Here is a 56841-nt window from a genome sequence, read left to right as displayed (position 1 = left end):
CGCAACCTGCGCGAGCCGGTGCGGTTCGGACCGGCCGTCGAGGAACTGCTGGACTCGGGCCACTCGACGTTCCTGGAGGTCAGCCCGCATCCCGTGCTGGCGACGGGCATCCGGCAGGCGATCGACGCGCACGGCGGGGACGGCGCCGCGCTGAGCACGCTCCGGCGAGGCCAGGGCGACCGGCACCGGTTCCTCACGTCGGCGGCCGAGGCCTTCGTGCGCGGCGTCGCGGTGGACTGGGCCGCGCTGCTGCCCGGTTCGGCCGCGTCGGCCGACCTGCCGACCTACCCGTTCCAACGCCGCTCGTACTGGCCGTACGGGATGCCCGGGGCCACCGAGCTGGTGCCCGACGCGACCCCGACCCCGACCCCGACCCGGGCCGCGGACGGGCGATCGGTGCTGGAGCTGGTCCGCGGCCTCACGGCGGTCGTGCTGGGCACCGGGTCGGCCGGCGACATCAAGCCCGGCCTGACGTTCCGGGAGATGGGCCTGGACTCGGCCATGACGCTCGAACTGCGCGACCGGCTGTCGACCGCGACGGGGCTGACCCTGGAGAGCACCCTCCTGTACGACCACCCGAGCCCGGCCGCCCTGGCCGCCGCGATCGGCGAGCTGAAGGCGCACGCGTCCACCGGTGGTTCCCCGGCGGCCGCGCGGGAGCGGACGTACCCCGACGACGCCAACGACGCCGACGACGCCGACGACCCCGTCGTCATCGTCGGCATGGCCTGCCGGTTCCCCGGCGGGGTGCGGTCGCCCGATGATCTGTGGAACCTGGTCGACACCGGAACCGACGCCATCGGCGGCTTCCCCGACGACCGCGGCTGGGACCTGGCGACGCTGCATCACCCGGACCCGGAACGGATCGGGACGTCCTACGTCCACCAGGGCGGCTTCGTGCGGGACGCCACGGACTTCGACGCGGAGTTCTTCGGGATCAGCCCGCGCGAAGCGCTCGCCATGGACCCGCAGCAACGGCTCCTCCTGGAAGTCGCGTGGGAGGCGCTGGAGCGCGCCGGGATCGACCCCGCGACGCTGGAGGGCAGCCGGACCGGCGTGTTCGCCGGGGCTATGCACTCCGGGTACGGGCCGAGCATGGAAGCGGCCGGGCACGGCGTCGCGGGACACCTGCTGACCGGCACCAGCGTGAGCGTGATCTCCGGGCGGATCGCCTACGTCCTCGGCCTGAACGGGCCCGCGCTGACCGTGGACACCGCGTGCTCGGCGTCGCTGGTCGCGTTGCACCAGGCGGTGCGGGCGCTGCGGGCCGGCGAATGCTCGCTCGCCCTGGCCGGCGGGGTCACGGTCATGGCGACCCCCGGCATGTTCGTGGAGCTCTCCCGCCAGCGGGTGCTGGCCGCCGACGGCCGCTGCAAGGCGTTCTCCGCCCAGGCGGACGGCACCGGGTGGGGCGAGGGCGCGGGCATGCTCGTCGTCGAACGGCTCTCGGACGCCCGCCGCCTCGGCCACCCCGTGCTGGCGGTCATCGCCGGCAGCGCCGTCAACTCCGACGGCGCCTCCAACGGCCTGTCCGCGCCGAGCGGCGTCGCCCAGCAGCGCGTCATCGGGGACGCCCTCGCCGATGCCGGGCTCACGCCGCGGCAGGTCGACGCCGTGGAGGCGCACGGGACCGGCACCACCCTCGGCGACCCGATCGAGGCCAACGCCCTGTTGGCCGCCTACGGGCGCGACCGGGACCGGCCGCTGTGGCTGGGGTCCCTCAAATCCAACATCGGGCACGCGCAGGCGGCGGCGGGCGTCGGCGGTGTCATCAAGATGGTCCAGGCCATCCGGAACGCGACCCTGCCCGCCACGCTGCACGTCGACGAGCCGTCCCCGTACGTGGACTGGGCGGCCGGGTCGGTGGCCCTGCTCGACCGGGCCCGCCCCTGGCCGGAGACCGGAGAGCCCCGGCGCGTCGGCGTTTCCTCGTTCGGGATCAGCGGGACCAACGCGCACGTGATCCTGGCGGAGCCGCCTGCCGAGGCCGAGGCCGAAGGCGAAGAGCCCGTGCGGCCGGCCGTGGTGCCGGTCGTCCTGTCGGCCCGGACGCCGGACGCACTGCGGGAGCAGGCCAGGATGCTGGCCGCCTCGCCGCTCGACCCCGTCGGCGCGGCGCCGGCCCTGACCGCCAGGACCTCCCTCGACGAGCGCGCCGTGGTGATCGCCCGTGACCGGGAGGAGGCCGACCGGGCCCTGGACGCACTGGCCCGCGACGAGGAGGCCCCCGGCGTCGTCACCGGCCGCGCCGGCGAGCCCGGCCGGACCGTTCTGGTCTTCCCCGGACAGGGCGGCCAGTGGCGGGGCATGGCATCGGCGCTCGCAGCCGAAAGCCCCGTCTTCGCCGCCCGTCTGGCGGAGTGCGAGCGCGCGCTCGCGCCGTACATCGACTGGTCGATGGCCGACGTACTGGACGGGGCGCCCCTGCTCGACCGGATCGACGTCGTGCAGCCCGCGCTGTGGGCCGTGATGGTGTCACTGGCCGAGCTGTGGAGGTCGGCCGGGGTCGTCCCGGACGCCGTGGTCGGTCACTCCCAGGGCGAGATCGCCGCCGCCGTCGTGGCCGGGGCACTCACCCTCGACGACGGAGCCCGCGCCATCGCGTTGCGCAGCAGCATGGCCGTTGCGCTGATGGGCAAGGGGGCGATGGCCGTGATCCCGCTGCCCGCGGAGCGGGTGCGGGAACGACTCGGCACGCTGAGCATCGCCGCGATCAACGGACCGGCCGGCACCGCCGTGGCCGGAGACCCGGACGAGATCGCCGAGTTGGTCGACACCTACCAGGCGGAGGGCGTCAACGCCCGCGTGATCCCCGCGGCCTTCGCCTCGCACTGCCCGGCGGTCGAACCGATCCGCGAGAAGCTCCTGGCCGAGCTGGCGCCGCTGTCCCCGCGCAGCGGCGAGATCGCGCTGATGTCCTCGGTCACCGCCGACTGGCAGGACGGCGACGCGCTCGACGCGTCCTACTGGTACCGGAACCTGCGGCACACCGTGCGCTTCCAGGAGGCGGTCGAAGCGCTCATCGCGTCCGGCCACACCACGTTCGTCGAGGTCGGCCCGCACCCGGTGCTGGTCGGCAACATCGGCCAGATCCTGGAGGAGGCCGGGGCCGACGGGATCGTCACCGGCTCGCTGCGCCGCGACCACGGGGACCTGCGCCGGTTCCTCACGTCCGCCGCCGAGGCCCACGTCCAGGGCCTGCCCATCGCCTGGGAACGGCTCACCGGGACGGCAGCCGGCCACGTCGACCTGCCCACCTACCCCTTCCAACGTCGTCGCCACTGGCTCACGGGCACGAACGGACCGTCCGGAACGGCCGACCTCGGCCAGGCTCCGGCCGACCATCCCCTGCTCGGCGCGGCCGTCGACCTCGGTGACGGCGAGACGGTGTTCACCGGGCGGCTGTCGACCCGCACCCACCCTTGGCTCGCCGACCACGCCCTCTCGGGGACGATCGTCGTCCCGGGTACCGCGCTCCTGGAGCTGGCCCTGCACGCGGGCGCGAAGGCCGGGACGGCGCGGATCGAGGAACTGACGGTCTCCACGCTCATGGAACTCCCGCAGGACGGAGCCGTCGACCTGCGCGTCCGAGTGGCCGGCGAGGACGCCAACGGGCTCCGCACCTGCCGGATATCGGGCCGCGCGACCGGCGGGGAGTGGATCGAGCACGCCACCGGCACGCTCGGCCCCGACACGGCCACGGCACCGGTCCCGGCGCCCATCCACTGGCCGCCCGCCGACGCCACCTCGGTACCGCCGGCCCGGATCCACGAAGACCTCGGCCTGCGCGGGTACGAGTACGGGCCGGTGTTCCAGGGGCTGTGTACCGCCTGGCGACAGGGTGGTGAGCAGTTCTCCGAGGCCGTCCTGCCCGAGCCGGAGGCCGCGAACGCCGGGGCCTACCGCCTGCACCCCGCCCTGCTCGACGCGTCCCTGCACGGCCTGATCTCCGATGCCGTGGGCCGCGAGGGGCAGTGCGTGCAGCCGCTGCGCTGGCGCGGGGTGTCCCTGTTCGGTACGGGTGGCCGCGCCTTCCTGCGGATCCACGCGGCGCCCGCCGTGGACGGAGGCCTCCCCCTGACCCTGCTCGACGCCTCGGGAGATCCGGCGGGGCTGGTCGAGTCACTGGAACTATGCCCGGTCGCCGCGGGCCGCCCGGCCGATCCCGCCACCGTGGCGCGCGGCTCCCTGTTCGCGCTCGACTGGCAACCGCAGGCCGAGCCGGCAGCCGGATCGCCGGCCGGGCAGGTTCCGGTCCCGTGGGACGCCCTCTGCCTGGACACGCTGCTCGCGGCGGCGGAGCCGCCCGAGCACGCCGTCGTACTGTGCCCGTCCGCGCCGGGCCGAGCCGACGAGGACGGAACCGACGCGGCGACGGCGGCCAGGGGCGCGGTCCACCGGACGCGGGACCTGCTCGCCCGCTGGCTCGCCGAAGACCGGCTCGCCGGGTCCCGCCTGGTGCTGGTCACCCGTGGCGCCGTCGCCGCCCGGCCCGGCGAGACCGTACGGGACCTCGCGCAGGCGGCGGTCTGGGGCCTGGTACGGACGGCACAGGTCGAGCACCCGGGCCGGTTCGCCCTGGTCGACCTCGCGCCCGACGCCCCCGACGCCGCCGAGGTACCGGCCGCGGCACTGGCGCCGGACGAGCACCAGGTGGCGGTCCGGGGCGGCGCCGTCCTGGTGCCCCGGCTCGTGTCCGCGGTGGGTGACCCGGAGCTCCGGCTCCCCGACGGGCCTGCCTGGCGGCTGGACATCCCCGAACGCGGCACCCTCAGCGCCCTGGAGGTCCGGCCCTGTCCCGAAGCCGCCGCAGAACCCGGCCCCGGCCAGGTCCGGATCGCGGTCCGTGCGGCAGGCCTCAACTTCCACGACGTCCTGGGCGCGCTCGACATGCACCCCGGCGACCCCGGCCCGCTCGGCCTGGAAGGCGCGGGCGTGGTCACCGCGACCGGGCCCGGTGTCACCGGTCTGACCACCGGCGACCGGGTGATGGGCCTGTTCCCCGCCGCGTTCGCCGCGGTGGCCCACGCCGACCATCGCACCCTCGTCAAGATCCCCGACGGCTGGTCGTTCACCCGGGCCGCCGCCGTGCCGGTCGCCCACATGACCGCTCTGCACGCCCTGATCGAGCTGGGAGGCGTGAGCGCGAGCGACCCCGTCCTGATCCATGCCGGGGCGGGCGGCGTCGGCATGGCAGCCGTCCAACTGGCCCGGCACCTGGGCGCGGAGGTCTACGCGACCGCGAGTCCCGCCAAGTGGCCCGCACTGCGTGCCCTCGGCGTCGACGACGACCACCTCGCCTCGTCCCGCGAGCCCGGATTCGGCGAACGCTTCGGGGCGGGTGGCCGGCGCATGGCGGTCGTCCTCAACTCGCTGACCGGCGAGCTCGTCGACGAGTCGCTGCGGCTGCTGCGTCCCGGCGGGCTCCTGGTCGAACTGGGCAGGACCGACCCGCGTGATCCCGCCGACGTGGCCGCCGCGCATCCCGGCGCGCGCTACCAGGCCTTCAACCTCCTCGAGTTGCCGCCCGAGCACCTCGGCGGCCTCCTGAACCGAACGGTCGAGCTGTTCGCCGCGGGCGCGTTCACCTGGCCCGCCGTCACCGACATGGACGTCCGGCGCGCACCCGAAGCCTTCGGGCTGCTGCGCCAGGGCACCCACGTCGGCAAGGTCGTGCTCACCGTCCCGCCGGTCCTCGACCCGGACGGAACCGTCCTGATCACCGGTGGGACCGGCGCCATCGGCCGGGCCATCGCCCGGCACCTGGTCACCGAACACGGCGCACGACGGCTCCTGCTGGCCGGACGCCGCGGCGGTGACGCGCCAGGAGCGGCCGAGTTGGCGTCCGACCTGAACGGGCTCGGCGCGGAGGTGGGGTTCGCGGCCGTGGACGTCGCCGACCGGGACGCCGTCGCCGCGATGATCGGAGCGGTCCCCGACCGGCACCCGCTGACCGCCGTGATCCACGCCGCGGGCGTGGTGGACGACGCGCCGATCACCTCGGTCACCCCCGACCAGATCGACCGGGTGATGCGCGCCAAGGCCGACGGGGCCTGGCACCTGCACGAGCTGACCGCGGGTCACCCGCTCACCGCGTTCGTCCTGATCTCCTCGATCATGGGGACGCTCGGCGGCGCCGGCCAGGGCGGCTACACCGCCGCCAACGCGTTCCTCGACGCGCTCGCCCGGCACCGCCGCTCGCGTGGCCTGCCCGCCCTCGCGCTGGCCTGGGGCCTGTGGGACGACCCGGACGGCATGATGGGCGCCCTCACCGACGCCGACCGCGCCCGCTTCGCCCGGGCCGGGCTCGTGGAGATGGCTCCCGAATACGGCCTGGCCCTGCTGGAGGCGGCACTGCCGTCACCGCACGCCGTCCTCGCTCCCGCCCGGCTCGACCGTGAGATCCTGCGCGACCTCGGAACGGAGCTCGCGCCGGTCCTTCGCGAGGTCGTGGCGGCCGCCGGAGCGGGGCGGCCCGGGAACGCCCCCGAACACCGGCGCCGCCGGCCGCTGCGGGACGAGCTGACCGGCCTGTCCGCCGGTGAACGCGCCGGGATCCTGGCCGACCTGATCCGGACCCACATGGCCGCCGTCCTGGGCTCCCGGCCCGAGGCGATCCCGGACGACAGGCCGTTCGGCGAGCTCGGGTTCGACTCGCTCACCTCGGTCGAGTTCCGCAACCGCCTGGGCGCGGCGACGGACCTCAAGCTCCCCCTCACCCTGCTGTTCGAGGCGCCGACGCTGCCCGAGCTCGTCGCGGTCCTGGACACCGGACTCGTACCGCCCGAGGAGACGCCGGCAGCCCCGGCAGCCCCGGCCGCCCCCGAGGACGCCTACAGGGACATCGAGGCGGACGTGTCGGCGCTCGTCGAAGCCGCGACCGCCGAGGAACTGCTCGACTTCATCGACCGCCAACTCAGCGGCAACTGACCCCCCTCACGAAGGACCGATCCGTCATGGAATCAGAAGCAGACGAGAAGCTGCTCGGGTACCTCAAGCGCCTCACCCTCGACCTGCACCAGGCGCGCGGGCGCCTGCGCGAGCTGGAGGAGGGGGACAGGGAGCCGATCGCGATCGTGGGCATGGCGTGCCGGTATCCGGGCGGGATCGACTCGCCCGCCGCCCTGTGGCGGCTGCTGGCCTCCGGCGGGGAGACCGTCGGCGCGTTCCCCCGTGACCGGGGCTGGGACGCCGACCTGTACGACCCCGAGAACGGCGGCCGGAGCCTGACCGGCTCCGGCGGCTTCCTCTACGACGCGGCGGACTTCGACGCGGGCTTCTTCGGCATCAGCCCGCGCGAGGCCCTCGCCATGGACCCGCAGCAGCGGCTGCTGCTGGAGACCGCCTGGCGGGCCTTCGAGGACGCCGGCATCGATCCGGAGTCGGTGCGTGACACCGAGACCGGCGTGTTCGCCGGACTGTCCTGCCAGGACTACGGGCTGGGGCGCGGCGACGTGCCCGAGGAGGCCGAGGGCTTCCTGACGACCGGCTCGGTGGGCAGCGCCGCCTCCGGCCGGATCTCGTACACGCTCGGCCTGCGCGGCCCGTCGATCACCGTGGAGACGGCCTGTTCGTCCTCGCTGGTCGCGCTGCACCTGGCCGTCCAGTCGCTGCGCCGCGGCGAGTGCGCGATGGCGCTGGCGGGCGGCGCGACGATCATGTCCACACCGCAGCTGTTCACCGAGTTCACCCGAATGGAGGGCCTGTCGCCGGACGGCCGGTGCCGTCCGTTCTCGGCCGCCGCAGGAGGCAGCGGACTCTCCGAGGGCGTGGGCGTGCTGCTGGTGGAACGGCTGTCGGACGCGAGGCGGCTCGGTCACCGTGTGCTGGCCGTGGTGCGCGGCAGCGCGGTGAACCAGGACGGCGCCAGCAACGGCTTCACCGCGCCGAGCGGCGCCGCGCAACAGCGGGTCATCGGGCAGGCGCTGAAGGACGCGCGACTGTCGCCCGGTGACATCCAGGTGGTGGAGGCGAGCAGCACCGGCACCGAGCTCGGCGACCCGATCGAGGCGCGCGCCCTGTTGGCCGCCTACGGGCGTGATCGGGACCGGCCGCTGCGACTCGGCTCGCTGAAGCCCAACGTCGGGCACTCCCAGGCGGCGGCGGGCGTCGCGGGGGTCATGAAGACCGTGCTGTCGATGCGGCACGGCATCCTCCCCGCCACCTTGTACGTGGACGAGCCCACCCCGCACGTCGACTGGTCGGCGGGCGCGGTCGAGCTCGTCGCCGAGGAGACCGCGTGGCCCGAGACGTCAGGTCCCAAACGCGCCGCGGTGTCCTCGCAAGGCATCAGCGGCACCAACGCACACGTGATCATCGAAGAAGCGCCGGCCATCCTCGAAGAGGCGCCGCCCGCCGAGCAGGACGGGCCCGCCGAGCAGGACGGGCCCGCCGAGCAGGACGGGCCCGCCGAGCAGGTCCGGCCCGCCGAGCAGGACGGGCCACGTCTGCTGACCCTGTCGGCCAAGACGCCGGCCGCGCTCGCCGAACTCACCGCGCGCTACGCCGACCTGCCGGCCGCCGGCGCCGACCTGCTCGCCGACGGCGATCCGCTCGCGTCGATCTGCCGGACCACGAGCCTCGGGCGCGCGCACTTCACGCACCGGCTTACTGCCGTCGCGTCCTCGTACGCCGAGCTGCGGGACCTCCTCACGCGGACGCGCCGGGACGAGACACCGCCGCCCGGCGTCCGCGTCGGCGCGCGGACCCCGGAAACCAGCCGGGGCCCGGTCTTCCTCTTCACGGGCCGTCCGGACCCGCGGTACGCCGACGCGGCCGCCACACTGGCCGAGGCCGAGCCGGTCTTCCGGAGCGCCCTGGACCGGTGCGCCGAGACGGCCGGCAGCCGACCCTCGCCGTTCGCCGTCGAGTACGCGCTCGCCGAGCTGTGGCGGTCGTGGGGCGTGGAGCCCGCCGCCGTCCTCGGCCACGGCGTCGGCGAGCTGGTGGCCGCGTGCGTCACGGGAACGATGAGCCTGGAGGACGCCCTGCGGGCGGCGGCCCAAACTCCGGGGGACGACGCCGCCCAGCCGGAACGTTTCACCGACCGGATCGCCGCGCTGCTGCGAGACGGACACCGGACCTTCGTGGAGATCGGGCGCGCCTCGCCGCTCCTCGACCAGGTCCGGACGACCGAAAGCGCCACGTTCCTGCCGTCGTTGCGCGAGGGAGAAGACGCCCGGCGCACTCTCCTCGACGGCCTCGGCGCGCTCTACACCCGAGGCGTCCGGATCGATTGGGCCCGGGTGCACGGCGAGCCCGTCGGGCCGCCCGCGCAACTGCCCGGATACCCGTTCCAGCGCGAGCGCTACTGGCTCTGGACGGGAGGCCCCGGCAGGGACCAAGCACCGGCTCACGGCGGGCCGTTGGTCGCGCAGGTGCGCCTCGTCGGCGCCGACGGCACGCCCGTGGCGCTCGCCGACGGCGTACGTCTGGAAGCGGTGCCCGGCCCGGCCGCGCCCGCCGCGGCCGAAACGGACGGGCGCGCCGCGCATGCGACGGGGAATCCCGCACCGGAGACCGAGAACGTCGCCGAGCTGGTGGTCGGCATCGTCGGGCGTGCGCGCGGTGCGGCCGTCGCCGGCGACGACCTGGACCGGTCGTTGCGCGGCCTGGGCGTCGACTCGCTGATCGCGATGGACATCCGGCAGACCCTCGCGCGGCGGCTCGGCGTCGAGCTGCCACTGCGCGACCTGCTGGACGGCCGGACCGTCAGCGAGATCACGCGGACCGTCCAGGCGGCCCGCGGCGGCGGCGCGGGCCGGGCCGAGGAGCCCGAGGTGACGCTGGTCGCCGACCCGGCGGCCCGCCACGAGCCGTTCCCGCTCACCGACCTCCAGCAGGCCTACCTGGTCGGCCGGACCGACGCCTTCGAGCTCGGCAACGTCTCCACCTCGTTCCTCGTCGAGGTCGACCTCGAGGAGACCGACCTCGACCGGCTCACCACCTCCTTCCGGCACCTCATCGAGCGGCACGACATGCTCCGCGCGGTCGTGTCCCGGGACGGGCACCAGCGGGTGCTCGCCGAGGTCCCCGACTTCTCGATCGCCACGGTCGACCTGCGGACGTGCGACGAAGCCGAACGGGCCCGCCGCTTGGCGGAGATCCACGAGGAGATGCGCAACCAGGTCTTCGACACCGAGGTCTGGCCGCTGTACGACGTACGCGCGACCCTGCTCGACGCGCACACGACCCGGCTGCACCTCAACTTCGACGCGCTGATCATCGACGGCCGGAGCTCCGGGCTGCTGTTCCGGGAGTGGGCGGAGGCCTACCGCTCCGGGAGGCCCGCGGAGCCCGCCCCGGCGGTCACCTACCGCGACTACGTGCTCGCCGCCGCCGCGACGGATGCCGCGCGCGAGAAGTCGCTCGCCTACTGGCAGGCACGCGTCGCCTCCCTCCCGCCCGCGCCGCACCTGCCGCTGCGACCGGGACCCGCGCCACGTCGGCCGGTGTTCACCCACCGCACGGCCCGGATCGACCCCGAGGCCTGGCAGCGCTTCGAACACAATGCCGCCGCGGCGGGCATCTCGCCCTCGGCCGCCCTGTGCACCGCGTACGCGCAGGTACTGGGCGCCTGGAGCGCCTCGCCGCGCTTCACGCTCAACCTGCTGGCGTTCAACCGGCGGCCACTGCACGAGGACGTCGGCAGGGTCATCGGAAACCTCAGCGCGACCACCCTGCTGGAAGTCGACGCCGCCCCCGGCGAGGACTTCACCTCGGGCGCCGCACGGTTGCAGAACCAGTTGCTGACCGACCTCGAACACGGGCACGTCAGCGGCGTCGAGGTGCTGCGCGAGCTGAACCGCACCCGGGGCGGGACCGGCCTGGCGAGCATGCCCGTGGTCTTCACCAGCACGCTCGGCTTCTCGGCGCGGGGCGACGGTGAGCGCGGCGGGCTCACGGCCCTGACCACGCTCGGCGCCTCCGGCCGGCCGGCGTCCTGTTCGGTGCGGACCCCGCAGGTGTGGCTCGACCACCAGGCCGTGGAGGAGGCCGGGGAACTGGTCCTCAACTGGGACGTGGTGGAGGAGATGTTCCCCGACGGCGTGGTCGACGGGATGTGGGAGGCCTACCTGGACCTGGTGCGGGACCTGTGCGGCGAGGGGGCGTGGCGCCGCCCGCCGTCCGTGCTCGCGCCGGTGGCCGACCTGGAGGTTCGGAAAGCAGCCAACGCCACGGACGCCCCGGTCCCCTCAGAACTGCTGCACGACGCGTTCCTGCGGCAGGTCGGGGCCCGGCCCGACGCGCCCGCCGTCATCACCGCCGCCCGGACGCTCAGCTACGGGGAGGTTGACCGCCGCTCCGACCGGATCGCCCGGTGGCTGATCGACCGCGGCGCCGGCCCGGGCGTGCTCGTCGGCATCGTGATGGACAAGAGCTGGGAGCAGGTCGTCGCGGCGTTGGGCATCCTCAAGGCCGGGGCCGCCTACGTGCCGGTCGACGCCGCCGTGCCCGGCCGCCGACTTCGGACGATCATGGAAACCGCAGGTATAGAGCTGGTGTTGACCCGGTCGGCGGTCGCTGACGGGCTCGACCTGCCGGCCGGAACCCGCTCGCTGCACGTCGACACCGAGCCGGAGGACACCGGCGCCGGCGGCCCCCTGCCGCCTTCCCCGGCCAAGCCCGACGATCTCGCCTACGTCATCTTCACCTCGGGTTCCACGGGGGTTCCGAAGGGCGTGATGATCGAGCACACCGGCGCGGTCAACACGATCCAGGACGTCAACGACCGGTACGGCGTGACCGCACGCGACCGCGTCCTGGCCCTGTCCGCGCTCAACTTCGACCTCTCGGTCTACGACGTGTTCGGCCTGCTCGCGGTCGGCGGAGCCGTGGTCCTGCCCGACGCGTCGGCTCAGCGTGAACCGGCCGCCTGGCTGGAACTGGTGGACCGGCACCGCGTGACGATCTGGAACAGCGTCCCCGCGCTGATGGAGATGTTCGTCGAACACGTGCGGGCCCTCGGCGCCCCGCCGTCGCTGCGCCTGGTCATGATGAGCGGCGACTGGATCCCCGTCACCCTCCCCGGAGCCATCGCCTCGATCCTGCCGAACGCGCGGATCCACAGCCTGGGCGGCGCGACCGAGGCGTCCATCTGGTCGATCCAGTACCCGATCACCCGCACGGACCCGGACTGGACGAGCGTCCCGTACGGCAGGCCGATGCGGAACCAGCGCTTCCATGTGCTGGACGAGGCGCTCCGGCCACGCCCGACCTGGGTCCCGGGCGACCTGTACATCGCCGGGGCCGGCCTGGCCCGCGGCTACCTCGGCGACGACGCGAAGACGCGGGCGGCGTTCATGCGCCACCCGGTGACGGGCGAGCGGCTCTACCGGACCGGTGACCTCGGCCGCTACCTGCCGGACGGCGACATCGAGTTCCTGGGGCGGGCGGACTCCCAGGTGAAGATCCAGGGGCATCGGATCGAGCTCGGCGAGGTCGAGGCCGCGCTGCTGCGCCGGTCGGACGTACGCGCGGCGGCCGCGGTGGCCGAGGGCGAACGGGGCGGCCCCAGGCGGCTCGTCGCGTACGCGGTGTCGGGTACCTCCGAGGCCGAGCTGCGCGCGGCGCTCGGCCGGGAACTGCCCGGCTACATGGTGCCCGCCCGCATCGTCCCGCTGGACGAGCTGCCGCTGACCGGCAACGGCAAGGTGGACCGCCACCTGCTGCCGTCGCCCGAGGAGACGGCCCCGCGCTCCGGCGAGACGGTCGCACCGCGCGACGCGACCGAACGGCTCCTCGCCGAGATCTGGGCCGAGTTCCTCGCGCCCGCCGGCGGGCCCGTCGGAGTCACCTCGAACTTCTTCGACCTCGGCGGCGACTCGATGCTCGCGGTGCGGATGATGACCCGGATCCGCCGGCGCACCGGCCGGTCGCTGCCGGTGGCCACGCTGCTCGCCCGGCCGACCGTCGAATCGCTCGCCGAGGTGCTGCGCAAGCCCGGCGACGAAGGCCGAGCGGCCCTGGTCGCCGTCCGGGACTCCGGAACCAGGCCACCATTGATCTTCGTCCACCCGGTCGGCGGCGACGTGCTCTGCTACGCCGGGCTCGGCGCCCTCCTGGACGACGACCAGCCGCTGCACGCCCTCCAGTACCCCGACCTCGAACCGGCGCCGCAGACGGTGGCCGACCTGGCCGCACACTACGCCGACGCGATCACCGAACGGTTCCCGGACGGCCCGTACCGGCTCGGCGGCTGGTCCATGGGCGGCGTGATCGCCCTGGAGATCGCCCGCCTGCTCGAAGGGCGGGGCAGGACGGTCGAGCTCGTCGCGGCCGTGGACCTGCTCGAACCGCCCGGCCGCGCCGAACCCGCCTCCGAAGCGGCGCTGTTGGCCCGGTTCGCCCGCGACCTGGCCGGCCTGGCGGGAAGCGATTGGAACCCCGATCCGGCCGAGTTCGAGCCCACGGGCGACCGGTCCCCGATCGAGGAGCTGCTGACGCGGGCCCGGCACGCCGCCGTCCTGCCGGACGACATCGACGCCGCCACCCTGGAACGGCTCGCGGGCCGGTTCCTGCGCCTCAGCCGCGCTCTGGCCGACCACGAGCCCGCCGCGTACCGGGGCAGGGTCCGGCTCCTGCGGGCCATGGACGGGGCCGCCGCCGCGACCACCCGGCAGTGGCTGGACCTCCTCGGCGACCAGGCCGAGAGCATCGACGTGCCCGGCGACCACCACAGCGTCATGCGCTCCCCGAACCTCCAGACGCTGGCAGCCGAGCTCGGCAAGGCCCTGGAGGACCTGTGATCCGAACCTGCGACCCGAACCCGCCGAACCCGCCGAACCTGTCGAACCCGTCGAACCACCGAACCAGGAGGACCGGATGACCACCATGGAACTGCCGACCCGGGCGGCCGAGACGGCCCTGACCGCCGCATGGGTCATGGACCGCGTACGGGCGTACGCCTCGGGCCTCCCGGCGCGTGCGCCGGAGATCGAGCGGCTGGGCCGGATTCCCGGAGACGTCCTCGACGGCCTCAAGGCCACCGGGCTGCTGCGCGCCGCCCTGCCACCGTCGCGGGGCGGTGTCGAGATGACCGTGCCGGAGATCACGCGGGCCGTCGACCTGCTGGCCGAGGGGGACGCCTCGGTCGCCTGGTGCGCGGCCGTGGCGCTGAACGCCGCGCTGGCCGTGGTCTCGCTGCCCGCCGAGGTGTTCACCGAGCTGTTCCCGGACCAGGACCTGATCACCGCGACGGCGCTGCCGCCGGCCGGGCGGACGGTCCGGCGGGACGGCGGCTACCTCCTGTCGGGCCGCTGGTCCTACGGCAGCGGGATCACCCACGCCGACCGGGTGATGGCCGGGTTCCAGACCCCGGAAGGCGCCCCGAGGGTCGCCGTCTTCGACGCCGCGCACGCGCGGGTGCTCGATACGTGGAACACCACCGGGCTGCGCGGCACCGGCTCCCACGACTTCGAGGTCACCGACCTGTTCGTCCCGGAACGGCACACGTTCGGGCTCGTACCCTCCGGCAGCCGGCAGGAGCCGCTCCACCTGCGCGCCGACAACCTCGCCCTCAAGATGGCGGGCGTGCCGCTGGGCATCGGCAGGTCCGCACTGAACACCGCGAGGGAGATCCTGGCCGCCAGGCGCACCGCGCTGCCCCGGCCGGGCGTCCCGGCCGACCTCGCGCACGCGGAGTCGCTGATCGGCGCGGCCGACGCCTACGTGTACTCCACGCTGGAGAGCGCCTGGGCCGCACAGGCGGCGGGCCTGGTTCCCGAACGCGGCACGGCCGCGCTGGCCCGCCGGTTCGCGCACCGGGCCTGCCGGGAGGCCGTCCAACTCCTGTACGACGCCGTGGGATCGGCTGCGGTCTACACCGAGCGCACCCCGCTCGACCGGTGCCTGCGCGACCTCATCACCGCGGGCAGCCACGTCGCGTCCTCGGAGAAGATCCTCGACGGGGTCGGCGACCTGCGGCTCGGCGGCGCCCCCGCCTCACCCCATCTCTGATGCCCCCTGGGCCCTGTCGTCGAATTCGCCGCCCTTCGGGCGACGACGGGAATGTGACGACAGGGCCTGGCCCGAATCCGCCGATGGAGGTCGGAACTTGTGATCGATGAGCTGCTCCCGCACTGGGTGGCGGCCGTGGAGACCCACGGTGACGACGAGGCCGACCGGGCCCCGCTCTACCCCGAGGAACAGGAGGTCGTGGCGCGGGCGGTGGACAAGCGCCGCCGTGAGTTCTCCGCGGTGCGCGCCTGCGCTCGTCGCGCCATGGCGAAGCTCGGCCTGCCGCCGGTCCCCGTGCTGCCCGGCGAGCGCGGCGCTCCCCGATGGCCGGAGGGCCTGATCGGCAGCATGACCCACTGCGACGGCTACCGCGCCGCCGCCCTGGTCCACGCCACCGACCTGGCTTCCCTGGGCATCGACGCCGAACCCCATCGGCCACTCCCCGACGGCATCCTGCCCGCCGTCGCACTGCCCGCCGAACGCGAGCGCCTGGCGCTGCTGGGCGCCCGGCGGCCCGAAGTCCACTGGGATCGAGTGCTGTTCAGCGCGAAGGAGTCCGTCTACAAGGCCTGGTACCCGCTGACCGGGAAGTGGCTGGACTTCGAGGAGGCGGACATCGAGATCCACATGCCGTCCGGAACCGCTTCGTACGGCCGCTTCCGCGCCGAGCTCCTCGTACCAGGACCGGTCGTGGGCGGCCGCCGCCTCGGACACTTCGAGGGAGTGTGGACGGTCGGCCGGGGTTTGATCGGCACCGCGGTGACGATTCCGCAGGTCTGCCCGTCTTCAACGGCCTGAAGGCCCGACCTCGGTCGGGTCGGAAGTCGGCGCAGCGCGGAGTGGGGGCGCGAGGGGGTGGAGTACGGCGGGCGCGCGGCCGGTGCACTGCCGTGTGCCGACGCGCGACCGGGTGCGCGCCGTTGTGACGGCCTTTTCGGTTCCCTAGCGTGCTGGACGCAGGTCCGGTCGGGGAAGCGTGGAGTCGCCGGCGGACTACACGAGGACTCACGGGGACTCAGGGGGGGCACATGCCGGGAACGGAGTCGACTCCGCATGACACGCCGGAGCAGCAGGAGCCGCGCACTCGGCCCAGGGGGCGGATCTTCCAGACCTCGACCATGACGGCCATGCTGGAAGGCGTCTACGAAGGCACGACGACCATCGCCGAACTCTGCCGCAGCGGAGACTTCGGCATCGGAACCTTCGACCGGCTCGACGGCGAAATGATCGTCCTCGACGGCCGGTGTTACCGGTTGCGCGCCGACGGGACCGCCGGCGAAGCCGACCCGGCCACGCGAACGCCCCTCGCGGCGGTCACCTATTTCCACGGCGAGTACGACTGGCGGATCACGGAGCCGGTGGACGCCGCAGGGCTGCGCACGGCGATCGACGACTGGCTCCCGAGCCCCAACCTGTTCTACGCGGTCCGCGTGGACGGACACTTCGACCACATGGTCACCCGCATGCTCCCCGAGCAGCACCGCCCCTACCCCCGGCTGATCGACGCGGTGGCGGGACAGATCATTGCCACGCACACCGACCTTCACGGGACGATCGTCGGTTTCCGAAGCCCCACCCACATGCTCGGGGTGGCCGCGGCCGGCTACCACCTGCACTTCCTCTCCGGCTGCCGCACCCGCGGGGGACACGCCTACGACTTCGTACTCCGCTCAGGGCGGGTGCGCGTCGACGTGGGGTACGAACTGTTCCTGCGCATGCCGCGCACCCATGACTTCCGCAGCGCGCGGCTCGGCCGGGGCGACATCGCAGGTGAGATCGAGGCGGTGCTCCAAGGCGGCCCGAGGCCGTAGGGGAGGGGGGAAGCCTCGGGAATCAGGTCGGCCGGCTCGCAGCGGCTCGTTCCTCACCGCCCATGTCGAGGAGAGGTCGCCGGCACCAGGCCCCGGGACAGGCGCTCGGGGTAGGCGATGTCGGGTCGGGTAGTCGGGTTCGGGGCCCGAGGCTGAACGGAGGGTACCGGTCGGTGCCCAGCACGCCGTACGCGGCTCGGCGCCGCGATCGGCCGAGCGCTGCCGCCGGCGACGGGCAGCCGTTTGACCTCGTACCTCCATCATCGCGGCCGCGCGTGCCAGGCTCCACTCGGGCCGTGCGGTGGTTCCGGGGGCGGCCATGACGGCGGGTCTTCGAGTCCGGCTGTGAGGACATTCCCGGTGAGTCGGAGGAGCATCGATTGCTGGGGGGCTTGTACGGCGCGCTACGCCGCCGTGGGCAAGAGGGGCGCACCTCGGCCGGCCGTGAGGAGGATGGCCATGATCGTCGACTGCGCACACTACCGAGACGGGCACCGGCAGCACGAGGGCGCGATGCCATTGGAGCAGGCTGCCGCACGCTGCAGGCAGGGCGGATTCGTCTGGCTGGGCATCTTCGAACCGGGTCCCGAGGAGATGGCCCGGGTGCGCGAGATCTTCGGGCTGCACGAACTGGCCATCGAGGACGCCCGGACCTTCCACCTGCGGCCGAAGGCCGAGCAGTACGAGGACGGCACCGAGCTGATCATCCTGCGCACGGCACGCTACGACGACGAACGTGAGGAGATCGACACCGGAGAGATCAGCGTCTTCCTTGCCGAGCACTTCGTGATCACCGTTCGACAGGGCATCGCGAGCGAGCTGCACGGGGCCCGGAGCCGGCTCGAAGGCCGCCCCGAACTGCTCAAGACCGGCAGTGCCTCGACGCTGTGGGCGATCCTCGACCAGGTCGTCGACAGCTACGGTCCCGTCGTCGGGGAATTGGAACGCGACATCGAGCAGATCGAGGCCACCGTGTTCTCAGGGGCGGTCGCCCCGACCGAACGGATCTACTCCCTGCGACGCGAGGCCACGGACTTCTACCGCGCCGTACACCCGCTGCTCGCCGTACTCGGCCGAAGGCTGCAGCCGGGCAAGTCACCGTCCGCCCTCCTCCCTTACCTCCGCGACGTGCACGACCACCTGCTGCTGGTCAACGAGGAGGTCGCCGCCCAACGCGACCTCCTGACCACCGTGCTGGAAGCGAACATCGCGGTGATCTCCGTGCAGCAGAACGAGATCAACCTTCGACAGAGCGCCACGATGGAGCGGCTCACGATCCTCGCGAGCGTGTTCCTCCCTCTGTCCTTCGTGGTCGGGTTCTTCGGGCAGAACTTCGAGTGGCTCGTCAACCACATCAGCGGCTTCACGGCGTTCCTCGTCCTCACCGTCGTCGGACTGCTGCTGCCGTGCCTGATGCTCTACGTCTGGCTGCGCAGACGACACAGGCACCCCCCACCGCCGATGCCGAAGCCCGGCCCCGGAATAGGGTCGCGGTCGCCTTCGGGGCCCGCTACTCCTGGTACGTGACCCCCGCGGAGCCCGGTCCGCGCAGCAGCAGGACGGTGGAGTCGCCCGCCTCGATCCGCTCGATGTGCTCCCAGCCTCCGGTGAGCATGTCGATCTCCGGGTCGTCCAGGCAGATCCCGCGCAGCTGCGCGGGCTGCCGGTCGGCGTGCGGGGTGATCACGCACAGGATCCCCCCAGGGGCGAGCAGGGCGCCGAGTTCGGCCACGATCCGGGTGCGGTCGGGCAGGTGGGCCACGGCCCGCCGCATCGTGATGACCTGGTAGGTGTCGCCGTCACGGGCTCGGAGCGCGGTGATGCCCCCGGTCGTGACGTCGAGGCAGTGGTACGTGATCCCGGACGGCGAGGCGGCGGCCGCCCGTTCGAGCGCGGCCTCGGCGAAGTCGACCGCGTCGACCCGGTAGCCAAGACCCGCGAGGAGGCGGGCCACCTCGCCGGTCCCGCACGCCACCTCCAGCGCCCGGGCGTTCCCCACGCCGTCAGGCACCGCCAAGTGCTCACGGAGGACGGACTCCTCGGTGTCGGACAGCGGCTTGAAGTCCCGACCGGCGGCGTAGTGGGCGTGCCAGTCCCGCGCGGCGCTCATGACCGGCCTCCCGCGACCGCGCCGCCGCGCGGAGGCGCGGGCATGGCCCGCAGTGTTCGGACGGCGTGCATCATCCCCGCTGTCGCGTTCACCGCGGCGACGGCCATGAGCCGGCCCATGCCCAGCACCCCGAAAGCGGCGCCGAGCGGCAGGGACAGCACCGCGGCGGCGCTCACCAGGTCACCGCAGATCATCACCGGCCGCTTCGGCCTGCGCTCGGCGATCACCCCCGCGTGCAAGGCGAACAGCAGCGGGGGCGACTGTCCGACCACCGCCGGCAGCGCGACTTGGCAGGTGGAGGCCTCCAGTTCGACGACCGCCAAGAGCGGGATGACCACGACGCTGAGGGACGATCCCGTGACCGAAGCCGCTTCACCCGCGAGGTACAGGCGGAACGCCCGGTGGCGCCACAGCGATGACGCCGCCGCTGTCGGATCCTGCGACGAAGACCCGGAATCAGGCAAGGTGCTCACGCGACCTCTCCGCTCCCGGCGCGTCCGAGGAGAAGGCGGCGGTGCTGTAGAGGGTGCCCGCGACGTACTGGTCGAGTACGGCGTGGGCCAGCGGGTGGCAGTCGGCCGGAAGACCGCCGGGATCCGCCCACACCACCTCGCTGTGCAGGTCGGGTGAGGCGTTGCGGGGCTCCCCGGCCCACCGTTGTGCGCTGAAGATGCCGCACAGCCGGCCCGCTCCCTGCTCGGAGCGGTAGTGCAGGAGGCCCGCGAACTCGATGTCCTGCGGCTCCACACGGATGCCGAGGCTCCGGAGAGCCTCGCGGCGCACCGCCGCGTCCAGCCATTCGGCTGCCTGGAGACGACCCCCGACGAGGGCCAGCCGGCCCCGGTCGCCGCCGGAGGCGCGGCGTACCAGGGCGGTCCTCCCGTCGGGGCGAAGGGCGAGCAGTACCACCTTCGTGAGGGGCCGGTAGCCCGGGCCGTGGGGGACCGGTGCAGCGGTGTGTCGTTCGACTGGGGCGGGGGCTGTGCGGGGGCTGAGCGTTGTCGGCAAAGGTCCTCCCAGATTGACGCGGAACCGATCGGTGCTCGAACAACCCGCCACCCCCGGGTGTCGTAACGGCCCCGGGAGGGCGAAAACTTCGAACGCGATTGCGGGCCCGTCGTCCAACCCAGTCCCTTCGGGCGGGGGCGCTTTTGAACTCACACGTTCGAGTGGCTACGGCGGCGCCGACACCCGATCAGGGACTTGCGCGGCAGTCCCTGCCCCTCAACATCCGAACCTACTACCCGCGGTGCTCGGGGTGCATGGTCAGGCAGAGTGCCCAGACGTCGGAGTAGGTGTTGGGTGAGGGCGATCCCCCGGCGTGGATGGCGGCTGTCCAGTACGGTACCGCCAGAACGAGTAGGGTGGCCGGGATCAGCACCTTCCCCAGGACGGGACGGCGCAGGGACTTCTTGTTCATCGGATTCTGTCTTCTGGTGTCAACGCGCGGCGGACGTCGCATGAGAGCGAGCGTCGTTCGGATGCGGCGTTGTGCGGGCGGTTCGGTGGCGCGGGTGACTCAGACGCCGTCGTCGGCGCAGAGCGCCCAGACGTCGGTGCGGTTGTTCGTCGAGGACACGCCGCCGGTGTGGGCGAAGGTCGTCCAGGACGCCGCCGTAGTGGCCCCGTCGCTCACGGGATTGCCGCTGGAGTCGCTGGGGTGGCTGCCGTTGAGGTGGTCGCCGCCCGAGCCGGGTCCGGTGAAATCGGTGGTGGTCACGTTGCCCCCGCTGATGGCGGCGCCCCCCGCTGACCAGCTTCCCGTCCCCGCCACCGCAGGTGACCGTCGCCTTCTGGCCCGTGCTGCCGGTGTTCGGGCCGTTCACCTCGCTGAAGCGGACCTTCACGGTGGCGCCGCTGACATTGATGCCGCTGCCACTGCAGCTCGCATAGGCGAAAGTCTGGTTGGCGGCGTTGTTGTTGTTGTCCCATCCGACGGCGCTCCAGGAGTCGGGGTTGGTCTCTCCGTCGGCCGCGGCCTTCTGACCGTAGTTGTGCGCGCTGTTGTTGAAGGTGGGGAAGCTCGCGATCGTCTTGTACGAGCCGGTGTTGCCCGGCGTGACCAGTGCGCCGCCACCGAGCAGGCGCGTGTTGGCCGGGCAGGTCGCGGTCACGAGGCCCACGGTCACCCGGTGGTGGGCGCGCTGACCTTGTTCATGACGACCTGGGTGTGGTTGATCAGGCTGCTCGTGAAGCACATCGCGTAAGGGGTGGTGGAGAAGGAGGAGTTGATCTGTCCGCCGCTTCCGCCCTTGGCGATCCAGTACGTGACGCCGGTGCCGACGACGCCGGTCGAGCCGGTGTACTCGGTGGAACCGTCGGAGCTGGGCTCGGTGCCGAGCACGCGGTTGCCGTTCACTCCGCCGCCCGTGCCGATGGCCTGGTTGATCCCGCCGCCGGAGATGAGACCGCCGGCGCAGTGGGCGTTGGTCGAGATCGAAGAGCTGGTTGTAGTGGGTCCGAGCGTGGCCCCAGGGGTCTTGACGGTGACGCTCACGGTGTTGGCGTACGCCGTTGCAGGCGTCGCCAAGCCCAGCGCCGCGGCCAGGACCAGCGCCCGTCCCAGGGCAGGGAGCCGTAGCGGATTTCTCGTCATCGGATTCCATCTTTCTGATGGTTGGCACGGCGACCGCGGAACGCCGTACAGGAGGAAGGTGATGGGCCGAGGCCGACGCCTTGTTCGTCGACGGGTCGGTCGGCGTGGGTGGGCGGGGTCCGGCCCTCTCGGCAGTGCGCGCTTACCTGGGTGACCAGGGACGAAGAGTCCGCGCGCTCCCGCAGCGAGGTCACTTGTGCGTACGCAAATCAGCACTGTAGTAACAGCATCAGATCGCATCTACGGCTGTTCTCATTGATTCACCTAGCAGATGCGCAAACTGAGGCCCTGCTCGGCAGTGCTCGTCGGGCTCGCTCGTTCGTGTTCCGGGCAAGCAGAACGCCAACCGACCTCGTCCTTGGGCTGTGCGGGTGTAGGTCTGTGTGGTGAGATGCCGACATGGAGGCTGTGCTGGCCAGCTTGATCGCCGTCTCGGGAACCCTGTTGGGTTCGCTCCTCACCTTTGCCGTCCAGCGCCGCACGAATGCGCAAGCCGAGGTCTTCGCCCGTTCCCAGCAGCTACGACAGGAACGGTTGACGACCTACAGTGCCTACGCGGGAGCCGTCACCGCACTCAAGCAAGCCACCGTCGCCCTCTGGTTCTGTCTGCGGGAAGCCCCCGACAGCCCCGAGACGCGACACGCCTTCACAGAGTGCGACCGACTCGGCGCCGCCACGGAGAACGCCCAGTTCCAAGTCCGTCTCCTCGCCGAAGACTCCACGCTCGTCGCTCTTGCCGCCTCGGCCCTCGATGCCATCGCTCCGATACGCACGGCATCCACCAGCACCGAACTGGCCAACCGCGAGCAAGACCTACAGGACGCCCTCAACGCCTTCATCACCGCGGCCACTGCCCAAATCCATTGATCAGGGGACCGGTGCGCTTCGCCCGCAGCGGCCCCCGGAAAACCACGGGCCGCTCCGCCACGCCGCCCGCTACGATCGGGCCCCTCACCTTGATCACGGCGGTCCGACGGAGGCACCGATGGCACAGGCCCCCGAGCGGACCCCCGCCCACCCCGAACGGCTCGAGCGGGGACACCCGTTCCGCCAGTGGAAGACCTGGCGCATACCCGGCACCGAGCTGACCCTCACCGGGTACTCACGCGCGAACGACAAGACGTTCTTCCACATTCCCGAGCTGCGCTGCGCCCTCGACGCCGGCCTCGCGGAAGGCCGTCAGCCGGAGACCGTCTTCCTCACCCACACCCACCACGACCATTCCAAGGACCTCGACCACCTGGCCGCCAGGCCCGCCGGCGTCGACATCCACCTGCCCGCGCCCGCCGTTCCGTACGTGGAGCGCTTCCTGCGGGCCTCCGCCGAACTCAACCACGGCACGGCCTACGACCCGGCCCTCGCCGCGAACTGCCGGCTGTACGGGGTGCGCGGCGGCGACGAGTTCACCTTCGGCCGCCGCGGACACCACGTACGGGTGGTGGAGTGCGCGCACAAGGTGCCGTGCGTGGGCTACGCGTTCTCCGAGCGCCGCAGGGAACTGCTGCCCGAGTACGAGGAGCTGCGCCGCTCCCTCGCCGCACAGGGCCGGGGCGGCGCCGAGTTCGGGCGCATCCTCGCGCAGCGCCGCAAGGAGGGCGCCGAGGTGGAACACGAGGTGCTGAGGCCGCTGTTCGCGTTCCTCGGCGACACCCACGTGAGCGTCTTCGAGGACAACCCGTGGCTCTTCGCCTACCCGGTGATCATCACCGAGTGCACCTACCTCGACGACGCCGAACTCGACCGGGCCGACCGGGTCGGGCACACCGTGTGGAGCCGGCTGCGCCCCGTCGTCGAGGCCCACCCGGACACCCTCTTCGTCCTCACCCACTTCAGCCTGCGCCACTCGGACCGGGACGTCCTCGCCTTCTTCGGCGACGCGCGCCCCGACAACGTGCTGCTGTGGGCGCACCCCGACAGCCGGCTGCCCGAACAGCACCAGCACGGCGGCGGTCGGCATGGCGGCTGACAGCGGCTGGTCGCCGTACCCCAAGATCCCCTCCCGGGCCCGGCTGGGCGAGGCGCGGGCGGCCCGGGAGTGGGTCGCGCTGGAGAAGGTCCACGGGGCGAACTTCGCCGTCGTGTGCGACCGGGCCGGAGTCCGCCCGGCCAAGCGCCGCGAACTGCTCGGCGAGAGCGGCCTCGACGACTTCTTCGGCGTGGGACGGATCTGGCCGGCCCTGGCCGTCGCCGCGGACCGCTGCGCCGCCGCCCTGCGCCGCGCGTACGGCACCGACCCTTCGGCGCCGGTCACGGTCTACGGCGAACTGGCCGGCGGGCGCTACCCGCACCCCGACGTGCCTCCCTCGCCCGGAACGGAGCCGGTGCAGACCGGCGTCTGGTACGCGCCGGGGCTGCTCTGGCTGCCGTTCGACGCCACGGTCGAGACGGCCGGTGGCGGGACCCGCTGGGTCGGCGACCGGGCGCTGCGGGAGGCCGCCGACGCCGCGGGCCTGCACTGCGCCCCGCTGATCGCGCGTGGCACGCTCGCCCAGGTGCAGGAGCGGCCGCCGGTGTTCCCGACCCGGGTACCGGCTCTGCTGGGCCTGCCCGAACTGCCCGGAAACCTCGCGGAGGGGCTCGTGGTCAAGCCCGCCGAGGCGTGGGAGACCCCCGACGGCGCCGGTACCGGCCCGGCGGCCGCCCGCCCGGTGGCCAAGTTCAAGCAGCCAGCCTTCGCCGAGGACGAGCGCTTCGACGGCTCGCGCCCCTATCGGGCGCCCGCCGAAGGCGCGGCGGGGGTGCCCGGCTGGCTCCTCGGCCAGGTCGCCGCGCTGCTCACCCCGGCCCGGGCCGCGGCAGCCGTCAGCAAGCTGGGCCCGCGCACCCCGGCCGAGGAGGTGGCCGCCGAGATCGCCCGGGACGCGGTCGAGGAGGCCGCCGAGGCCCTCGGCGGCCTCGACGACGGCCTCGCCCCGGCCCTGGAGCGGGCGCTGCGCGCCGGCGCGCTCGCGCTCGCCCGCTTCGACGCGGCCGACCGCCGGGCCCCGTGATTCAGAGCCCGGCCAGCGCGTCGCGCAGCCGTCGGGCCTCCTTGAGCAGGCGGGACGAACCCGGACGCTGGGCCAGAGCGGTCACCTCGGGCAGTTCACCGCGCGCACCCGACAGCCGCGCGGAGTCCGCCGCGACGGCCAGCAGAGCCCCGTGCGCATGCGGCCGGGTAGCGGCGAGGAGGCCCGGGAGTCCGGCGGCCAGCACCGCCCAGACCGGGGCCGCGCCCTGCGGGGCGGTGGCCGCCGCCCGCAGCGACTCGGTCACCAGGGCGACCTTCAGCGTGCCCAGCCCCACGAGTTCGGCGAGTTCCCGGCCCAGCAGCTCCCCGTCCAGCCTGCCCCGCGCGGCCAGCAGGAGCAGCGCCCGTACGGCGGCCTCCCGGTCCTCCTCGGGAGCCGAGGCGAGCCCGTAGGCGACGGCGAGGTGGACGGCCGGTCCGGCAGGGCCGTCGGCCGCGGCGAGTGCCTCCAGGAAGGCGGGCGCGCCGCGGCCGCCGTCCTGGTCGGCCGCCGACGCGACCCCCGTCAGCAGCCGGGCCGCGGCGATCTCCGGGTGCCAGGGCAGGGCCGCGACCGTGTGCGCGTCCCGGAAGTCCGGCAGGGACCAGTGCGGGCAGGAGATGGCCGGCTCGAACTTCCGGAACAGCGACCAGAACTGCCGGGGGAACGCACCGCGGCCCTCGATCGCCTGGTGCCCCACCAGGATCCGGCGGCCGGCGCGTGCTCCCCGGCGCCTGCTGGGACGTTCGGGCGCACCGGACTCGCGCTCCCGCCACCCCGCCCGCTGCGGGAGCCCGCCCTGCCGCAGCCAGTCGGCCACCCGGGGCCCCTCCGCCGAATCCAACTTCTCGGCGGCGCGCACGGCTTCGGCGTCGACCGGGCCGCCGCAGCGCAGCAGCGCCTGCCCCAGGTCCGCCGGGCCGGGCCGGACACCGAGGCGCGCGTACTCCGCGAGCCGTTCGACCAGATGGCGCGGCTCCACCGCTCCGGTCGGCCCGCTCGGCGCGGACAGCGGGAACGGGACGGGGTCGCCGGCCCGCAGCCGTGCTTGGAGTTCGTCCACGCGCGCCCCCGCGATGTAGTCGAGCGCCACGTGCTGGCACAGTTCGAGCCAGCCCGCCCCGGCGTTCTCCCAGGACTCCTCGGCCCGTACGGGCTCCACCGCGGCACCGACGATGCCCGCGAGGCACGCCACCCGCCGATTCGGCCGTACCGCGAACTCGCGCGGGACGGACCCCAGCGCGGCGGCGAGCGCCTCCCGGTCCCGGTAGGCGTGCACCACCACGGCGCTGAGCAGCCGTTCGAACGTCTCCACGCCCGGGTCGCGGCGGTCGGCCAGCACGGCCGCGACCTCGTCGGCGAGCGCACCGGGTGACGGTGCGGCGTATTCCCCCTCGATCATGGACCGCAGGCTAGACGGTCCCACTGACAGCGCCGCTGCCGGCCGGCGCGGGGATCGTTCAGCGCCGGGTGGTCACCGTCGCGGTGAAGCCGCAGCCGGCGTGCTGGAGGTCGGTGAAGAAATCGGGGCCGCGACCCGCGCGCCCGCGTCGCACGTGCCGGACCCCGGCCCACTCACCGCCAGGCGGGAGATCGTCACGGACGCCGCGTTGTCGAGGGAGACGATCGGTTGAGTCCGTCGGAGCCCGTCACCAGGTGCTCGGGAGCGAGGATGGTCGTCTTCCCGGCCCCCGCCCCCGTGATGGTGAGGTCCTTGCGGATCACCACCTGCTCCCGGTAGACGCCCGGGCGGATGGCGATGCGATCCCCGGGGGTCCGCGGCGTCGACGGCGGACTGGACGGTCGGGTAGGCAGCCGAGGAAGGAACGGCCGGCTGCGCGTGGCCGCTCGGCGCCGTGGGACACGTGGCGACACGGCGGGAACAGCCGTCGCACGGGGCCACCCGAACACAGGCCAGGCGGAATGAACGGGGGCCGTGCCGCACGGTGGGCCGACCGGAGCAGCGGGACCACACGCCCGGTCACATCCGTCCGGGGCCTGTCTCTTTGGCCAAGGGAATCCGAATCGGGGCTGCGTTGGATCGGGGAGCCGGGCAGCATGAGGGTGTGGCTGATCTTCTGTGGGATGACGTGCGCTGTTTCTTCGACCCGGACTTGATGGGTTCGTTGCCGGACGTGCGTGTCCCGGATTGTTCGGTGGAGGACTGGCAGGCGGTTCTCGATCTCGTCGAGGCGAGGGGCTGGACGTGCCGGTACTCCGAGGGAGCGACGGTGCTCCCGGTGCCTCGGGCGGAGACCGTGCTGTCCCGTCCGGCGGACGCCGAGTGCCCGGACCTGCGGGTCTGGCCGATTCCAGAGGTTCTGGCGATCTTCCGCTTCAATGACGACGAGGTTCCAGGCCGACCGGGTCGTCCTCCTGGCCGAGCCGCTGGTCATGTGACCGCGGGTTCCGCCGCGGAGCATCGCGCGAAGAGGCGGTCGGCCCGGCGCGGTCGACGCGAATTCGTCATCGCTGCTTCCAGTCGTAATGCTGCTCCGACACGTCGAGCCTGTCGAGCCACGGGTGGGTCCCGCAGGTGCTGATGATGGATCTGGCGAGTCAGATCCTTTCGGCGGGCTGGAGCATCGGCAGGACGGCGTCCAGGTCCGTCCCGCCACGGCGTATCGGGTCCGGGCCGGCATCAGATGTCGTGCACGCCCAGGTGCAGGTACGCGCCGGGGGCCCAGGGCCGCAGGGCGCCGGGCGGGTCTGCGGCCCACCACTCCCGCCCCGCCGGGACTTCCTGCACGACATGCTGGTCCTCACGTGCGAGAGAAGGCCGCAGCCGACTGAGCAGGGCTTCCAGCTCTGGATACAACTCGCAATGGGACGCGTTCATCCGTTGTCACCTTGCATCTTCTGATCGATCGCCTGCCACACGATGTCGCGTGTCACCGGGAGTTCCGTGAAGCGGATGCCGGTGGCGTCCCGCAAGGCGTTGGTGAAGGCCGGGGCCACGGGGTTGAAGGGGCTCTCGGACATGGACTTGGCTCCGAGCGGGCCGATCGAGTCCGACGTCTCCGTGGAGTGCACCTCGGTGCGCGGGACGTCCGCGTACTGCGGCAGCCGGTGGCGGCGGAACGCCGCCGTCGTGACCTCGCCGCGCTCGTCGATCCGCACGGTTTCGAACAGGGTCGCGCCGAGCGCCTGCGCCACGCCGCCCTCCACCTGGCCGAGGCACTGCATCGGGTTCATCACCTTGCCGGCGTCCGCCGAGTGCACGCTGCGCAGGATCTTCATCTCGCCGGTGCCGGGGTCCACGGCCAGCCGGAACCACTGGGCGTTGAACGCCACCGAGCGCGGGGTGCCGTCGAAGTGCTCCTCGGCGCTGATCTCGCTCGCCGCCCCCGAGGCGTGGGCCGCCTCGTACAGCTCCTTGAGGGTGACCAGCCGGCCCGCGCAGTCGAAGGACTCGGGGCCGAGCAGGCACAGGTGCCGGGCGACGCCCGTGTACTCGGCGGCGAAGGTCTTCATGCGCTCGGCGAGGGAGGTCGCGGCGAGCAGCACCGCCTTGCCCGCCACCACCGTGCCGGCCGACCCGAAGGCGCCGGTGTCGTGCCGGACCACGTCGGTGTCGGACTGGCGGACGGTCAGCCGCTCCGCGGTGGTGTTCAGCGCGTCCCCGGCGAGCTGCTTGTGGACGGTGGTGGTGCCGTTGCCGAACTCGGCGGTGCCGACCGCGATGTCGTACGTGCCGTCCCGGAGCAGGGTGATGGTGGCGTCGGCGTAGTGCCCGCGGGGCGGGCTCGTGGCGATCATCGACACGGCGGTGCCCTGGCCGGTCACCCAGCCCGGTGGTACCTCCTCGTGGCTGGTGTCCTCGGCGATCGCCTTGCGCACCACGGCCAGGCACTCGGCCAGCCCGTAGCCGGCGATGAACAGGTCGTCGTCGTGGCCGATCGGCGTGTGCATGTGGTCGAGCGGACCGATGATGTTCTTCTCGCGGAACTCCAGGGGGTCCATGCCGAGGCGCCGCGCCACCTCGTCCATCGCCGACTCCAGGGCGAAGGTGGTCTGGCCCAGCCCGTAGCCTCGGAAGGCGCCCGACGGGACGACGTTGGTGTAGACGGAGTAGGCCTCGACCTTCTTGTGCGGGGCGTTGTAGATGACGAAGGACTCGCCGGCGCTGTGGAACATCACGCCGGGCCCGTGGTTGCCGTACGCGCCGGTGTTGGCCACGATGCGCATGTCGATGGCCGTGAGGGTGCCGTCCGCGCGGGCGCCGAGCTTGATCCGGACCGTGAACGGGTGCCGCGTGCCGGCGCCGTGGAACTGTTCGGCGCGGGTGAACTCCAGCTTCACCGGACGGTTCAACTCCATCGCGGCCAGGACCACGATGTCCTCGGTGAACATCTCCTGCTTGCCGCCGAAGCCGCCGCCGACCCGGCCCGCGACCACTCGGATCTCGTCCTCGCCGAGCCCGTACAGCGCGCACAGGGCCCGCCGGGTCAGGAACGGGGTCTGGGTGGAGGAGCGGACGGTGATCCGCTCGCCGGTGCCGTCCTCCTTCGGCTCGAAGTACGCGACGCAGCCATGGGTTTCGAAGCTGGCGTGCTGGAGGCGCTGGGTCCGATACGTCTCCTCGTAGACCACCGCGGCCTCGGCGAAGCCCTGCTCCACGTCGCCGATCTCGCCGTGTACCTCGCCGGCCACGTTGTTCTCGACGCGGGCGATACGCGCCTCGGGCCCCTTGCCCGCGTGGATGACGGGCGCGCCGGGCGCCATGGCCTCCTCCGGGTCGATGACGTACGGGAGTTCCTCGACTGCTGACCGATCACGAGACGGGCTTCGCCCGCACGGTGGTCCTCGGTGACGATCCCCGCCGGCACCGGCACCGGCACCGGCACCGGCACCGGCTCGTCGAGGACCTCGGAGGTGTGCTCACCGACAGCCGGGAGGTGTTCCGGCGCCACGAGAACATCACCGGCAGGCGGTTGCACGCCGAAGTCCGAGACCTGGCCCACAAGGCCGGTTGGTGCCTGGGCTCGTGGCACGTGGGCCGTCTCACGAGCACCTCGATCACGGACGCACCCGACGCGATGCCGGAGGAGGAGCTGATCGCCTTCGACAACAGCAGGCCCCTGCGCCGCAACGACCAGGCGGGGTTCCCGGCCCACTGGGTGATGGAGATACACCTCCTCGACGAGCACGGTGGGTACGGCGGAATGCTCAAGCAACTGCTCGACCTCGCCTGAGTACGCGCTGCCCCGCATCGACCTGTCCCGTCCGGACGCTCGCGGGTCAGTGCGTACGGACGGCGTGGGCGAGGAAGTGCTGTGCGGCGTCGTCGTAGACCGCGAGTCGCCGGCCCGTGGCGTCGAGTGCCGGCCGCAGGTTGGGTTCGGCGAGTGGCTCATCGGGGCTGAGCGGGCGGCCGTGGCGGGCGGCCCGCTCGGCGCGGCCCGAAGGGTGGAAGAGGAGGAGAGTGCCGTCGGCCGCGCTGACGCGCGCCCATTCGCGCAACGCCCTGCGCGGGTGGGGCAGATGGTCGATGAGCCCGGCCCCGAAGATGCCGTGGACCGACGCCGAGGGGAGGGGGAGGCGGGCGCAGTCCGCCAGGAGTAGGTGACCGGAGTCGGTGCACCCGATGCGGGCGGCCGCGGTGAGCATGGTGTGGGTGACGTCGACCCCGAGGACCGTGCCCTCGCCACCGACCTGCGCACGCAGGGCGGGCATGGCCCGTCCGGTGCCGCAGCCCAGGTCCAGCGCGGTCTGGCCGCGCCGCAGTTCCATCCCGGCGACCGCGGCGTCGTAGGCGGGGGTCTGGTAGGCGAAGCGGTCCTCCCACGCGCCGGCACGCTGCGTGAAGAAGGCGCGGGTGGCCGTGTGTTCGGCCCGTGCTGCCACCAGCGCGGCGAACCGTGCCGGCAGTCGGTACTCCCAAGCGCGCAGGGCGGCGCGCGTCTCCCCGTCCACGGCTGTGGCCTCGGGTTCGAGCTGGAACCACAGGCCCCAGGCACTGCCGCCGATGCGAAACGCCTGCGCGGAGGAACGGTCGTCGCAGGCCAGGATCACGGCCCGGGCGGGGAGTGCCACGGTGTCGTCGAGCGAATGCCTTATCCGGTGCAGCTCCGGCGTGGGACCGGAGAACAGCGGATCGGATCCCGATGCCGGGGTGATCCGTAGAGGCCTCCACCCGATCTGCGCGTCCCGACGCCGCCGGACGGCGCCGCCGGCCGCCACGGCCAGTAGCTGCGCTTCCCCCGCGGATTCCGAGCACGGGAACCTCCGCGGCCAGGGCGCTGCGCAGGAGCCGCAGCTCGGCGATGGCTGACGGGACGCCTTCGGGCGAGGCGTTTGCCGCCGGACCGCTCACGACCAGTGCGTCGATTCCGGTGAGATGGCTGGGTGCAAGGGGAAAGTGTCAGCCCGCGGTGCGATCCCGGTGCCCCATGCGGCCGCTACCGTTTGCGCCATGTCGGAACCGAAAGCGCGAAACGTCGGCCCGTCCGGAATCGACGTCGCCTACGAACGTTTCGGTGCCCCAGATGCGCCGCCGGTCCTCCTGATCACGGGAGCGGGCGCACAGATGATCAATTGGCCGGAGGGATTCTGTCAGGCGCTGGTGGACCGCGGCCTGCAGGTGATCCGGTTCGACACCCGCGACAGCGGCCGTTCGACACACTTCCACGACGCGCCCGTGCCGGATTTTCCGGCAGCCCTGGCCGGTGACCTCTCGACGGCGTCCTACTCGCTCTCCGACCTGGCGGCCGACACCGTCGGCCTGCTCGACGCGCTCGGTCTGACCGGCGTGCACCTCGTCGGTTCCTCGATGGGCGGGATGATCGCCCAGATGGTCGCGATCGAGTATCCCGACCGTGTGCGCTCGCTGACGTCGATGATGTCCACGACCGGTGAACCCGGCGTGGGCGAGGCCGACTTCTCGGTTTTCGCCGAGCTGGGAGCGCCGCCGCGGGACAGGGAGGCGTTCATCGAGTGGCAGGTCCGAGCCCTGGGCCTCGCCGCGTCACCGGAGTTCGAGTTCGACGTGGTCGCCGCGACCGAGCGGGCCGGACGGGTCTTCGACCGCGGCTACGACGCCCTCGGCATGCAGCGCCAGGGACTCGCGGTCGTGGCGACGGGCGACCGCACCGAACGGCTGCGGTCCCTGCGGGTTCCCACCCTGGTGGTGCACGGCGCCTGCGACATCGTGTGCGACGTCAGTGGCGGCCGGGCCACGGCTGCCGCAGTGCCGGGTGCCGAGCTGGTGGTCCTGGAGGGGATGGGGCACAACCTTCCACAGGAGTTGTGGCCCGAGCTCGCCACCCACATCGCCGCACTCGCCCACTGCGTCGAGGGCGGCCGGCCGGCTGACGCGCTCAGCGACCAGCTGAAGGGTCCGGCTGCTCCCGGGCGGTGAAGCCCGGTTCCGGCGCGGCGATGAGTCCGCGGGCACTCGCGGGTCTATCTCTTGACGGAGACAACCGACTCATCGGGAGCAAGCCATGGGCCTCATCCACATCGAACTGTTCGCGACCCTCGACCTCGTCGGGCAGGCGCCCGGCGGCCCCGACGAGGACCCGGTCGGGTTCCCGTTCGGCGGCTGGCAGGCGCCCCTGCTGGACGAGGTCGCCGGGGCGCAGGTCGGTGCCGCGTACGAGGGCACGGACGCCCTCCTGCTCGGCCGGCGGACGTACGACATCTTCGCCGCCTACTGGCCTCACCAGGAGGGCGGCGAGGACAACGAGATCGCCACGCTCTTCAACAGCGTCCCGAAGTACGTGGCCTCGCGCGGCAGGCCCGACCTCTCGTGGGCCGGGTCCACGCAGCTCGGCCCGGACCTCGCGGATGCGGTCCGCGAGATCCGTGACCGCCACGAGAACGTGAAGGTCGTCGGGAGCCTGAACCTCGTGCAGACCCTCCTGCGCGAGAAGCTCTTCGACCGTCTCGACCTCTGGCTGCACCCGATCGTGCTCGGTGTCGGGAAGAAGGTGTTCGACGACGGCGCGGTGCCCACCAACGTCACGCTCCTCGAACCCCCGGTGGCCGGCCCGAAGGGCACCGTGTACCTGCGCTACGCGCTCGCCGACGGCACGCCCGCCACGGGCGACATGAGCGCGCCCGATCGGGGTGTCGCGAGCGACGACTGAGAGATCGCCTCGTTTGCCCTGCCCTGCCCTGCCCAACGGAGTCAGCAGAACACCGCGAGATGGAACGAAAAGGCGAGGTCCTGGCCGCCGCTGTTGGTGGTCAGTACGGACACCGTGTTCGGGGCGGTGGGACTCTGGAAGACATTTGCGTAGCCCCGGGCAATCCCGAACAGGGCTCCGCGGGGTTCTGTCGTCGCGAGGAACACGCACTTGCTGACATCCCGATCGAACACGACGTCGAAGTAACCGGGAGTGGCGCGCGGGCTCGCCGACACCGCGCCGCTCGACCGCTCCCGCACGAGCGTACCGTCCACGTCCACGAAGGCGAACAACTTGGTCGCGGGAAGGCCCGCGTCGCCTTGGGACCCCGCCCGGCCCTGGGGCCCGATCGGGCCCGGCTGTCCGGCCTGACTCCAGGTCACGGTGCGCTCGCCGGCCCGGCATCGCTGTCCGGCTTCGTCGTCGATCACGCGGAGCGTGCCGCTGCCCGCGCTGTAGCAGCCCGTGTAGACGCCGCCGGCACCGGGAATGTCGGCGTACGCGACACCGCCGAACAGTGCGGCTGCGAGCAGTGTCGTCGTGCCGGTGACGGCGGCAACCCTGGCCGGTCGGCGGACCGACGTGGAAGTTCGCGGGCGACTGGGCATGAGCGTGATCTCCATGAGTCCGGAAGGAGTGGGGGAGGCATCGCGGCCGACCACGGCCGGTGTGCCTGATACGGCTTCCCGGAGAGCAGCGTTCTGACGCACTTTCATATAGTCGGAGCGCGCCGTGTCAGCCATACGCCGCAGCCACTACCGCCACCTGGAGCAGCCCCGCCGGACCTCTTCGTTCCACGCTCAGACGGTCACGCGCCGGGCCGGCCGGGGCCACCGAACCGCCGATGACCGCGGCGATGGCGTCGGCGAGGGCGAACAACTCCTCGCCGGTCCCGTCACCGCTGCCCTCACGGCGCTCTGTTACGCCGGGCCGGCCCCGGCGGTGCCGGTCTCCGGCCTCTCGTACTCCTACGCGTACGCCACCCTGGGCCTTGAGCTGGTGCCTGCCGCTGGAGTACGCCGTCTCCGGCGCGGCGATAGCGGTGAGCTGGGGCGACTCTTCGGCTTCCAGATGCCCGACGCGATATCGGCGCCGCCGGGCGCGGGCGGATACGTCAACCTGCCCGGCGTCGTCCTGGTGGGCTGTGCTGCCTGCTCCTGGTTCGCGGCGCCAAGGAGTCGGCCCTGGTCGACACCGTCATGGTGCTGGTCAAGCCGGGTGTGCTGGTCCTGTTCATCGTCGTGGGCATCACCGGTTTCGACTCCGGAAACCTGCAGCCCTTCGCCCCCATGGGCATGGCCGGCATCAGTACCGCCGCAGCCACCGTCGTCTTCGCCTTCATCGGCCTCGACGCGGTCTCCACCGCCGGAGCGGTGCTCTCCCTCGTCAGCGTCACCCTCGTCGTGCTCTACGGGCAGAGCCGCATCCTCTACACCATGGGCCGCGACGGCATGCTGCCCCCCGCCTTCCGCCGCGTCAGCCCGCGGACCGGCACCCCGGCCGTCGCCACCCTCCTGACCGGCGGCTTCGTCGCACTCCTCGCGGCCGCGTTCCCCCTCGACCTGCTGGCCGACCTCACCAGCATGGGCACCCTCGCGGCTTCGCCGTCGTCTCGCTCGGCTGATGATCCTGCGCCGCACCGCACCGCACCGCCCCGGACCTCGACCGCGGCTTCCGGGTCCCCGGCTGCCCCGTAGTCCCCGTCCTGTCGATCCTGGCCTGCGGCTGCCTCGTCTACGAGCTGCCGCTCGACACCTACCTCCTCTTCGCCGGCCGGCTGACCCTGACCCTTGCCGTCTACCTCCTCTAGAGCCGCAAGAACTCACGGCTCCAGCAAGCCGCCGAGCCTCTCGCGGAACAGGCCGTGGCCTGACGTATGAATGTGTGTCATGGGTGAGAACGATGCGGGAGCCGACCGTGAGCTGGTGGAGCGGCTGCATCGCCGTTTGGACCGGATCGAGGACCTGCTCGAACCGGCCCCCGGACGCCAGGACGGGAGACCGGCCTGGCGTCAGCCCACCGAGGGTGAGGAGCGGTGGGCGGTCACCCTGGCGATCCTGGTCGCCGTCGGACTGCAGCTCCTCCTACCGGACCGGCTGACCATCCATCCGCACTGGCTGCTGCCGACGCTGGAGGTCGCACTGCTCCTGGCGCTCGCCGCCGTCCACCCGCACCGGCGCTTCGACCGCAGCTCGATCCTGCTGCGCGGACTCAGCCTGAGCCTGGCGGCCTCCATCAGCCTGGCCAACGCCTGGTCGGCTTGGAAGCTCGTACGGGAGCTGCTTCACGGCACCTGGTCGGAAGGGGCGGTCGCGCTGCTCACCACGGCCGGCGCCGTCTGGCTGACCAATGTGATCGCCTTCGCACTCTGGTACTGGGAGTGGGACCGGGGCGGCTCGGTGGCCAGGGCCCGGGGAACCAAGGACTACCCCGACTTCCTCTTCCCGCAGATGGGACAGCAAGGGATGGCCCCGCCCGACTGGAAGCCGTACTTCGGGGACTATTTGTACGTGGCGTTCACCAACGCCACCGCTTTCAGTCCGACCGACACCATGCCGCTGACGACGTGGGCGAAACTGCTGATGATGACGCAGACGGCGGTATCACTGATCACAGTGCTGCTGGTGGTGTCGCGGGCGGTGGGCCTCCTGCAGTAATTCGACTGGTCGGGGCCGTTGTCGGGGTTTCTCCCCGGTGGGACGTGGCCGGCGGAGCATGGTGGGGCTGGGTACACCGATGAGTTCCGCGCTGTCCAGCGGTCTACCTCTTCGTAAGCCCGAGAAATTCACAGCCAGCCCGGGAAGGCGAGAATCATGAAGTACATGATCCAGATGAACGTGCCTGCGGCCCAGTGGGACGCCATCATGTCGTCGTATTCCAAGGACGACATGGAGGCCATGTTCGCCCACATGAACGCCCTCAACGACGACATCAATGCCGCTGGTGAATGGGTCGACGCTCAGGGGCTCGGCGGCCCCTCACTGGTCAAGACGGTGAGGGCCGGAAGCGATGGACGCCCGCAGGTGACCGATGGACCGGCGCAGGAGGGACAGAACATCCTGGCCGGGTACTGGGTGGTCGACGTCAAGAGCGAGGAGCGGGCCCTGGAGATCGCCGCCCGGGCGTCGGCGTGCCCCGGCCCGGGCGGGAAGCCCGGCAACGACCCGGTAGAAGTGCACCCGATCCCCGAGGGTCCGCCGGAGGTCTGATCCGGCGCGGTGGATTCGAGCGGGGGCCGGGACCGTTCGAGCCCGTACGCGGCTGGTCGCGATCCACCGGCCGCGACAGGCGAGCGCTCCTCGGCCCCCTGTCCGGTTCTGAGTTCCCGTCGTAGCACGACCGACCGGCGTTCCCCGCGGGTGCCGATGTTCCAGATACCTCAGAACACCGAGTTGTTGCCCCGCAGCCGACGTCGCAGGAATGTGGCGAAGGTCTGGTCCTCGAGGTGCGTGAGCGCGGTGCCGTCCGGCTCGATGCACGCGACCCGCCAAGCCTCGGGGTCGCTCTTCATGGTGAGCCAGCCGAACGCCTTGCCCTCCACCTCCCCCCACTGCAAAAACAGCCGGTCCTCGGTCAGCCAGGCGGCCCCGCGCGACGGGGAACACCCGCGCGCCCGCGACGACTCCGCCGGGGAACTCCCGCATGATCGCCAAGTACTGGAAGCCGGAATCCGTGAGGACGGTCGTCCAGTTGACGGCGTCGGAGGTGGTGGTGTCCCAGAGCAGCACACCGTCATTCGCGGTGCGGCCCCACGGCACCAGTCCGCCGGGCTGAGGAAAGAGGGACGGCGCAAGCCCTTGCTCGCGCGAGCGCAGGGAATCCCGCAGGTCCTCGATGCGCAGCGCCGCGTCCGCCGTGAAGTCCGCCAGGGACCGCACGGGGACGTTGGCAGTCACCGGGGCGGGTTGCGCAGTGGCCCTTGCGGCCGCTGCGTCCTCAGCCGCATCCGCGGCGGACAGCGGCGGCCGCGGGAGCTCTCCGGGGGCGGCTAGATGGCGCCCGCCGCTGCCAGCACCGCGACCGGCAGGAGCAGGATCCACTGCGGCAGGCGCAGTAGGGGTCTGGGCCAGCCGACGGACAGCGTGACGACCAGGAAGACTGCCGCGTACGCGGTGAAGTGCGAGGCCACGAACCACGCCACCACCTCGGTCCCCGACGTACCGTCCGCCAGGGAGAGGTACAGCAGAGCGAGTCCGGAGAGCGCCAGGTCGACGCTCACCATGTGCCACACGGCGTGCAGGACACGCTTGGGTTCATCCGTGAGCCCGCCGGACAGCAGCGGGCGCACCACGTCGCGGTGTCCCCCGACGATGTGCACTGCGGCCACGCCGAGAGCGGTGATCCCTGCCGCGAGGAGCCAGCCGTTCATCGGACCTCGATTCCCTTGGCCACGACGGCGGCCAGCTGTGCGGCCAGCTGCTGGTCGGGGTGCTCCCCGACCAGCCCAACGTGGAAGAACACGGCTCCCGCCAGTGTGTCCAGGACCAGGTCCACGGGCGTTTCGGGCGCGATCTCCCCTCGCAGCACAGCACGGTCGAAGACGACCAGCAACCGTTCCTTCGACGGGGCCAGGAAGTCGCCGCGGATGCGCGCCTTCAGTTCCGGGTCGGCGGCGAAGTCGGCGAGCAGCCCCGGGAGTGCCGCCGCGGCGGCAGGCGCGCTGAACTCGTCGACCAGGCCCTGCATCAGTACGGTCAGATCCCCGGCCAGCGTTCCGGTGTCCGGGGGCGGAGCGTCATCGGTGGTCGTGAAGACGGCCTCGAAGACCAACTCCGGCTTGCCCGACCACCGCCGGTAGATCGAATCCTTGCCGACACCGGCCCGCGCGGCCACCGCCCCGATCGATGTCGCGGCGTATCCGACCTCGGCCACCAACTCTGCCGTCGCGCCGATGATCGCCTCGTGCGATCGGGGATCCCTGGGACGCCCCCTGGGGGGAAGAGAGGAGCTCATGGCGTTTACCTTACGGGTCGACCCGTAAGGTAAATAAGAGGCGGGCCTGCCCATCGACACCGGAGCCGGCGGCGCCTCTTCAGGCCGGCGGGGCCGCGCGCCGACAGCCCGGTCGAGGTGCTGGAACGGGAGCTCGAAGAAGCCCCAGGGGACTCGCGTGACGGATCCGCAGTACGTGAGCTCCGCCCTGGCGGTGCACCCCGCGTACCGGCGAAGCATCTCCGAACTTCGTGAGATGGGGGTATCGATCGGCGGCTACGAGCCTCACGGTCCGAAGTCAGGCGGCGGCACCGGTCGCTTCCCCTGGGAGGAAGCCATCCAACTGCCGGCACCACGCATGCGGAGCCAGGGTGCCTGAGGAGGGCCCGCCCCGCAGTCGGCCGAGCAGCAGGGCCCGGACCGCGCGTTTGCGGTCCGGGCCCTGCCCCGTGCGGTGCCGCCTTGCGGGGGCGGTGCGTCAGCTCTGCGCGGTGTCGTCGCTCGCCTGCCCGGCGTCCTCGGCTGCGCGTGCCTTCTCGCGCATCTTGCGCACCAGCTCCGCCTTCTGGGCGGCTGCACCCTGGCGGTCGAGGTTGCGGTGCGGGCCGTTGTTCTGCCGTTCGGCGCGGGACAGCTTCTTGCGCTGGCCGCCGCCCTGGCCCACGGGGTTGTTGATGTTCTTGCTGTCGGTCACGGGTTCTCCCGGTGCTGATGTGAAGTGATCTACGGATTCATCGGAGGGGGACGGGCGGCGACGTCGAAGGACGCCGGGCAGGGCCCATCACGCCCTCACTCGTAAATCGGCCTCTGGAAGAACATGACAAAGACGGTACCCGGTTTCGTCGGCCCCTCGCACCAACTCTTTCGCCGCCCGGCATCGGCGGGGCCTTCGGTGAGCGCCCGGGAGCAGCCGCTTCCTTCCGGGAATCTCAGCCCCGCCGGCACCCTCCGATGTTCACCGCTCACCCGGGGCAGGCCCAGACTGGAGCTGAGCGCAGCGTGGACGAGATGAGGCGCTTGCCGGGCCGTTCGAAGCGTTGCCGAATGCCGGAGTCTTGCATGGCGGGCACCTTCGAGGGTGGGCATGGCTGAGGTATGAGGCCCAACGATCGGTGTCCGAGCGGCAGGCCAACGATGCTCGGCCTCACCGCAGTGCCTTCCGGCGGACACGTGCTCTCCCGGGCCGGTCGGACGCGCGGATCAGCGCAGTCCGGCGAAGAGGTCGCTCTCGGGGACGGCCGCACCGGTGGCGTCCTGGACACGTACGAAGGTCTCCATGCCCATCAACTCGCCGAACCTCTCCTTGCCCATCTTGAGGAAGAAGATGTTCTCGCCCTGACTGGCGTGCGCGGCCAGCGCATCGAACTTCTGGCCGCTGAACGCGGTGGTGTCCACCCACGTGGTGATCTCATCGTCGGGAAGGCCGATCTTGGCCATCGCGGCGGCCTCGGCAGGATCCGGCTCCGGCATGTCCTCATGGAACTCGCGCATGATCTCGCCGAACCGCTGCATCCCCGAGCGGGGCATCGTCGTCCAGTACACCTTCGGTGTCAGCGCGGTCATCTCCAGCGCCGCCATCGTGATCCGGTGGGCCTGGATGTGGTCGGGGTGGCCGTAGAAGCCGTTCTCGTCGTAGGTGACGACGACATCGGGTCGGTAGTGCCGCATGAGTTCCGCGAGTCGGGCCGCGCCTTCCTGCACGGGGGTCTGCCAGAAGGAACCGGGGGCCTCGTTGCTCGGCCAGCCCATCATCCCGGAGTCGGCATAGTCCAGCATCTCCAGATCGCTGATCTTCAGGACGTCACAGCTCGCCTCAAGTTCTCGACGGCGCATCAAGGCGACGGCTGCCGGATCGTGCCCGGGATCGCCCGGCTTGACACCCCCCGGTCCGTCACCGCAACCACCGTCGGTACACGTCACGAGAACCGTGCGGATGCCTTCCGCCGCGTACCGTGCGAGGACCCCTCCAGTCCCGGTGGCCTCGTCGTCGGGGTGGGCGTGTACTGCCATGAGCGTCAAGGGCCGGTCAGTCATGAAGTCCTCCTGCGGAAATACGTCTTGGTCTGAGCGTGCGGCCGGCGTACCGCGATCCTGGGGCCCGGATCCTGGTGGGGCGGACGGCCTGGTGGTCTCCGTGTAGCCCGCCCATGCGGCGTCGGTCCCTTGATCGATGCAACTGCGCCGGCCGGACTGGTTGTTCCCGGCGTGGCCGCTCGGCCCGCCAGGCGTCGGCGTTTCAAGGCGAACGAGGCGTCTCCAAGGCAGGCCGAACCACGCGTTTCCGGCATGAGTCGCCAGTGGGCCCCCGTGAGCCCCGCAGTGTCTGTGCCAGAGGTGTGGTGGTTGGCCACACAAGGCGGTGTCCGATTGTGATGCTCCGGCACATACGCCGCCTGACCTGCGGGCTTCTACGGTGTGGCGACACGGAACGTCTCCGCCATCACCTGGAAGTGGTGCACATGGTTTCCCCCGCAACGGCTGCGCCCGCACGATCGGGCATCGCGCGCATCATCAGCGCCAGCCTCATCGGCACCACCGTCGAGTGGTACGACTTCTTCCTCTACGGCTCCGCCGCCGCGCTCGTCTTCAACAAGCTGTTCTTCCCCAGCAGCGAACCGCTCGTCGGCACCCTCCTCGCCTTCCTCACCTACGCCATCGGCTTCGCGGCCCGCCCGCTCGGCGGCGTGGTCTTCGGCCACTACGGCGACAAGATCGGCCGCAAGAAGTTGCTCGTGCTCAGCCTCGTCATGATGGGCGGCGCCACCTTCGCCATGGGTCTGCTGCCCACTCATGCGGGCATCGGCGTGGGCGCCCCGATCCTGCTGACCGTGCTGCGCCTGATCCAGGGCTTCGCACTCGGCGGCGAATGGGGCGGCGCGGTGCTGATCGTCTCCGAGCACGGCGATGACAAGAACCGTGGCTTCTGGGCCTCTTGGCCGCAGGCCGGCGCCCCCGGCGGCAACCTGCTCGCCACCGGCGTCCTCGCGCTGCTGGCCGCCGTCCAGTCCGACGAGGCCTTCCTGGCCTGGGGTTGGCGCATCCCCTTCCTGCTGTCCGGCGTCCTCGTCGTGATCGGCCTGTGGATCCGGGTATCGGTCTCCGAGTCGCCCCTCTTCCTCGAAGCGCAGGCCAAGGCCGCCGAGCAGGCCGCCGCGGGCGTCAAGGAGAAGCTTCCGGTGGCCGAGGTGTTCCGTACGAACTGGCGCGGGGTCCTCACCGCGATCGGTACCCGCCTTGGCGAGAACGTCTCCTACTACATCCTCACCGCCTTCCTCCTCGTCTACGTCACCACCCACCTCGGACTGTCCAAGAGCGACGGCCTGAACGCCGTCCTCATCGGCTCCGCCGTCCACTTCGTCACCATCCCGGCCTGGGGAGCCCTCTCCGACCGGATCGGCCGCCGCCCCGTCACCCTGATCGGCTCGGTCGGCATGACCGGATGGGCCTTCGCGTTCTTCGCCATGCTGGACACGAAGTCGTTCCCCGCCATAGCGGCGGCCGTCACCATCGGACTCCTCTTCCACGGAGCCATGTACGGCCCGCAGGCGGCCTTCATCTCCGAGATGTTCGACACCGGCGTGCGCTACTCCGGCGCCTCCATGGGCTCCCAGCTCGCCTCCATCATCGGCGGCGCCCTCGCCCCGATCATCGCGGTCGAACTCCTCAAGGACTACGACGCGTCCCTGCCCATCTCGATCTATCTGGCGGCCGCGGTCGTCATCACCACGCTGACCGTCCTCGTCGCCAAGGAGACCCGCGGGCGCAGCCTGGCCCAGGACCACGCCCCGGCCGGCGCCGGCCTCCCGGGCGCTCGCCGGAACGACCACCAGTCGGCCTCTGCCGCCGGGTGAGCCGCCTGCCCCCCGGACCGGGCCCGCCAGGGCCCGCTGCGGGGGGACCGTGCCGTTCGGCACCCCGGCAGCAGACCCATCACGGCGCCGCACACCACCGCACCACGCCGCTCGGCACCCCGTACGCGACCACGGAGAACCGCCCCATGCCCACCACCGCGAAGCCCCCCGGCACCGGGCAGCCGTGGACCGCCCTGCGAGACCTGTTGGACCTCCTGGCACGGGGCGCGCCGCTGGAGCACTTCACCCGCCCCGCCGAGGAGGCCAGGGGTGCGAACGTGTCCGAGTCCGAGGCGGCGGCGATCACGGATGCCACCCAGGCGTGCCGGCGTCGTCACCCCGCTGCTGCTCCTCCTGCGCTACTCCGTGGCGGAGACCGAGGACCGCATCTGCGGCGAACTCCTGGGCGACCTGCTCACCCGGGCAGCCGACCCCGGCAGCCTCGCGGCGCGTGCCCGGCGGCTCAAGGTCGACCTGGGTCGGCAGCACTCGGTCTTCGTCCTGCACGCGCCCGCCGTCCCGCGGCCACGACTGCCGGCCGCAGCCGCCCGCACCGCGCAGACCCGCCACGGACTGGCCGGCACGCACCACGAAGAGGTGGTCTTCGTCTGTCCCTCCGACGCCCCGAGCGCCGGCGCCGCACATCTCGCCGAAGAGCTGGGCCAGGCCGTGGCCGCACCGGTGACGGTCGCCGCCGCGGGACCCGTCACCGGCCCGGAAGGCTTCGCCGACGCTCATGCGGAAGCCCTGCGCTGCCTGTCCGCGCTCAGAGCCCTCGGCCACGACGGGCGCGGAGCCGCGCCGGCCGACCTCGGGGTTTCGTCGGGCAGCCCCTCGGCCGGGACTGGCAACGCCCGGAGAAGGCGCTGGAGCTCCAGCTCGCCCTCCGCATCGCGCAGGTGTCGGCGACCTGCGGAGGGCGAGCCGCGCCCGGTTAGGGGAGCTTGGCGAAGGGCGACAGGAAGGCCCGCGCCCCGGGGGTGTCCAGGCGGTACGAGACGTTCGTGGCGTAGCAGGGGCCGTCACCGGTGATGGTGGTGGCGACCAGGGTCCGCTTGCCGCCCAGGGTGGCGAAGTTGGGGCCGCCCGAGTCGCCGTAGCAGGCCCCGCCGTTGCCCTGAGGGGCCGTCATGGCCAGGCGCACCCAGGCGTTGTTGAGGGCGTCGAAGGTGACGGGAGCCTTCATGCGGACGCCGCCGCCGGGGTGGGTGTGGCCCCCGGGGCCGCGTACGGCCTCCTGCGTCCCGTACCCGGCAACGGAGAAGGGAGTGTCGTGCAGCCCCTGCGGGCCGAGCGCGTCGAGAGCTCCGGCCTTGGGGAGCACGGCCGGGGTGAAGGCCCACCGGGCCCTGACCTGGGCGGCGGGCAGCTCGATCACCGAGATGTCGTGACGGTCCGCCGCGGGACCCGGGTAGTCGGGGTGGTTGTGCGCGATCCCCGCCACGGCGACGGCCTTCGCCACGGCCGCCGGGTCGCCGGGGTGTTCGGCCGAGGCCTTGTCGAGGCCGGCCTGCACGTCCTGGTCGAGGGACACGTAGAACTTCACGTTCGCCGGCCAGTCGGTGGTGCAGTGCGCGGCGGTCAGGAAGGTGTCCGCGTCGATCATGGTGCCGGAGCACACCCAGTCGACCCGGTCAGGGGTGGCGGGGTCGTCGTCGTTGTCCCAGGTGGCGACGAGGGCGCCCACCTCCGTGCGCTCCGGCGCGGGGGCCGCGTTGTACGAGTTGATCGCCGAGGACGGCAGGGCCGCGCCGAGGACCAGGGCGCATGCGGCGGCGGTGACGGCACTCAGGCGTGCGGGTACGGCAGTCAAGGGAAGCCCTTCGATGTCGTGGGGTCGGGGTCCTCCTGTGGGGTGATCGACAGTGAAGCGTGGGTGGCCGTCCGCGGCAAGAGTGTCGGGATTCTTTGGCTGCGGCTTGACCGTTTTCCTGTGACGGCAGGGAAGTTGGGAAGGATTTGCGGTTCGATCCGACTGCGCCGCGGGTGAAGCACCCGCGCCTGCGCCTGTGTCGTATCAGAATTTGCCTAAAGGTTTTAGGCAAGTGCATACTCCTTTTAGGTCAACCGAGGGGGAAGCGATGGCGGGACGGGTCGGGCTGACCGCGGAGCGGCTGGTGCGTGCCGGGGCGGAGCTGGCGGACGAGCTCGGCTTCGAGCGGGTGACCTTGTCGGAGCTCGCGCGGCGCTTCGACGTCAAGGTGGCGAGCCTGTACTCGCACGTGAAGAACTCCCACGAGCTGAAGACCGGCATCGCGTTGCTCTCGCTGGAGGAGATGGCCGACCGGGCCGCCGACGCCGTGGCCGGGCGGTCTGGGAAGGACGCTCTCGCCGCGTACGCGGGCGTCTTCCGCGAGTACGCCCGCCGGCACCCCGGCCGCTACGCCGCGACCCAGTTCCCGCTCGACACCGAGACCGCTCTGGCCAGTGCCGGCGTACGGCACGCACGCATGACCCGAGCCATCCTGCGGGGCTACGACCTGGCAGAACCCGAGCAGACCCACGCCGTCCGACTGCTCGGCAGCCTCTTCCACGGCTACGTCAGCCTCGAAAACGCCGGCGGCTTCAGCCACAGCGCCCCCGACAGCCGGGAAAGCTGGGAACGCGTCATCGACGCCCTCGACTCCCTGCTGCGCAACTGGCCCACACCCTGACCGCCCCACCCGACGCCCGGTGCGACCCACAGGAGCAGACGATGACCTCAGAACCGAACTGGACCACCACCGCGATCACCGCCGAACTGCTTCGCGGCGCCATCGAATTGGAGCGGACCGCGCACGGACTGCTGCCGCACCGGCTGCCGGCCCGGGCCCGCGTCCAGAACACCGACGGGCAGTTGGCCATGGCCGAGAGCCAGCCCTCCGGCGTGCGGTTGGCGTTCCGCACCGGGGCCACCGCCGTCGAACTCGACACCCTGCCCACCAAGCGCGTCTACGCGGGCGCGCCGCCCCGACCGGACGGAGTGTACGACCTGCTCGTCGACGGCCGGCTCGCCGCGCAGGGCACCGCGGACGGTGGCAACACCCTCGTCATCGACATGCGGGACGGGAGTACGGAGCACCGGCCTGGCCCGCCGTCCACGGTCCGTTTCACCGGCCTGTCGTCCGACGCAAAGGACGTCGAGATCTGGCTGCCGTACGACGAGACCACCGAAGTGATCGCGCTGCGCACCGACGCACCGGTGGAACCGCTGCCCGACCGCGGCCGGCCGGTCTGGCTGCACCACGGCAGTTCGATCAGCCACGGTTCCAACGCCACGAGCCCCACCGGCATATGGCCCGCACTCGCGGCGGCGCTCGGCGGCGCGGACCTGCTGAACCTCGGGTTCGGCGGCAGCGCGCTGCTCGACCCCTTCACCGCCCGCGCGATGCGCGACACCGCCGCCGACCTGATCAGCGTCAAGCTGGGCATCAACCTGGTCAATCACGACCTGATGCGAAGGCGTGCCTTCGGCCCCGCCGTGCACGGGTTCCTCGACACCATCCGCGAGGGCCACCCCGCGACGCCGCTGCTCGTCGTCTCACCGGTCCTGTGCCCGGTACACGAGGACACCCCGGGCCCCACCGCGGTCGACCCGGACTCCCTCGCCACCGGGCAGCTGACGTTCCGGGCCACCGGCGACGCGGCGGAAGTCGCCGCCGGAAAGCTGACCCTCGACATCGTCCGGGAGGAACTGGCACGCATCGTGCGGGAGCGGTCCGTGGACGACGCGAACCTGTACTACCTCGACGGGCGGGAACTGTACGGACCCTCGGACGAATCCGAACTGCCGCTGCCCGACAACCTCCACCCGGACGCCGCGACGCACCGCCTCATCGGGGAACGCTTCGCGAAGTTGGCCTTCGCCGACGGCGGTCCGTTCTCACCGCCGTCGGCGTGACGCGGGGCGTCAGGGGGACGGGCTGACCTGGAGGGTGGTGCGGGCACCGCCCGAGGCCTCCTTCTCCACCGTGATCCGGGTTCCCGTGTCCGGGACCCGGACCCCGAGTTGAGGCAGTTCGGCATTCCAGTACGAGCCGTGCCGGTCGTCGAACACCGCGACCCCCGGCCGCGACGGGATCACCACCGGGGAGCCCGCCTTGTGCAGCACGATCCGCTCGGTCGCCCGGAGGGAGAACGGCGCGTCGAAGGTCTGGGCGCGCGCGTTGAGCAGGGTTCCGTCCGAGAACCGCAACGGCTGCGGACGGGCGTCGACCGGCAGCAGCAGACCGCCGCCCGGGTGGGCCTTGGTGGTGTTGTCGCTGTAGGCGGTGTCCCAGAGCCAGATCAACACGCCCTGCTGGTACGGGTAGAACTCCACCTTGTCCCCGCCGAAACCGAAGTTGTACGGGCCGGTCTTCAGCAGGCTGCCGTAGCCCGTGTAGCGGCGGCTCTCCGCGAAGTAGGCGCGCGGATGCTGCGCGATGCCCGTCCGGCCCTCCGTGCGTGACCACTTCTGCGCCGTCCAGCCGTTCGCGCCGCCTTCCGCGCCGTCGCGCAGCAGCTCCCGGCCGTCCGCCGTGATGCGCAGGTCGTCGATGGTGACGCCCTTGCCATGGGTGTTGCCGTCCGAGGTGACGCGCAGCCGCAGCTGGATGCTCCGTCCCGCGAACCGGTCGAGGGGGACGCCCAGTTCGCGCCAACCGGACGAGGTGCCGGAGACCCCCTTCTCCGGGATGGCGGCACCGTCGACGGTGCCCGGCAGCGGCGCCCAGTTCACCCCGTCGTCCGTGGAGGCCTCCACCGTCAGGAAGTCGAAGTCCTGCTCGATGTCGTACCAGACCCGGGCGTCCAGCCGCGCGGAGCCGAAGCCCGTGAGGTCGACCGGGCGCCCGAGGGTGTTGTCCATGAAGTCGCCGGTGCCGCTCCACCACTGGCTGGTGCCCTCGTACGGGTCGGTCAGCTCGGTACGGGTCACCGAGGGCGGCAGGTGGACCAGCAGGGCCTGTGGGTCTTCGGTGTTGTAGCCGGAGACGCCCAGCACCGCGCGCGTCTTGCGGCCCGTGTCGGCCTCCGTGTACTCCAGCCAGCCGAGTTGGAGCTTGCTCCACGGGTCGAGGTCGCCGGGGAACTCGCCCGTGGTGTTGGCGCCCTTGCCGAGGTAGGAGGCCGAGGACATGAGGGACCAGAAGTTGACGCTGTTGTCCCCGTCCGAGCTGTAGAGGTCGGGCAGACCCAGATCGTGCCCGAACTCGTGGGAGAACAGCCCGGCTCCGCTGTTCTCGCCGCCGGTGAGATAGTCGCCGGCCCAGATGCCGGTGTCGCCGACCGGTGTGCCGCCGGCCTTGTTGCCCTCGGGGCCCGCGCTGCCGGCCTGGTTCCAGTACGCGAACCAGCGGTGCGCCCAGACGGCGTCCTTGCCCTGCGCGCCGCCGCCCCAGGTCTGGTCCTTGCCCGCGTGCACGACGACGAGGTGGTCGAGGTAGCCGTCCGGCTCGTCGAAGTTCCCGTCGTGGTCGGCGTCGTAGCGGTCCCACACGTCGTACTCGGCGAGCTGTGCCTTGATCTGGTCGGGCGTACGGCCCTTCGCGCGCTCGGCGTCGTACCAGGCGGCGGTGGCGTCCCGGATCATGTCCCAGTTGGTGCGGCACTGGCCCGACTCGGTGCAGTTGTCGGTGCCGTAACGGGCCTCGTTGAAGGGAAGCTTGACCCAGTCGGTGACGGTGCCGTCCATGTCGTAGCGGCCGGAGGACTGGAGCCGGTAGTAGGCGCGCATGGACGCCGAACCGGGCTCGGTGGAGAAGAACTGCCGCTGGTAGTAGTCCCGTCCGAAGTCGCGGCGCCACAGCGTGTGGTTGTCGTCCCGGGCGGGCTTCCCGATGGTGTTGTGCAGCGGGCCCGGCGTCCCGCCGAAGCGGGGGTCCGTCTGCTTGCCGAACTCGGCGAGGATGACGAAGACCTTGTCCTTGCGCTCCTGGGCGAGTTCGACGTACCGCTTGCCGATCTTCGCGGTACGCGGGAGCGTGCCGTCCGCTTCGGCGCGCAGACCGGCGGCGCCGCCGCCCGCCGCCACGCTTTCGAGGGCCTGGCGCCGCAGGGCCTGACGCTGGAGCTCCAACGGGGCGGGCGGGGGAGCGGGGGAGTGCTCGGCCCGCGGTGCGCCGAGGGGTGGGGCGGGCGGAGGGGTGGCGGCGAGCGCGGGGGTGGAGAGGAGGGTGAGGGCGGCGAGGGATATCGCCGCTCCCACCGCAGCGAGTCTGCGCAAAGTGGCTTGCCTTTCCGTGAATTGAGCCCGACGGTGAGCACCGCAGCGCGGGTAATATTTCACATGTGACAGGTGATGGATAGATGCCTGGCGTCAGGCGAGGGCCCAAAGCCCCGCTGTCGGTGGGCCCTCTGTGAGGAATCCCGGATCCGTAATAGCCATCAAGGCATCTGATCTATTACCGTCTGCGTGTGGGGGTAGTCACGGTCGTGCGCAATCGGCGGCCGGCGGCCGGCGACCCGCGGCGTCACCGTCCCCGGTGAACTCCTCGACGCCTCAAGACCCGACTCGAAGAACTCGGCAAGGAGCAGTACCGGCATGTGGAAGTGTGAACAGGTCATCGGTGGCGCCCTCGACGTCGAGGAAGCGGCCGCCCTCTACCGGGCGTCCACCCTCGCCGAGCGCCGCCCCGTGGAGGACGCCCGGCGCTTCACGCGGATGCTCGCCGGCGCCAACCTCGTCGTCGTCGCCCGCGACGAGGACGGCCGTCTCATCGGCATCGCCCGCTCGATGACCGACGGCGCCTACGCCACCTACCTCAGCGACCTCGCCGTCGACGTCGCGTACCAGGGCCAGGGCGTGGGCCGCGACCTCATCCGGGTCACCCGGGAGGCCGCGCCGCAGGCCAAGCTGATCCTGCTCTCGGCCCCGGCGGCCGTGAACTACTACCCGCACATCGGGTTCACCGCCCACCACTCCGCCTGGACCATGGACGGCCCGTCCAACTCGGCGGAATGACCGTGATGTTCGCGAACCGAACCCTGGCGCTGTGGCTGCGGGGCGCCTCCGCCGCCGCCCTCTACGCCATCGCCGTCTTCATGTTGGCCCTGAGCCTTCCGGCGATGGGCAGGGAGCTGTCCCCGACGGACGACCAGGACATCCGCGCCGGAGCCAACCTCTGCCTCATCCTGTCCACCCTCTTCCTCGGGATGACGGCCGTGGTCTCACGCAGGTGGAAGGCGGCATGGGCAGTGTGTGCGCTGCACCTCGTCGTCACCGTGCTCGTCTGGACGCGGGTGCCGAGCCTGTTCTGATCCGTGCACCGCGGTAGGACGCAACGCGGGTCAACGCCCGGTGCGGCGCAGGTTGCCGGGGGTGGTGCCGTACCAGCGTTGGACCGCGCGGCGCAGGGCGCGGGCGTCGGCGTATCCGCTCCGGGCGGCGATCGAGTCGATGCTCAGGTTGGTGTCGTGGAGCAGCCGCGTGATGTGGGCCCGGCGTACGGTTTCGAGCTCGTGGCTCCACGTGGTGCCGTGTTCGTCGAGGCGGCGCTGGAGGGTTCGCGGGCTGAGGGCCATGCGCAGCGCCACGGTGGCCAGCGCGGGAGTGCCGTCGTCGTGGGCGGCGGCGGCCAGAGCGGTGCGGAAGAGGTCCAACCAGTTGTGCAGCGGGATCGCGGTGGCGAGGGTCTGCTCGGCGTGGCGTCGTAGCACGCTCGACAGGCCGGGCTGGGCGTGTGGGTTCGGGGCTCTGAGGTCGGAGGCCAGGAAGGTGATCGAGGTGTCCGGGGCCTCGAAGTCGATGCTGCGGGTCCCGTAGAGCTCGGTCAGCGCGTCGTACCGGCGCGGCGCCTTGGCGGCCAGGGCGACCTGGACGGGAACGAGGCGGCGCTGCGCGGCCTCACCGAGGCGCCGTTGGTAGAGGCCGAGTGCGTAGGCGCGGATGGCGCAGGCCGCTTCGTAGGTCAGATCGGCCTGGTTGACGTGGCTGATGGTGATCCGCTCGCCGTCCTCGGTGACCCGAAGGCCGTCCGTGCTGGTGTCGGCGACGGCGGCGAAGTAGGCCGAGGCGTCCCGGATCCCTTCGAGCGGGGTGGGCGCGGAGGTGATCAGGTAGTCCCAGACCCCGAGCGCGCCGATGCTGGACTGCTGTGCCAGCACCACGGAGAGCTCGGTCCACGGCGCGTGAGTGGTCGACAGTTCCGCGAGGCGAATGCCCGTGGCCGCAGGGGTTCGGCACGAGTCGTCGTTGAGGTGCTCGGGCGCCAGGCCGAGCAGGTGCGCGTATCCGTGCGCGGGTACCCCGAGCAGACGCGCGGCATTGACACTCAGACGGGCGAGTGCGGAGGACGTCGTTCCCTGATGTGCATGCGAGACCACGGGGGTTGAGCATAGACCAGCGCGTATTACCAGATCATCGCCGGACCTTGCGGCCTGTTGTCCCCACTGTGGCGCGCAGGGTCCCCCTGTGGCGCGTACGGTCCCCTGGCCGGCGTCCGCTGCCCTGGGCCAAGTGATCTTCTCGGCCATAACGTGGTGATCGTTCTCGCACGGTGCAGTCGTCGCCGGCGGTTCGGCCGAGGAGCGGAGCCCTCCCACGGGGGTGGGGGGCTCGGAACCCCGCGGAACGAGTGACCTGTCCGCCCGGATATTCGCTCGCGCTCGCGCACCAGGGCGTCTTACGGTGGAGGTCGCCGGGTGGAGCAGGTCGGCAGCTCGCTGGGCTCATAACCCAGAGGTCGCGGGTTCAAATCCCGCCCCGGCCACTCAAGAGACGGGCCCGTCGCGCGACATGCGCGACGGGCTCCTCTGCGTGGGTGGGTGCCCGGCTCAGGCGATTCCCACGGTGTACGCGGCCCGGTAGCCCTCGCCGTCGGCCGAAGGGGTCAGCGTCATCGAGGCTCCGGCGGACCTGTAGCGGCTGTCCCGGCCGTTGGGGTGCTTCGGTGCGGGGCGCCGCGCGTAGGGCCGGCGCGCGTACACCTTCAGCAGGAGCTCCTCGGGGAAGAAGAACTGAGAGGTCGTCTCGGTACGGGTGTCGGGGTGCACCTTGAAGTGGATGTGCGGTGCCAGCCCCGCGTACCAGCCGGGCACGATCGTTCGGAACACGCACCGGCCGGCGCCGTCGGTGACCTGCGTGCCGCGCAGGAAGGTGGCGCCGCCGGTGGAGTAGTCGCCCGAGGCATCGGCATGCCACACGTCGACGCGGGCGCCCGCGATCGGCCGGCAGCCGTCCGACACCCGGACCACCGTCAGGTCCAATCGGAACGGCACACCGTCCCGACCCTCCGTGATGTCGGACCGGACCCGGTCCAGGTCGAGGTAGTACGGGCCCGCGCCCGCTTCGGTGGTGAGGACACAGGTCGGCGCGTTGCTGCCGCCCGAGGGCCGGGGCTGCGAGGCCGATGGCTGGCCGGCCGCACCCCGCGTGCCGACCGGGCCGGAGCAGGCCGCGGTCAGCAGGGCGGCCCCGGCCGATCCGGCGACCAGCAGCACGGTACGACGGCTGGTCCGGGAGGTGTCGTTCTCGGCCATGCGAACCCCTCACAGGTGCCCTGGGCGCCGCCCCACACGCGGACGGCTGCACGCTGCGCCCAACCGTGCCGGACGGCAGGGATTCCGGTCGGCATCGACACACCCGGACCTGTCGTCATCGCACCTGGGCGCCCCCGGATCCGCACTCCTTCCGCCGGTTCGGCGTAAACACTCCCGTCGCCTCGGCACCCGTACCGCGCACACTGGACGGACGATGCGGTTCGGGCTATCCGTGTCGTCCGAGGAAGGTACGAGCATGCGCAGTGACCGTCCGAGCGAGCGACAGCCGCGGGCCGACTTCGAGTCCGCGCCGGCGGATGCCCTGGAAGGGCGTGGCGTCCGTACGGAGACGGGGCTCGATGCACAGGCGGAGAAGGCGGCGTCGGTCATGCGACAGGACACGCCCGACGGCTCGCCCACGCCCACCGTGCCCCCTCTCCCGCCGCTCGCCATCCAGGCAGAACGCCTGATCGGGCTGGGGGTGCACGAGCCGGCGGGGATATCCGCCGCCGAGCTGCGCACCTTCGCCGAGGACATCGGCGGCGGAGACGGCGAGGCCCTGCTCGCCGTCCACCCGGACCGGGTCCCGGCCTCCGCCCTCGCGCCGCTGCTCCGCCACGACGGCAAGCCCGGCTTCGTCGTCACCGACATGCCCGACGTCGACCGCTTCGCCCCCTGTGGCGTCGAGCTGCCCGACGCGCCCCTCTACCTCGTCACCGGTCTCGACCGCGGCGAGCACATGGCCGACTGGAGTCCGGACGAGGCCTTGCCCGCGCTCACCGAGGAGAACCGGACCCCGCTGCTGCTCACCGAAGGCATCCACTGGGTGCTCCAGCAGCCCGCGGTCCTCGAACGCAACCGCTGCTTCATGACCATCGGCTCCAGGCTGCGCAAGGCGAACGGCGCGCTGGACGCCCGTACCCCGGCCATCTGGATCAGCAACGGAACGGGCAGGGACGGCCGCGAGCGGCGCAACGCCCCGAAGGTCGGCTGGTGCTGGTGGGGCAACCGCCACACCTGGCTGGGCTTCGCCTCCGCTACCGGCCGTCGGTACCAGTAGCGCTCTGCACGCCGACTTCCCGAGCGCGGCCCCGGACGCCGGAAGGGCCGGCTCGGCGTTCTCGCCGCCGAGCCGGCCCTTCCGCTGGCGCATCCCCTCAGGGGTGCCGAGCCTTCCGCTCGACGGGCCCGGTCAGTCCGTGCCGGACTCCATGGCCGCGCGGTCCAGCATCTCCTCGTCCTCGGAGACCTCGCCGCGGGAGGCGATCGCCTCGGCGCCGCCCTCGGGCATGCTGCCGATCAGTCCGGTCGCGGCCGCCTGGGCGGCGCCGACGGCGGGGTGGCCGGTGCCGATCAGGCCGAGGCCGACGTACTGCTCCAGCTTGGCGCGCGAGTCGGCGATGTCGAGGTTGCGCATGGTGAGCTGGCCGATCCGGTCCACCGGGCCGAAGGCCGAGTCCTCGGTGCGCTCCATGGACAGCTTGTCCGGGTGGTAGCTGAACGCCGGGCCCGTGGTGTTGAGGATCGAGTAGTCCTCACCGCGCCGCAGTCGCAGCGTCACCTCACCGGTGACGGCCGCGCCGACCCAGCGCTGAAGCGACTCGCGGATCATCAGCGCCTGCGGGTCCAGCCAGCGGCCCTCGTACATCAGCCGGCCGAGGCGCCGTCCCTCGTTGTGGTACTGGGCGAGGGTGTCCTCGTTGTGGATCGCGTTGACCAGGCGCTCGTACGCCGCGTGCAGCAGGGCCAGGCCGGGCGCCTCGTAGATCCCGCGGCTCTTGGCCTCGATGATCCGGTTCTCGATCTGGTCCGACATGCCCAGGCCGTGCCGGCCGCCGATCGCGTTCGCCTCCATCACGAGGTCGACGGGGGAGGAGAACTCCTTGCCGTTGATCGTCACGGGGCGACCCTGGTCGAAGCCGATCGTCACGTCCTCGGTGGCGATCTCGACCGACGGGTCCCAGAACCGCACGCCCATGATCGGCTCCACCGTCTCCACGCCGGTGTCCAGGTGCTCCAGGGTCTTCGCCTCGTGGGTGGCGCCCCAGATGTTGGCGTCGGTGGAGTACGCCTTCTCGGTGCTGTCGCGGTAGGGCAGGTCGTGCGCCAGCAGCCACTCCGACATTTCCTTGCGGCCGCCGAGCTCGGTCACGAAGTCCGCGTCCAGCCAGGGCTTGTAGATCCGCAGGTGCGGGTTGGCGAGCAGGCCGTAGCGGTAGAACCGCTCGATGTCGTTGCCCTTGAAGGTCGAGCCGTCGCCCCAGATCTGGACGTTGTCCTCGAGCATCGCCCGGACCAGGAGGGTGCCCGTGACGGCGCGGCCGAGCGGCGTGGTGTTGAAGTAGGCACGCCCGCCCGAGCGGATGTGGAACGCCCCGCAGGTGAGCGCGGCCAGACCCTCCTCGACGAGCGCCGCGCGGCAGTCGACCAGGCGCGCGATCTCGGCACCGTAGGCCTTCGCGCGGCCGGGCACGGAGGCGATGTCGGGCTCGTCGTACTGGCCGATGTCGGCGGTGTACGTGCAGGGGACGGCGCCCTTGTCGCGCATCCACGCGACCGCGACCGAGGTGTCGAGCCCGCCCGAGAAGGCGATGCCGACGCGCTCGCCGGCGGGAAGGGAGGTGAGGACCTTAGACATAGGAAGAGTATGCAGTACGACGCATGATCATGCAAAATTTGGCACGGACCGCGCCGCGAAGTCGAAGCGCCGTCCGGTCGTCTCCATTCCAGTACGCCACGCCCCGGCCGGCGGCGCGAACCGAAGCGACACCTTCACGTCGCGCCGCCGCTACAGGGCGTAACGGACGTCAAGGGCGGGGTCCACCGTCCCGCAGCCGCTCGGCGAACGCCCGCGCGGCGCTCAAATCCCCGGCGCTCGGCCGCTGCTTGTTGATGCCGCCGACGAGCTTGAAGGGTGTCCAGGTGTCGAGCGCCCGGCACGAGAAGCTGCCGTTCACCTCGAAGCCCTTGTCTCCGAGGAGGCGAACCAGAGGGCGCGTGAAAGGCGCAAGCGGCACTTCGGGCAGCCCACTGGTGGCGAACACGAATGCCCCAGCGCCCTGCGCGCCGGGAAGTGCTTTGACGAAGCCGGTCAGGCGGGGGTGGAGCCTGCTGTAGAAAACTCCCGAGCCGAACCCCACCAGATCGGCCTCGGCCAGTTCCCCCGCGTCGGCCTCCTCGGGGGCAACGACCTTCGCACCCAGCACCTGGGCCATGGTGTCGGCGACACGACGCGTATTGCCGTGCGACACGGAGACGCACACGATGACGGCCTTCATCCTGACGATCCCTTTCTCTCGGTTCCGTAGTGAGGACAGCGCAGCGGCGCCGGATGTGACATCGCGCCGGCGTGACGGCCGCCCTACCCACTCGGCCGTGAGGGTCGCCAGGCCCCCACCCGGGCGCTTATGCGTCCTGCTCCGCTGTGCGCGCGGAGGCGAGGAACGTGGCGATCCGGGCCGCGCCGGTGCGCTCCAGCCAGGTGTTGAAGTCCATCGCGTCCGGATGGATCTTCCGGGTGGCGTGGACGTCCGCGCGGTAGCCGCGATCGTTGAGCCACTCGTTGGCGTAGGCGAAGTCTTCGCTCACGGTCCGGATCGCGTCGATCGGAACCTGAACGTAGGGCAGCGGTATGCCGAGCGCCTGGCCGACGGCCGCGGCAATCCGAACCGGCGTGAGTTCGTCCCCGGCCAGGGAGACCGCCCTGCCGATCCACTCCTCCGGCCGGGAGAACGCCAGCGCGGCGACGGCGCCGACATCGTCGACGGCCATGAACTGCTGGGGAACGTCCGGCGCGAGTCCGGTGGACAGGTTCCCGTTCCGCAGCGCGTATGCGCCGGTCAGGTTCTCCATGAAGGAGACCGGCCTCAGGATTGTCGCGGGCAGGCCGAGCGCCGCGATGTGCTGCTCGATCCGCCACTTGCTGACCAGGTTCACCGGCAGCTTCTCCTCGAGGTGTCGGTCCGCTCCGGCGACCGAGGTGAAGACGAAGTGGCCGATGTCGGCGGCGTGCGCTGCCTCGGCGACGTTCACGCCCCACCGCACCTCGTCCTCGGTGGTGAAGTCCGGCGCGGTGCCGGGCGAGCCGACGGTGGGCTGGACGCTGAACAAGCCCCAGGCGCCCTCCGCCGCGGTGGTCAGGGAGTCGAGGTCCTCCATCTGAGCCCGCACCACCTGCGCGCCTGCCCGCGCCAGCGCCGTGGCCCGCGCCCCCTTCGGGTCGCGCGTCAGCACGCGTACCTGCCAGCCGTCGCGGAGCAGGTGATGCGCGACCGCGCTGCCCTGCAGGCCGGTCGCACCCACCACCGCGATGGTCCTCTGCGTCAAGCTCACGTTCTTCTCCGTCCCGTCCCGCGAAGAAGGGCCGCCGCCGCAGACTAAGTGGGGTGGCCCCCCGTTTATAGGTCGCTACAATATGGAGGGCCACCCCATTTATCAAGCCCCAGGAGTCACCGTGCCCAGGGACACCGCGATCCCACCCCGCCGGCCACTGCGCGCCGACGCCCGCCGCAACGTCGAAAAGATCGTGGCCGCAGCCGGTGCCTTGATCGCCGAGCAAGGCGCCGACGTCTCCCTGGAGGAGGTCGCGCGCCGTGCCGAAGTCGGCTCGGCGACCCTGCACCGGCACTTCCCCTCCCGGCATGCGCTCCTGGAGACCGTCTTCAAGGGCCGGGTGGAAGCCCTGTGCGCGAAGGCGGACGATCTGCTCACCGAACCCGACCCGGGTCGGGCGCTGTCCACCTGGCTCCACGCCGTCGGCGCGCACGCCGTGGCCAACCGGGGCCTTGGGGCGTCGCTGATGCGCGACGCGGACCCGGCTCTGGGCGAGACCTGTCACGCCGTGATCACCGCGGCCGGAGAATCCCTCCTTGCACGCGCCCGAGCGGCGGACGCCGTACGCCCCGAGGTCACCATCGACCTGTTGCTGAAGCTCGTCGGCGCCATCGCGCTGGCCACCGAGCGGGACATCGACGGCCCGGCCGAGGCCGACCTGCTGCTGGCGATCGCCATTGACGGCGTACGCGCGCGCTGACCCTCCCGGGGCGTGCAGCGGCGGCGGCCAACCGTGGGTGGCGTTCAGTACTCGCTGGGCGTCAGGCGTCCGGCAGTATGACCCTGTGATCGTCCTACCCGGAACCCGTGACCGAACCGCCGTCGACCTGGTCCGGAGCCGTGCGGCGGCAGCCGTGGCCGCTCTGGTGACCGTCGTTATGGGGCTGGGGTTGAGGGCCGTGACGGCGGGGAGCGTGGCCAAGTACGGCGGAGACGCGCTCTACACGGTCCTGATCATGACCCTTGTCGTTCTGGTCGCCCCACGGGTGACGCCCCTGAGGGCCGCCGCGAGCGCGCTGGCCTTCAGCTGGGCGGTCGAGTTCCTCCAGCTCAGCGCGGTACCGGCGGAACTCTCCGAGCGCAGTGTCGTCGCCCGGCTCGTGCTCGGGTCGACTTTCAACGCACCCGACCTCTTCTGGTACGGGGTCGGCGCGGGAGCGGGATGGCTCGTCCACACCGCGGTGCGGCGGAGGCAGCGCCGCTGATCACCGCCGGCTGAGGGGGAGGCGGACAGCGAGGGCATCGACCGTGGTCCGGCGACGCGGTCTCGCCCGCGCGTGCCGGTTACGCCGAGAAGCGGGGCAGAGCGCCGACGACGCGGTTCCACACGGAGCGGGTGGCGCCAAAACCGCTCTCGTGCACCCAGACGTGCGTACACGCGGGGCACTGCAGGTGGAGCAGGCTGCCGGTGTTGGTGAGCAGGTAGCGCCAGTGCGTCGAGCAGGTCCGCCGCTGCTCGCAGGGCTCACAACCCTGGGCGTCATCGCACTTCGGGCAGGCCACCCAGGCACGTCGCCCGGGGTCGGCCTGCGGGTCAAGCGGCAGCACGGCCGTCTCCCCTCGCCGGCAGCACACCGGCCGCGACCAGGTCGTCGTAGAGGCGCTGCTGCTGCGCGTCGAGTCCGGAGTACAGCAGGTCGTACGCGGCCTCCTCGCCGAGCAGCACCTCGAGCGGATCCCAGTCCGGGCCGAGG

General features: G+C 71.9%; 49 protein-coding genes, 1 tRNA gene and 2 pseudogenes (2 of these 52 only partly in view). 27 read left to right on the top strand and 25 right to left on the bottom strand.

The window, feature by feature from the left end:
• The 6 genes from ACFV9H_RS04110 to ACFV9H_RS04085 form a co-directional block, all read left to right on the top strand.
• Positions 1-6930 carry the 3' portion of a type I polyketide synthase gene (locus ACFV9H_RS04110; RefSeq protein ID WP_385392982.1) on the top strand. 2298 nt of this gene lie to the left of the window's left edge, so the window shows 6930 of its 9228 coding nt (coding positions 2299-9228); its start codon lies off the left edge, out of view; the stop codon is at positions 6928-6930.
• A 26-nt stretch (positions 6931-6956) separates the two neighbouring features.
• Positions 6957-13748, top strand: coding sequence for an amino acid adenylation domain-containing protein (locus ACFV9H_RS04105; RefSeq protein ID WP_385392979.1), 6792 nt, complete (start codon positions 6957-6959; stop codon positions 13746-13748).
• A gap of 76 nt (positions 13749-13824) precedes the next feature.
• Complete coding sequence (locus tag ACFV9H_RS04100) at positions 13825-14958, top strand: acyl-CoA dehydrogenase (protein WP_385392976.1); 1134 nt, start codon at positions 13825-13827, stop codon at positions 14956-14958.
• A 99-nt stretch (positions 14959-15057) separates the two neighbouring features.
• On the top strand, positions 15058-15756 hold the full coding sequence (locus tag ACFV9H_RS04095; RefSeq protein WP_385392974.1) for a 4'-phosphopantetheinyl transferase: 699 nt from the start codon (positions 15058-15060) through the stop codon (positions 15754-15756).
• A 230-nt stretch (positions 15757-15986) separates the two neighbouring features.
• Positions 15987-16769: an acetolactate decarboxylase gene (gene budA / locus ACFV9H_RS04090; RefSeq protein WP_385392972.1), complete on the top strand. Its 783-nt coding sequence runs from the start codon at positions 15987-15989 to the stop codon at positions 16767-16769.
• Between the two features lie 459 nt (positions 16770-17228).
• Positions 17229-18296, top strand: a complete 1068-nt coding sequence (locus ACFV9H_RS04085) for a magnesium and cobalt transport protein CorA (RefSeq protein WP_385392969.1) — start codon at positions 17229-17231, stop codon at positions 18294-18296.
• Here the strand turns inward: ACFV9H_RS04085 and ACFV9H_RS04080 are convergent.
• The 6 genes from ACFV9H_RS04080 to ACFV9H_RS04055 form a co-directional block, all read right to left on the bottom strand.
• Positions 18280-18879, bottom strand: a complete 600-nt coding sequence (locus ACFV9H_RS04080; protein WP_385392967.1) for a class I SAM-dependent methyltransferase — start codon at positions 18877-18879, stop codon at positions 18280-18282. The two genes, ACFV9H_RS04085 and ACFV9H_RS04080, sit on opposite strands and share 17 nt — an antisense overlap.
• On the bottom strand, positions 18876-19352 hold the full coding sequence (locus tag ACFV9H_RS04075) for an MFS transporter (RefSeq protein WP_385392964.1): 477 nt from the start codon (positions 19350-19352) through the stop codon (positions 18876-18878). Before ACFV9H_RS04075 ends, ACFV9H_RS04080 begins: the two co-directional genes overlap by 4 nt.
• Complete coding sequence (locus tag ACFV9H_RS04070) at positions 19336-19788, bottom strand: NUDIX domain-containing protein (RefSeq protein WP_385392961.1); 453 nt, start codon at positions 19786-19788, stop codon at positions 19336-19338. Before ACFV9H_RS04070 ends, ACFV9H_RS04075 begins: the two co-directional genes overlap by 17 nt.
• A 331-nt stretch (positions 19789-20119) precedes the next feature.
• Entirely contained in the window at positions 20120-20299 is a 180-nt protein-coding gene (locus ACFV9H_RS04065; RefSeq protein ID WP_385392958.1) for a hypothetical protein, read from the bottom strand.
• A gap of 99 nt (positions 20300-20398) precedes the next feature.
• Positions 20399-20599: a hypothetical protein gene (locus ACFV9H_RS04060; protein WP_385392955.1), complete on the bottom strand. Its 201-nt coding sequence runs from the start codon at positions 20597-20599 to the stop codon at positions 20399-20401.
• A 405-nt stretch (positions 20600-21004) separates the two neighbouring features.
• Positions 21005-21475, bottom strand: a complete 471-nt coding sequence (locus ACFV9H_RS04055; RefSeq protein WP_385392953.1) for a hypothetical protein — start codon at positions 21473-21475, stop codon at positions 21005-21007.
• A gap of 399 nt (positions 21476-21874) precedes the next feature.
• On the opposite strand from ACFV9H_RS04055, the gene ACFV9H_RS04050 reads away from it, so the two are divergent.
• The 3 genes from ACFV9H_RS04050 to ACFV9H_RS04040 all read left to right on the top strand — a co-directional run bounded on the left by ACFV9H_RS04050 (position 21875) and on the right by ACFV9H_RS04040 (position 24465).
• The gene (locus ACFV9H_RS04050) at positions 21875-22342 is read left to right on the top strand and encodes a hypothetical protein (RefSeq protein ID WP_385392950.1); all 468 of its coding nucleotides are present in this window, start codon (positions 21875-21877) and stop codon (positions 22340-22342) included.
• Positions 22343-22460: 118 nt separating this feature from the next.
• Positions 22461-23441 (top strand): MBL fold metallo-hydrolase, encoded by a 981-nt coding sequence (locus tag ACFV9H_RS04045; protein WP_385392947.1) that lies wholly within the window; start codon positions 22461-22463, stop codon positions 23439-23441.
• Positions 23431-24465: an RNA ligase family protein gene (locus ACFV9H_RS04040; RefSeq protein ID WP_385392944.1), complete on the top strand. Its 1035-nt coding sequence runs from the start codon at positions 23431-23433 to the stop codon at positions 24463-24465. The genes ACFV9H_RS04045 and ACFV9H_RS04040 overlap by 11 nt, the downstream gene beginning before the upstream one ends.
• A gap of 1 nt (position 24466) precedes the next feature.
• On the opposite strand, the gene ACFV9H_RS04035 is transcribed toward ACFV9H_RS04040, so the two are convergent.
• Positions 24467-25867 (bottom strand): hypothetical protein, encoded by a 1401-nt coding sequence (locus ACFV9H_RS04035; protein WP_385392941.1) that lies wholly within the window; start codon positions 25865-25867, stop codon positions 24467-24469.
• 664 nt (positions 25868-26531) lie between these two features.
• Here ACFV9H_RS04035 and ACFV9H_RS04030 point away from each other — a divergent pair.
• Positions 26532-26819 (top strand): annotated as a pseudogene (locus ACFV9H_RS04030) (hypothetical protein); the annotation flags it as partial.
• Between the two features lie 287 nt (positions 26820-27106).
• Here the strand turns inward: ACFV9H_RS04030 and ACFV9H_RS04025 are convergent.
• Both ACFV9H_RS04025 and ACFV9H_RS04020 read right to left on the bottom strand, forming a co-directional pair.
• Positions 27107-27304 carry a hypothetical protein gene (locus ACFV9H_RS04025; protein WP_385392938.1) on the bottom strand — a complete coding sequence of 66 codons (198 nt, stop codon included), beginning with the start codon at positions 27302-27304 and terminating at the stop codon, positions 27107-27109.
• Positions 27301-29226 (bottom strand): annotated as a pseudogene (locus tag ACFV9H_RS04020) (xanthine dehydrogenase family protein molybdopterin-binding subunit); the annotation flags it as partial. The pseudogene ACFV9H_RS04020 and the gene ACFV9H_RS04025, both read right to left, overlap by 4 nt.
• A 116-nt stretch (positions 29227-29342) precedes the next feature.
• Here ACFV9H_RS04020 and ACFV9H_RS04015 point away from each other — a divergent pair.
• On the top strand, positions 29343-29660 hold the full coding sequence (locus tag ACFV9H_RS04015; RefSeq protein ID WP_385392936.1) for a hypothetical protein: 318 nt from the start codon (positions 29343-29345) through the stop codon (positions 29658-29660).
• A 46-nt stretch (positions 29661-29706) separates the two neighbouring features.
• On the opposite strand, the gene ACFV9H_RS04010 is transcribed toward ACFV9H_RS04015, so the two are convergent.
• On the bottom strand, positions 29707-30501 hold the full coding sequence (locus ACFV9H_RS04010; protein WP_385392933.1) for a methyltransferase domain-containing protein: 795 nt from the start codon (positions 30499-30501) through the stop codon (positions 29707-29709).
• Between the two features lie 379 nt (positions 30502-30880).
• Here ACFV9H_RS04010 and ACFV9H_RS04005 point away from each other — a divergent pair, with 379 nt between their 5' ends.
• Both ACFV9H_RS04005 and ACFV9H_RS04000 read left to right on the top strand, forming a co-directional pair.
• Positions 30881-31825 (top strand): alpha/beta fold hydrolase, encoded by a 945-nt coding sequence (locus ACFV9H_RS04005; RefSeq protein ID WP_385392931.1) that lies wholly within the window; start codon positions 30881-30883, stop codon positions 31823-31825.
• An 85-nt stretch (positions 31826-31910) separates the two neighbouring features.
• Positions 31911-32555 (top strand): dihydrofolate reductase family protein, encoded by a 645-nt coding sequence (locus ACFV9H_RS04000; RefSeq protein ID WP_385392928.1) that lies wholly within the window; start codon positions 31911-31913, stop codon positions 32553-32555.
• A 41-nt stretch (positions 32556-32596) separates the two neighbouring features.
• On the opposite strand, the gene ACFV9H_RS03995 is transcribed toward ACFV9H_RS04000, so the two are convergent.
• Entirely contained in the window at positions 32597-33217 is a 621-nt protein-coding gene (locus ACFV9H_RS03995; protein ID WP_385392926.1) for a hypothetical protein, read from the bottom strand.
• Between the two features lie 576 nt (positions 33218-33793).
• Here ACFV9H_RS03995 and ACFV9H_RS03990 point away from each other — a divergent pair.
• From ACFV9H_RS03990 to ACFV9H_RS03975, 4 genes are all read left to right on the top strand, one after another.
• Positions 33794-34291 carry an amino acid permease gene (locus ACFV9H_RS03990; RefSeq protein WP_385392923.1) on the top strand — a complete coding sequence of 166 codons (498 nt, stop codon included), beginning with the start codon at positions 33794-33796 and terminating at the stop codon, positions 34289-34291.
• Positions 34292-34299: 8 nt separating this feature from the next.
• A complete protein-coding gene (locus tag ACFV9H_RS03985) occupies positions 34300-34404 on the top strand; it encodes a hypothetical protein (protein WP_385393088.1) in 105 nt (34 codons plus the stop codon).
• A 79-nt stretch (positions 34405-34483) separates the two neighbouring features.
• Complete coding sequence (locus ACFV9H_RS03980) at positions 34484-35251, top strand: hypothetical protein (RefSeq protein WP_385392921.1); 768 nt, start codon at positions 34484-34486, stop codon at positions 35249-35251.
• Positions 35252-35407: 156 nt separating this feature from the next.
• Positions 35408-35803 (top strand): YciI family protein, encoded by a 396-nt coding sequence (locus ACFV9H_RS03975; RefSeq protein WP_385392919.1) that lies wholly within the window; start codon positions 35408-35410, stop codon positions 35801-35803.
• A gap of 170 nt (positions 35804-35973) precedes the next feature.
• On the opposite strand, the gene ACFV9H_RS03970 is transcribed toward ACFV9H_RS03975, so the two are convergent.
• The 5 genes from ACFV9H_RS03970 to ACFV9H_RS03950 all read right to left on the bottom strand — a co-directional run bounded on the left by ACFV9H_RS03970 (position 35974) and on the right by ACFV9H_RS03950 (position 39560).
• Positions 35974-36150, bottom strand: coding sequence for a hypothetical protein (locus tag ACFV9H_RS03970; RefSeq protein WP_385392916.1), 177 nt, complete (start codon positions 36148-36150; stop codon positions 35974-35976).
• A 432-nt stretch (positions 36151-36582) separates the two neighbouring features.
• Entirely contained in the window at positions 36583-36963 is a 381-nt protein-coding gene (locus ACFV9H_RS03965; RefSeq protein WP_385392913.1) for a hypothetical protein, read from the bottom strand.
• Positions 36960-37547, bottom strand: a complete 588-nt coding sequence (locus tag ACFV9H_RS03960) for a TetR/AcrR family transcriptional regulator (RefSeq protein ID WP_385392910.1) — start codon at positions 37545-37547, stop codon at positions 36960-36962. Before ACFV9H_RS03960 ends, ACFV9H_RS03965 begins: the two co-directional genes overlap by 4 nt.
• A 457-nt stretch (positions 37548-38004) precedes the next feature.
• Positions 38005-38220 carry a DUF6243 family protein gene (locus ACFV9H_RS03955; RefSeq protein WP_385392907.1) on the bottom strand — a complete coding sequence of 72 codons (216 nt, stop codon included), beginning with the start codon at positions 38218-38220 and terminating at the stop codon, positions 38005-38007.
• Positions 38221-38726: 506 nt separating this feature from the next.
• Entirely contained in the window at positions 38727-39560 is an 834-nt protein-coding gene (locus ACFV9H_RS03950; protein WP_385392904.1) for a PIG-L family deacetylase, read from the bottom strand.
• Between the two features lie 425 nt (positions 39561-39985).
• On the opposite strand from ACFV9H_RS03950, the gene ACFV9H_RS03945 reads away from it, so the two are divergent.
• Together ACFV9H_RS03945 and ACFV9H_RS03940 are read left to right on the top strand one after the other, a co-directional pair.
• A complete protein-coding gene (locus ACFV9H_RS03945; RefSeq protein WP_385392901.1) occupies positions 39986-41377 on the top strand; it encodes an MFS transporter in 1392 nt (463 codons plus the stop codon).
• Between the two features lie 309 nt (positions 41378-41686).
• On the top strand, positions 41687-42409 hold the full coding sequence (locus ACFV9H_RS03940) for a hypothetical protein (RefSeq protein ID WP_385392899.1): 723 nt from the start codon (positions 41687-41689) through the stop codon (positions 42407-42409).
• On the opposite strand, the gene ACFV9H_RS03935 is transcribed toward ACFV9H_RS03940, so the two are convergent.
• Positions 42312-43190, bottom strand: coding sequence for a trypsin-like serine protease (locus tag ACFV9H_RS03935; protein WP_385392896.1), 879 nt, complete (start codon positions 43188-43190; stop codon positions 42312-42314). The two genes, ACFV9H_RS03940 and ACFV9H_RS03935, sit on opposite strands and share 98 nt — an antisense overlap.
• Positions 43191-43458: 268 nt before the next feature.
• Here ACFV9H_RS03935 and ACFV9H_RS03930 point away from each other — a divergent pair, with 268 nt between their 5' ends.
• Positions 43459-44031, top strand: a complete 573-nt coding sequence (locus ACFV9H_RS03930) for a TetR/AcrR family transcriptional regulator (protein ID WP_385392893.1) — start codon at positions 43459-43461, stop codon at positions 44029-44031.
• A gap of 41 nt (positions 44032-44072) precedes the next feature.
• Entirely contained in the window at positions 44073-45257 is a 1185-nt protein-coding gene (locus ACFV9H_RS03925) for a GDSL-type esterase/lipase family protein (protein ID WP_385392890.1), read from the top strand.
• 9 nt (positions 45258-45266) lie between these two features.
• Here ACFV9H_RS03925 and ACFV9H_RS03920 read toward each other — a convergent pair whose 3' ends face one another.
• The gene (locus ACFV9H_RS03920; protein ID WP_385392888.1) at positions 45267-47543 is read right to left on the bottom strand and encodes an immune inhibitor A domain-containing protein; all 2277 of its coding nucleotides are present in this window, start codon (positions 47541-47543) and stop codon (positions 45267-45269) included.
• 336 nt (positions 47544-47879) lie between these two features.
• Between ACFV9H_RS03920 and ACFV9H_RS03915 the strand changes: the two genes are divergently transcribed.
• Together ACFV9H_RS03915 and ACFV9H_RS03910 are read left to right on the top strand one after the other, a co-directional pair.
• Positions 47880-48299 carry a GNAT family N-acetyltransferase gene (locus ACFV9H_RS03915; protein WP_385392886.1) on the top strand — a complete coding sequence of 140 codons (420 nt, stop codon included), beginning with the start codon at positions 47880-47882 and terminating at the stop codon, positions 48297-48299.
• A 5-nt stretch (positions 48300-48304) separates the two neighbouring features.
• On the top strand, positions 48305-48595 hold the full coding sequence (locus ACFV9H_RS03910; protein ID WP_385392884.1) for a hypothetical protein: 291 nt from the start codon (positions 48305-48307) through the stop codon (positions 48593-48595).
• Between the two features lie 30 nt (positions 48596-48625).
• On the opposite strand, the gene ACFV9H_RS03905 is transcribed toward ACFV9H_RS03910, so the two are convergent.
• On the bottom strand, positions 48626-49660 hold the full coding sequence (locus ACFV9H_RS03905) for a helix-turn-helix domain-containing protein (protein WP_385392881.1): 1035 nt from the start codon (positions 49658-49660) through the stop codon (positions 48626-48628).
• Positions 49661-49972: 312 nt separating this feature from the next.
• Here ACFV9H_RS03905 and ACFV9H_RS03900 point away from each other — a divergent pair.
• A tRNA-Met gene (locus ACFV9H_RS03900) sits at positions 49973-50046 on the top strand.
• Positions 50047-50110: 64 nt separating this feature from the next.
• On the opposite strand, the gene ACFV9H_RS03895 is transcribed toward ACFV9H_RS03900, so the two are convergent.
• Entirely contained in the window at positions 50111-50815 is a 705-nt protein-coding gene (locus ACFV9H_RS03895) for an intradiol ring-cleavage dioxygenase (protein ID WP_385392879.1), read from the bottom strand.
• Positions 50816-51203: 388 nt separating this feature from the next.
• Here ACFV9H_RS03895 and ACFV9H_RS03890 point away from each other — a divergent pair, with 388 nt between their 5' ends.
• The gene (locus ACFV9H_RS03890; RefSeq protein ID WP_385393085.1) at positions 51204-51875 is read left to right on the top strand and encodes a DUF5701 family protein; all 672 of its coding nucleotides are present in this window, start codon (positions 51204-51206) and stop codon (positions 51873-51875) included.
• A gap of 132 nt (positions 51876-52007) precedes the next feature.
• Here the strand turns inward: ACFV9H_RS03890 and argG are convergent, their stop codons facing one another.
• The 3 genes from argG to ACFV9H_RS03875 all read right to left on the bottom strand — a co-directional run bounded on the left by argG (position 52008) and on the right by ACFV9H_RS03875 (position 55147).
• Positions 52008-53453 carry an argininosuccinate synthase gene (argG, locus tag ACFV9H_RS03885; RefSeq protein WP_385392877.1) on the bottom strand — a complete coding sequence of 482 codons (1446 nt, stop codon included), beginning with the start codon at positions 53451-53453 and terminating at the stop codon, positions 52008-52010.
• Between the two features lie 169 nt (positions 53454-53622).
• Positions 53623-54093 (bottom strand): flavodoxin family protein, encoded by a 471-nt coding sequence (locus tag ACFV9H_RS03880; protein ID WP_385392875.1) that lies wholly within the window; start codon positions 54091-54093, stop codon positions 53623-53625.
• 127 nt (positions 54094-54220) lie between these two features.
• Positions 54221-55147, bottom strand: a complete 927-nt coding sequence (locus ACFV9H_RS03875) for an NmrA/HSCARG family protein (RefSeq protein WP_385392872.1) — start codon at positions 55145-55147, stop codon at positions 54221-54223.
• A 121-nt stretch (positions 55148-55268) separates the two neighbouring features.
• On the opposite strand from ACFV9H_RS03875, the gene ACFV9H_RS03870 reads away from it, so the two are divergent.
• Together ACFV9H_RS03870 and ACFV9H_RS03865 are read left to right on the top strand one after the other, a co-directional pair.
• Entirely contained in the window at positions 55269-55847 is a 579-nt protein-coding gene (locus tag ACFV9H_RS03870; RefSeq protein ID WP_385392869.1) for a TetR/AcrR family transcriptional regulator, read from the top strand.
• Positions 55848-56025: 178 nt separating this feature from the next.
• Entirely contained in the window at positions 56026-56352 is a 327-nt protein-coding gene (locus tag ACFV9H_RS03865) for a DUF2809 domain-containing protein (protein ID WP_385393082.1), read from the top strand.
• A gap of 79 nt (positions 56353-56431) precedes the next feature.
• On the opposite strand, the gene ACFV9H_RS03860 is transcribed toward ACFV9H_RS03865, so the two are convergent.
• On the bottom strand, positions 56432-56695 hold the full coding sequence (locus ACFV9H_RS03860; protein WP_385392867.1) for a hypothetical protein: 264 nt from the start codon (positions 56693-56695) through the stop codon (positions 56432-56434).
• On the bottom strand, positions 56682-56841 hold the 3' portion of the coding sequence (locus ACFV9H_RS03855) for a DUF6400 family protein (RefSeq protein WP_385392864.1). 125 nt of this gene lie beyond the right edge of the window; 160 of the gene's 285 nt are visible here — the last part of the coding sequence; its start codon lies off the right edge, out of view; its stop codon occupies positions 56682-56684. The genes ACFV9H_RS03860 and ACFV9H_RS03855 overlap by 14 nt, the downstream gene beginning before the upstream one ends.

The sequence above is a fragment of the Streptomyces sp. NPDC059874 genome (genome assembly GCF_042731135.1).
Lineage (GTDB): Bacteria > Actinomycetota > Actinomycetes > Streptomycetales > Streptomycetaceae > Streptomyces.
The sequence above is the reverse complement of the archived record's forward strand: the minus strand, read 5'-3'. Positions and strand labels throughout refer to the sequence as shown.

What these genes read in the sequence shown, in the direction of transcription:
- ACFV9H_RS03980 (WP_385392921.1), top strand. Translation starts at nt 34,484, where the DNA reads ATGGGTGAGAACGATGCGGGAGCCGACCGTGAGCTGGTGGAGCGGCTG.
- ACFV9H_RS04105 (WP_385392979.1), top strand. Translation starts at nt 6,957, where the DNA reads ATGGAATCAGAAGCAGACGAGAAGCTGCTCGGGTACCTCAAGCGCCTC.
- ACFV9H_RS03865 (WP_385393082.1), top strand. Translation starts at nt 56,026, where the DNA reads ATGGGGCTGGGGTTGAGGGCCGTGACGGCGGGGAGCGTGGCCAAGTAC.
- ACFV9H_RS04085 (WP_385392969.1), top strand. Translation starts at nt 17,229, where the DNA reads ATGATCGTCGACTGCGCACACTACCGAGACGGGCACCGGCAGCACGAG.
- ACFV9H_RS04065 (WP_385392958.1), bottom strand. Translation starts at nt 20,299, where the DNA reads ATGAACAAGAAGTCCCTGCGCCGTCCCGTCCTGGGGAAGGTGCTGATC.
- ACFV9H_RS03895 (WP_385392879.1), bottom strand. Translation starts at nt 50,815, where the DNA reads ATGGCCGAGAACGACACCTCCCGGACCAGCCGTCGTACCGTGCTGCTG.
- ACFV9H_RS04045 (WP_385392947.1), top strand. Translation starts at nt 22,461, where the DNA reads ATGGCACAGGCCCCCGAGCGGACCCCCGCCCACCCCGAACGGCTCGAG.
- ACFV9H_RS04005 (WP_385392931.1), top strand. Translation starts at nt 30,881, where the DNA reads ATGTCGGAACCGAAAGCGCGAAACGTCGGCCCGTCCGGAATCGACGTC.
- ACFV9H_RS04025 (WP_385392938.1), bottom strand. Translation starts at nt 27,304, where the DNA reads ATGAACGCGTCCCATTGCGAGTTGTATCCAGAGCTGGAAGCCCTGCTC.
- ACFV9H_RS03880 (WP_385392875.1), bottom strand. Translation starts at nt 54,093, where the DNA reads ATGAAGGCCGTCATCGTGTGCGTCTCCGTGTCGCACGGCAATACGCGT.
- ACFV9H_RS03990 (WP_385392923.1), top strand. Translation starts at nt 33,794, where the DNA reads ATGGTGCTGGTCAAGCCGGGTGTGCTGGTCCTGTTCATCGTCGTGGGC.
- ACFV9H_RS03890 (WP_385393085.1), top strand. Translation starts at nt 51,204, where the DNA reads ATGCGACAGGACACGCCCGACGGCTCGCCCACGCCCACCGTGCCCCCT.
- ACFV9H_RS03995 (WP_385392926.1), bottom strand. Translation starts at nt 33,217, where the DNA reads ATGGAGATCACGCTCATGCCCAGTCGCCCGCGAACTTCCACGTCGGTC.
- ACFV9H_RS03925 (WP_385392890.1), top strand. Translation starts at nt 44,073, where the DNA reads ATGACCTCAGAACCGAACTGGACCACCACCGCGATCACCGCCGAACTG.
- ACFV9H_RS03930 (WP_385392893.1), top strand. Translation starts at nt 43,459, where the DNA reads ATGGCGGGACGGGTCGGGCTGACCGCGGAGCGGCTGGTGCGTGCCGGG.
- ACFV9H_RS04050 (WP_385392950.1), top strand. Translation starts at nt 21,875, where the DNA reads ATGGAGGCTGTGCTGGCCAGCTTGATCGCCGTCTCGGGAACCCTGTTG.
- ACFV9H_RS03950 (WP_385392904.1), bottom strand. Translation starts at nt 39,560, where the DNA reads ATGACTGACCGGCCCTTGACGCTCATGGCAGTACACGCCCACCCCGAC.
- ACFV9H_RS04080 (WP_385392967.1), bottom strand. Translation starts at nt 18,879, where the DNA reads ATGAGCGCCGCGCGGGACTGGCACGCCCACTACGCCGCCGGTCGGGAC.
- ACFV9H_RS03965 (WP_385392913.1), bottom strand. Translation starts at nt 36,963, where the DNA reads ATGAACGGCTGGCTCCTCGCGGCAGGGATCACCGCTCTCGGCGTGGCC.
- argG (WP_385392877.1), bottom strand. Translation starts at nt 53,453, where the DNA reads ATGTCTAAGGTCCTCACCTCCCTTCCCGCCGGCGAGCGCGTCGGCATC.
- ACFV9H_RS04040 (WP_385392944.1), top strand. Translation starts at nt 23,431, where the DNA reads ATGGCGGCTGACAGCGGCTGGTCGCCGTACCCCAAGATCCCCTCCCGG.
- ACFV9H_RS04000 (WP_385392928.1), top strand. Translation starts at nt 31,911, where the DNA reads ATGGGCCTCATCCACATCGAACTGTTCGCGACCCTCGACCTCGTCGGG.
- ACFV9H_RS03945 (WP_385392901.1), top strand. Translation starts at nt 39,986, where the DNA reads ATGGTTTCCCCCGCAACGGCTGCGCCCGCACGATCGGGCATCGCGCGC.
- budA (WP_385392972.1), top strand. Translation starts at nt 15,987, where the DNA reads ATGCCGGGAACGGAGTCGACTCCGCATGACACGCCGGAGCAGCAGGAG.
- ACFV9H_RS04100 (WP_385392976.1), top strand. Translation starts at nt 13,825, where the DNA reads ATGACCACCATGGAACTGCCGACCCGGGCGGCCGAGACGGCCCTGACC.
- ACFV9H_RS03975 (WP_385392919.1), top strand. Translation starts at nt 35,408, where the DNA reads ATGAAGTACATGATCCAGATGAACGTGCCTGCGGCCCAGTGGGACGCC.
- ACFV9H_RS04035 (WP_385392941.1), bottom strand. Translation starts at nt 25,867, where the DNA reads ATGATCGAGGGGGAATACGCCGCACCGTCACCCGGTGCGCTCGCCGAC.
- ACFV9H_RS03915 (WP_385392886.1), top strand. Translation starts at nt 47,880, where the DNA reads ATGTGGAAGTGTGAACAGGTCATCGGTGGCGCCCTCGACGTCGAGGAA.
- ACFV9H_RS04055 (WP_385392953.1), bottom strand. Translation starts at nt 21,475, where the DNA reads ATGACGAGAAATCCGCTACGGCTCCCTGCCCTGGGACGGGCGCTGGTC.
- ACFV9H_RS03960 (WP_385392910.1), bottom strand. Translation starts at nt 37,547, where the DNA reads ATGAGCTCCTCTCTTCCCCCCAGGGGGCGTCCCAGGGATCCCCGATCG.
- ACFV9H_RS03910 (WP_385392884.1), top strand. Translation starts at nt 48,305, where the DNA reads ATGTTCGCGAACCGAACCCTGGCGCTGTGGCTGCGGGGCGCCTCCGCC.
- ACFV9H_RS03940 (WP_385392899.1), top strand. Translation starts at nt 41,687, where the DNA reads ATGCCACCCAGGCGTGCCGGCGTCGTCACCCCGCTGCTGCTCCTCCTG.